The sequence below is a fragment of the Neisseria montereyensis genome (assembly GCF_024834045.1).
Taxonomy (GTDB): Bacteria; Pseudomonadota; Gammaproteobacteria; order Burkholderiales; family Neisseriaceae; genus Neisseria; species Neisseria montereyensis.
Genome location: NZ_JANUXW010000001.1, coordinates 1 through 57,671, shown reverse-complemented (window position 1 = coordinate 57,671; position 57,671 = coordinate 1). Strand labels below are relative to the sequence as shown.

General features: G+C 44.8%; 53 protein-coding genes, 2 tRNA genes and 1 pseudogene. 24 read left to right on the top strand and 32 right to left on the bottom strand.

From position 1 onward, the window contains the following. Positions 1-52: 52 nt before the first annotated feature. Entirely contained in the window at positions 53-1,738 is a 1,686-nt protein-coding gene (locus tag NXS09_RS00275) for a choline/carnitine O-acyltransferase (protein ID WP_259290572.1), read from the top strand. Between the two features lie 229 nt (positions 1,739-1,967). On the opposite strand, the gene NXS09_RS00270 is transcribed toward NXS09_RS00275, so the two are convergent. The 3 genes from NXS09_RS00270 to bfr (NXS09_RS00260) all read right to left on the bottom strand — a co-directional run bounded on the left by NXS09_RS00270 (position 1,968) and on the right by bfr (NXS09_RS00260) (position 3,442). Next, positions 1,968-2,261, bottom strand: coding sequence for a hypothetical protein (locus NXS09_RS00270; protein ID WP_259290571.1), 294 nt, complete (start codon positions 2,259-2,261; stop codon positions 1,968-1,970). A gap of 193 nt (positions 2,262-2,454) precedes the next feature. Beyond that, positions 2,455-2,928: a bacterioferritin gene (gene bfr, locus NXS09_RS00265; protein WP_259290570.1), complete on the bottom strand. Its 474-nt coding sequence runs from the start codon at positions 2,926-2,928 to the stop codon at positions 2,455-2,457. Positions 2,929-2,977: 49 nt separating this feature from the next. Then, entirely contained in the window at positions 2,978-3,442 is a 465-nt protein-coding gene (bfr, locus tag NXS09_RS00260) for a bacterioferritin (RefSeq protein ID WP_259290569.1), read from the bottom strand. A 459-nt stretch (positions 3,443-3,901) separates the two neighbouring features. Here bfr (NXS09_RS00260) and typA point away from each other — a divergent pair, with 459 nt between their 5' ends. After that, positions 3,902-5,713, top strand: a complete 1,812-nt coding sequence (gene typA, locus NXS09_RS00255) for a translational GTPase TypA (RefSeq protein ID WP_259290568.1) — start codon at positions 3,902-3,904, stop codon at positions 5,711-5,713. A 131-nt stretch (positions 5,714-5,844) separates the two neighbouring features. On the opposite strand, the gene NXS09_RS00250 is transcribed toward typA, so the two are convergent. From NXS09_RS00250 to NXS09_RS00240, 3 genes are all read right to left on the bottom strand, one after another. Continuing rightward, entirely contained in the window at positions 5,845-6,423 is a 579-nt protein-coding gene (locus tag NXS09_RS00250; protein ID WP_259290567.1) for a DUF4126 domain-containing protein, read from the bottom strand. Between the two features lie 116 nt (positions 6,424-6,539). After that, on the bottom strand, positions 6,540-7,106 hold the full coding sequence (locus NXS09_RS00245; RefSeq protein WP_259290566.1) for a hypothetical protein: 567 nt from the start codon (positions 7,104-7,106) through the stop codon (positions 6,540-6,542). Between the two features lie 76 nt (positions 7,107-7,182). Next, positions 7,183-8,376, bottom strand: coding sequence for an MFS transporter (locus NXS09_RS00240; protein WP_259290565.1), 1,194 nt, complete (start codon positions 8,374-8,376; stop codon positions 7,183-7,185). A 176-nt stretch (positions 8,377-8,552) separates the two neighbouring features. Here NXS09_RS00240 and NXS09_RS00235 point away from each other — a divergent pair, with 176 nt between their 5' ends. After that, positions 8,553-8,861: a PepSY domain-containing protein gene (locus NXS09_RS00235; protein WP_259290564.1), complete on the top strand. Its 309-nt coding sequence runs from the start codon at positions 8,553-8,555 to the stop codon at positions 8,859-8,861. An 83-nt stretch (positions 8,862-8,944) separates the two neighbouring features. On the opposite strand, the gene NXS09_RS00230 is transcribed toward NXS09_RS00235, so the two are convergent. The 4 genes from NXS09_RS00230 to putP all read right to left on the bottom strand — a co-directional run bounded on the left by NXS09_RS00230 (position 8,945) and on the right by putP (position 13,128). Beyond that, complete coding sequence (locus tag NXS09_RS00230) at positions 8,945-9,493, bottom strand: DNA-3-methyladenine glycosylase I (protein ID WP_259290563.1); 549 nt, start codon at positions 9,491-9,493, stop codon at positions 8,945-8,947. Between the two features lie 125 nt (positions 9,494-9,618). Next, positions 9,619-10,089 carry a ProQ/FINO family protein gene (locus NXS09_RS00225; RefSeq protein ID WP_259290562.1) on the bottom strand — a complete coding sequence of 157 codons (471 nt, stop codon included), beginning with the start codon at positions 10,087-10,089 and terminating at the stop codon, positions 9,619-9,621. Between the two features lie 347 nt (positions 10,090-10,436). Next, the gene (gene aroC / locus NXS09_RS00220) at positions 10,437-11,531 is read right to left on the bottom strand and encodes a chorismate synthase (protein ID WP_259290561.1); all 1,095 of its coding nucleotides are present in this window, start codon (positions 11,529-11,531) and stop codon (positions 10,437-10,439) included. Positions 11,532-11,631: 100 nt separating this feature from the next. Continuing rightward, complete coding sequence (putP, locus tag NXS09_RS00215) at positions 11,632-13,128, bottom strand: sodium/proline symporter PutP (RefSeq protein WP_259290560.1); 1,497 nt, start codon at positions 13,126-13,128, stop codon at positions 11,632-11,634. Between the two features lie 307 nt (positions 13,129-13,435). Between putP and lgt the strand changes: the two genes are divergently transcribed. The 3 genes from lgt (at position 13,436) to trpD (ending at position 16,053) form a co-directional block, all read left to right on the top strand. Next, entirely contained in the window at positions 13,436-14,299 is an 864-nt protein-coding gene (gene lgt, locus NXS09_RS00210) for a prolipoprotein diacylglyceryl transferase (protein ID WP_259290559.1), read from the top strand. Positions 14,300-14,341: 42 nt separating this feature from the next. Further along, entirely contained in the window at positions 14,342-14,947 is a 606-nt protein-coding gene (locus NXS09_RS00205; RefSeq protein WP_259290558.1) for an aminodeoxychorismate/anthranilate synthase component II, read from the top strand. A gap of 74 nt (positions 14,948-15,021) precedes the next feature. Further along, a complete protein-coding gene (trpD, locus tag NXS09_RS00200; protein WP_259290557.1) occupies positions 15,022-16,053 on the top strand; it encodes an anthranilate phosphoribosyltransferase in 1,032 nt (343 codons plus the stop codon). 80 nt (positions 16,054-16,133) lie between these two features. On the opposite strand, the gene NXS09_RS00195 is transcribed toward trpD, so the two are convergent. Further along, the gene (locus NXS09_RS00195) at positions 16,134-16,340 is read right to left on the bottom strand and encodes a (2Fe-2S)-binding protein (RefSeq protein ID WP_151052363.1); all 207 of its coding nucleotides are present in this window, start codon (positions 16,338-16,340) and stop codon (positions 16,134-16,136) included. Between the two features lie 853 nt (positions 16,341-17,193). After that, complete coding sequence (locus NXS09_RS00190; protein ID WP_259290556.1) at positions 17,194-17,532, bottom strand: hypothetical protein; 339 nt, start codon at positions 17,530-17,532, stop codon at positions 17,194-17,196. 316 nt (positions 17,533-17,848) lie between these two features. Between NXS09_RS00190 and NXS09_RS00185 the strand changes: the two genes are divergently transcribed. Then, positions 17,849-18,754, top strand: a complete 906-nt coding sequence (locus NXS09_RS00185; protein WP_259290555.1) for a LysO family transporter — start codon at positions 17,849-17,851, stop codon at positions 18,752-18,754. Positions 18,755-18,840: 86 nt separating this feature from the next. Next, entirely contained in the window at positions 18,841-19,629 is a 789-nt protein-coding gene (locus tag NXS09_RS00180; RefSeq protein ID WP_259290554.1) for a DeoR/GlpR family DNA-binding transcription regulator, read from the top strand. Positions 19,630-19,746: 117 nt separating this feature from the next. Here the strand turns inward: NXS09_RS00180 and hflX are convergent, their stop codons facing one another. The 8 genes from hflX to NXS09_RS00140 all read right to left on the bottom strand — a co-directional run bounded on the left by hflX (position 19,747) and on the right by NXS09_RS00140 (position 26,826). Then, positions 19,747-20,904 carry a GTPase HflX gene (gene hflX, locus NXS09_RS00175; protein ID WP_259290553.1) on the bottom strand — a complete coding sequence of 386 codons (1,158 nt, stop codon included), beginning with the start codon at positions 20,902-20,904 and terminating at the stop codon, positions 19,747-19,749. A gap of 57 nt (positions 20,905-20,961) precedes the next feature. Then, positions 20,962-21,753 (bottom strand): TatD family hydrolase, encoded by a 792-nt coding sequence (locus tag NXS09_RS00170; RefSeq protein WP_259290552.1) that lies wholly within the window; start codon positions 21,751-21,753, stop codon positions 20,962-20,964. A 262-nt stretch (positions 21,754-22,015) separates the two neighbouring features. After that, a complete protein-coding gene (gene rplT, locus NXS09_RS00165; RefSeq protein ID WP_085366087.1) occupies positions 22,016-22,372 on the bottom strand; it encodes a 50S ribosomal protein L20 in 357 nt (118 codons plus the stop codon). Between the two features lie 11 nt (positions 22,373-22,383). Further along, complete coding sequence (rpmI, locus tag NXS09_RS00160) at positions 22,384-22,581, bottom strand: 50S ribosomal protein L35 (RefSeq protein ID WP_151052373.1); 198 nt, start codon at positions 22,579-22,581, stop codon at positions 22,384-22,386. Positions 22,582-22,744: 163 nt separating this feature from the next. After that, entirely contained in the window at positions 22,745-23,266 is a 522-nt protein-coding gene (infC, locus tag NXS09_RS00155) for a translation initiation factor IF-3 (RefSeq protein ID WP_353617866.1), read from the bottom strand. Positions 23,267-23,455: 189 nt separating this feature from the next. Further along, the gene (thrS, locus tag NXS09_RS00150; RefSeq protein WP_259290550.1) at positions 23,456-25,360 is read right to left on the bottom strand and encodes a threonine--tRNA ligase; all 1,905 of its coding nucleotides are present in this window, start codon (positions 25,358-25,360) and stop codon (positions 23,456-23,458) included. A 141-nt stretch (positions 25,361-25,501) separates the two neighbouring features. Beyond that, positions 25,502-25,578 (bottom strand) — tRNA-Val (locus tag NXS09_RS00145). 138 nt (positions 25,579-25,716) lie between these two features. Further along, positions 25,717-26,826 carry an anhydro-N-acetylmuramic acid kinase gene (locus NXS09_RS00140; protein WP_259290549.1) on the bottom strand — a complete coding sequence of 370 codons (1,110 nt, stop codon included), beginning with the start codon at positions 26,824-26,826 and terminating at the stop codon, positions 25,717-25,719. 233 nt (positions 26,827-27,059) lie between these two features. Between NXS09_RS00140 and NXS09_RS00135 the strand changes: the two genes are divergently transcribed. Both NXS09_RS00135 and NXS09_RS00130 read left to right on the top strand, forming a co-directional pair. After that, positions 27,060-28,625 carry an inorganic phosphate transporter gene (locus tag NXS09_RS00135; protein WP_259290548.1) on the top strand — a complete coding sequence of 522 codons (1,566 nt, stop codon included), beginning with the start codon at positions 27,060-27,062 and terminating at the stop codon, positions 28,623-28,625. 156 nt (positions 28,626-28,781) lie between these two features. Continuing rightward, positions 28,782-28,970: pseudogene (locus tag NXS09_RS00130) on the top strand (IS5/IS1182 family transposase); the annotation flags it as partial. 133 nt (positions 28,971-29,103) lie between these two features. Here the strand turns inward: NXS09_RS00130 and NXS09_RS00125 are convergent. Then, positions 29,104-29,652: a DUF2939 domain-containing protein gene (locus tag NXS09_RS00125; protein ID WP_259290547.1), complete on the bottom strand. Its 549-nt coding sequence runs from the start codon at positions 29,650-29,652 to the stop codon at positions 29,104-29,106. Positions 29,653-30,058: 406 nt separating this feature from the next. Then, positions 30,059-30,143 (bottom strand) — tRNA-Leu (locus NXS09_RS00120). On the opposite strand from NXS09_RS00120, the gene NXS09_RS00115 reads away from it, so the two are divergent. The 7 genes from NXS09_RS00115 to ald all read left to right on the top strand — a co-directional run bounded on the left by NXS09_RS00115 (position 30,107) and on the right by ald (position 37,210). Continuing rightward, positions 30,107-30,349, top strand: a complete 243-nt coding sequence (locus tag NXS09_RS00115) for a hypothetical protein (protein WP_259290546.1) — start codon at positions 30,107-30,109, stop codon at positions 30,347-30,349. The genes NXS09_RS00120 and NXS09_RS00115 overlap by 37 nt on opposite strands. Before the next feature lie 35 nt (positions 30,350-30,384). Further along, positions 30,385-31,026, top strand: coding sequence for an SCO family protein (locus tag NXS09_RS00110; protein ID WP_259290545.1), 642 nt, complete (start codon positions 30,385-30,387; stop codon positions 31,024-31,026). 88 nt (positions 31,027-31,114) lie between these two features. Then, positions 31,115-31,780 carry an ATP phosphoribosyltransferase gene (gene hisG, locus NXS09_RS00105; RefSeq protein WP_259290544.1) on the top strand — a complete coding sequence of 222 codons (666 nt, stop codon included), beginning with the start codon at positions 31,115-31,117 and terminating at the stop codon, positions 31,778-31,780. Positions 31,781-31,815: 35 nt separating this feature from the next. Beyond that, positions 31,816-33,057 carry an NYN domain-containing protein gene (locus NXS09_RS00100; RefSeq protein ID WP_259290543.1) on the top strand — a complete coding sequence of 414 codons (1,242 nt, stop codon included), beginning with the start codon at positions 31,816-31,818 and terminating at the stop codon, positions 33,055-33,057. A 460-nt stretch (positions 33,058-33,517) separates the two neighbouring features. Beyond that, entirely contained in the window at positions 33,518-34,708 is a 1,191-nt protein-coding gene (locus tag NXS09_RS00095; RefSeq protein ID WP_259290542.1) for an MFS transporter, read from the top strand. Positions 34,709-34,729: 21 nt separating this feature from the next. Beyond that, positions 34,730-36,016 (top strand): kynureninase, encoded by a 1,287-nt coding sequence (gene kynU / locus NXS09_RS00090; protein ID WP_259290541.1) that lies wholly within the window; start codon positions 34,730-34,732, stop codon positions 36,014-36,016. Positions 36,017-36,094: 78 nt separating this feature from the next. Further along, the gene (gene ald / locus NXS09_RS00085; RefSeq protein ID WP_259290540.1) at positions 36,095-37,210 is read left to right on the top strand and encodes an alanine dehydrogenase; all 1,116 of its coding nucleotides are present in this window, start codon (positions 36,095-36,097) and stop codon (positions 37,208-37,210) included. 262 nt (positions 37,211-37,472) lie between these two features. Here ald and NXS09_RS00080 read toward each other — a convergent pair whose 3' ends face one another. Next, on the bottom strand, positions 37,473-38,750 hold the full coding sequence (locus NXS09_RS00080) for a YeeE/YedE family protein (protein WP_259290539.1): 1,278 nt from the start codon (positions 38,748-38,750) through the stop codon (positions 37,473-37,475). A 540-nt stretch (positions 38,751-39,290) separates the two neighbouring features. Here NXS09_RS00080 and hisD point away from each other — a divergent pair. Continuing rightward, positions 39,291-40,586, top strand: a complete 1,296-nt coding sequence (hisD, locus tag NXS09_RS00075; protein ID WP_259290937.1) for a histidinol dehydrogenase — start codon at positions 39,291-39,293, stop codon at positions 40,584-40,586. A gap of 77 nt (positions 40,587-40,663) precedes the next feature. Here hisD and rbsK read toward each other — a convergent pair whose 3' ends face one another. From rbsK to NXS09_RS00055, 4 genes are all read right to left on the bottom strand, one after another. Further along, entirely contained in the window at positions 40,664-41,569 is a 906-nt protein-coding gene (rbsK, locus tag NXS09_RS00070) for a ribokinase (RefSeq protein ID WP_259290538.1), read from the bottom strand. 238 nt (positions 41,570-41,807) lie between these two features. Next, positions 41,808-42,077, bottom strand: a complete 270-nt coding sequence (locus tag NXS09_RS00065) for a GNAT family N-acetyltransferase (protein ID WP_259290537.1) — start codon at positions 42,075-42,077, stop codon at positions 41,808-41,810. Between the two features lie 130 nt (positions 42,078-42,207). Beyond that, a complete protein-coding gene (locus NXS09_RS00060; RefSeq protein ID WP_259290536.1) occupies positions 42,208-43,614 on the bottom strand; it encodes a DHA2 family efflux MFS transporter permease subunit in 1,407 nt (468 codons plus the stop codon). Between the two features lie 192 nt (positions 43,615-43,806). After that, entirely contained in the window at positions 43,807-46,716 is a 2,910-nt protein-coding gene (locus NXS09_RS00055; RefSeq protein WP_259290936.1) for an Rne/Rng family ribonuclease, read from the bottom strand. A gap of 576 nt (positions 46,717-47,292) precedes the next feature. Here NXS09_RS00055 and NXS09_RS00050 point away from each other — a divergent pair. Then, positions 47,293-48,273, top strand: coding sequence for an RluA family pseudouridine synthase (locus NXS09_RS00050; protein ID WP_259290535.1), 981 nt, complete (start codon positions 47,293-47,295; stop codon positions 48,271-48,273). A 226-nt stretch (positions 48,274-48,499) separates the two neighbouring features. Beyond that, positions 48,500-48,745, top strand: coding sequence for a GlsB/YeaQ/YmgE family stress response membrane protein (locus NXS09_RS00045; protein WP_259290534.1), 246 nt, complete (start codon positions 48,500-48,502; stop codon positions 48,743-48,745). A 77-nt stretch (positions 48,746-48,822) separates the two neighbouring features. Here the strand turns inward: NXS09_RS00045 and ubiG are convergent, their stop codons facing one another. Both ubiG and NXS09_RS00035 read right to left on the bottom strand, forming a co-directional pair. Further along, entirely contained in the window at positions 48,823-49,539 is a 717-nt protein-coding gene (gene ubiG, locus NXS09_RS00040) for a bifunctional 2-polyprenyl-6-hydroxyphenol methylase/3-demethylubiquinol 3-O-methyltransferase UbiG (RefSeq protein WP_259290533.1), read from the bottom strand. 42 nt (positions 49,540-49,581) lie between these two features. After that, positions 49,582-49,899, bottom strand: coding sequence for a GIY-YIG nuclease family protein (locus NXS09_RS00035; RefSeq protein WP_259290532.1), 318 nt, complete (start codon positions 49,897-49,899; stop codon positions 49,582-49,584). Positions 49,900-50,035: 136 nt separating this feature from the next. On the opposite strand from NXS09_RS00035, the gene NXS09_RS00030 reads away from it, so the two are divergent. Further along, positions 50,036-50,971, top strand: coding sequence for a LysR family transcriptional regulator (locus tag NXS09_RS00030; protein WP_259290531.1), 936 nt, complete (start codon positions 50,036-50,038; stop codon positions 50,969-50,971). 106 nt (positions 50,972-51,077) lie between these two features. Here NXS09_RS00030 and NXS09_RS00025 read toward each other — a convergent pair whose 3' ends face one another. Together NXS09_RS00025 and yihA are read right to left on the bottom strand one after the other, a co-directional pair. Next, on the bottom strand, positions 51,078-52,535 hold the full coding sequence (locus NXS09_RS00025) for a TrkH family potassium uptake protein (RefSeq protein WP_259290530.1): 1,458 nt from the start codon (positions 52,533-52,535) through the stop codon (positions 51,078-51,080). Positions 52,536-52,694: 159 nt separating this feature from the next. Then, positions 52,695-53,324, bottom strand: coding sequence for a ribosome biogenesis GTP-binding protein YihA/YsxC (gene yihA, locus NXS09_RS00020; RefSeq protein ID WP_259290529.1), 630 nt, complete (start codon positions 53,322-53,324; stop codon positions 52,695-52,697). 144 nt (positions 53,325-53,468) lie between these two features. Between yihA and NXS09_RS00015 the strand changes: the two genes are divergently transcribed. The 3 genes from NXS09_RS00015 to ccsB all read left to right on the top strand — a co-directional run bounded on the left by NXS09_RS00015 (position 53,469) and on the right by ccsB (position 57,508). After that, positions 53,469-54,092: a c-type cytochrome gene (locus NXS09_RS00015; protein WP_259290528.1), complete on the top strand. Its 624-nt coding sequence runs from the start codon at positions 53,469-53,471 to the stop codon at positions 54,090-54,092. 137 nt (positions 54,093-54,229) lie between these two features. Beyond that, a complete protein-coding gene (locus NXS09_RS00010; RefSeq protein WP_259290527.1) occupies positions 54,230-56,242 on the top strand; it encodes a cytochrome c biogenesis protein ResB in 2,013 nt (670 codons plus the stop codon). A gap of 69 nt (positions 56,243-56,311) precedes the next feature. Continuing rightward, complete coding sequence (gene ccsB / locus NXS09_RS00005) at positions 56,312-57,508, top strand: c-type cytochrome biogenesis protein CcsB (protein ID WP_259290526.1); 1,197 nt, start codon at positions 56,312-56,314, stop codon at positions 57,506-57,508. 76 nt (positions 57,509-57,584) lie between these two features. On the opposite strand, the gene NXS09_RS10790 is transcribed toward ccsB, so the two are convergent. Further along, on the bottom strand, positions 57,585-57,671 hold an 87-nt coding region (locus NXS09_RS10790), incomplete at its 5' end, for an IS3 family transposase (protein WP_353617865.1).

Here is a 57,671-nt window from a genome sequence, read left to right as displayed (position 1 = left end):
TATTTTAAATAAATATCAATAATATAAACCTAAACTCAAAAAGGAGCATCGAATGCCCCAGCAACCTCATCTCCCCGTACCCGATCTGAACGAAACCTGCGCCCTCTACCTGAAACAGGTTCGCCCGCTTCTCGAAGATGAAGAATACAAAAAAACAGTGGCCGTCACACGGAACTTCCAAGCGCGGACAGGCCGCAAACTGCAAGAAGCATTGCAACAATTTGCCGAAGAATCTCAAACCAGCTGGCTGCTTGATGCATGGTTAAAAAGCTATTTAAACGGTCGCACACCTTTACCGCTGAGCAGCAATGTCGGCTTCGGCATTCAAACACAAGATAAATCATTGAGCGACTGGGCTGCTGCGTTGGCTGCCGTTTGTGCCGATTACCATCACGACCGTATCCCCACGCCGCAAACCCCGCAAGGTACGCCGGTTTCCATGGATCAATGGCAGATTCTACGCGGTGCGGCGCGTATCCCCCAAACAGGTTGCGACGGCTACCGTATTGCCGAAACCACCAGCCGGCATATCGGCGTTATCCACAAAGGTTTCTACTACCGCATTACCGCTCTTGACGAACGTTATGAAGCCTATCATCCTGATACTTTCCGGCAGGCATTCGAGCAAATTTTGTCCGACAACGCCACCAATCCTTATCCCATCGCCGTCCCCTGCTATTTGGGCGGCAACCAAACCGCCCGTATTTATAAGGCACTGAGCCTGAAAGAAGACAATGCGGAACTCATCGAATGCATGGAAACCGATCTTTTCCATATCAGTATCAATCATAAAAAATTAAACGCCGATAACGATTTGGCATGGGCCACATTTGTACCGGAACAAAATGTTTGGTGCTATAAACCGATGACTTTCTGCTACAACACTGAAACCGAGCGCTTATTTCTACATTGCGAACACACTTGGGAAGACGGCGGCACCTTAAAAGGCATTGTGACCCATGCAGCTGAGAAATTAAACACACTCAAAGGCAAAAAAACCGCCCCTGCCATCAGCCGTCACCAGTGGACGCTGACGCCGGCCCAAAAGAAAAACTGGCCGCAATGGCAACAGGATTACGCGGGAAAAGCCCAAAAAATGCACGTCCGCACCACTACGGTTGACTTTGAAAACCGTATCATCCCCAAAGGCATCAGTCACGACGCCTTAATGCAATTCCTGTTTCAATACGCACAACTAACGACATACGGTAATATCCGCAACACCTATGAAGCCGTTGACGCCAGCCATTTCCGCAGCGGCAGAACCGAATGTGTCCGCCCGATTTCAGACGAGTCACTCGCCTTTGTCGCCACCCTGTTACAAAACAAACCCCAACAAAGCCTGCTTGAATCGGCCCTGCTCGAACACAAAGCCCGCATTAAAAATGCCAAATTCGGCAAAGGTGCCAACCGCCACCTGTTCGGCCTGCAACTGATGGCCAAACAGGCAAAAATGCGCATACCTGCTTTTTTCACAGACGACGGCTATCGCGTGTTTACTACGGATTTTCTTTCCACTTCCACACTGGGCGACAATCGCTTTACCATTAACTTTGCCTTCGCCCCCACCTCTCAAGGCGGCTTAGGTGTGAATTACACGCTCACCGATTCGGGTTGGTTGTTTACGGTCAGCTATCCCGAACACCAGCAAAATGAAGTGGCTATTTTCTTAGCTGCGATTAAACAAGGTGGCGAAAAACTGCTTTCCTTTTTTAATCCGGAACCGGATAAAGAATAAGCGGATTCAAAACCGGCCTTAACATTAAGGCTGGTTTTATATTAGCAATCAAAGGCCGTCTGAAATATAAAATATTGCCAAACAAACAATCCTTATCGAATTAAGATACTGCTGAGGAATATTGTTTGTAGACGGCTTATTATTTCAGACGGCCAGATACTATTTTTCTTAAAAGAAACAACCCACCGAATCAGGATGGATTTTCATACAAAATAATGTCTTTCAATATTTACAAGCCGTTCCATTCTTTTTCTTTCGCTGCATCTTCAGCTTGCTCTCTGGCAATTTCTTCCTGTAACACCGGGCACCAACCATTACTTTCCGATTGTGTTTTTTTTGCTTGCCAATACGCAAAGCCAGAAATAGAGCCGTAAATAAGTAAAAAAATGCATCCGAAAATCATCAAAAAAAGTAATGGTGCGCTCGCAATAACACTAAACACCATAAATAAAAAAACCAATGCTACCAATATGGCAATCAATGCGATGATACCTGCTATGAAACTTTCTATGATTCCAAACATAATTGCGTTCCCTTACTTACAACCTTTTAAAGTATTATATGACAAATGGTTTTATATTTATCGAAGTTTTAACCGACATTAGTCAGAAACAGCACCATAAACATAAATAATACAAAAAAACGGCATACCCGAAAGTATGCCGTTTGCTTTACGTTGCTCAAAAAGACTGCTGTATTTGGCAGTGGTTTGTGTTTTAGTCCTCTTGCGCCCCGGATTGAAGATAATTGGCTACGCCCATAGCGGCTACCAATTCTTGTTGTGTCTCCAACCAATCTGTATGTTCCTCATTGGTGTCTTTTAATTTTGACAACAAATCACGGGAAACATAATCCTGTTTTTCCTCACACACTGCAATCGCTTCCATCAGTGCAGTATGTTTTTCCCGCTCTTTTGCCAAATCACAGCCGATAATTTCTTCAGCCGTTTCACCAATAAATAATTTACCCAACTCTTGAAGATTCGGTAAACCCTCAAGCAATAATACCCGTTCGATAATATCGTCTGCGGCTTTCATTTCAACAATCGATTGTTTGAAGAAATATTCGCCTAATTCTTCCAAACCCCAGTTTTTCAGAATACGGGCATGAAGAAAATATTGGTTAATCGTTACCAGCAGCAAGCCTAAATTCTTATTCAGCTCGCGGATAACCATGCGGTCGCCTTGCATATCAGTTCCTTTTATTTAATGAGAAATGCTTAAATTTATCGGGATACTGTTACATCTGGCTTTGCAGGTAATTTTGAAGACCGATTAAGTCAATTAAGCGCAATTGTTTTTCCAACCAGTGAGCATGGTCTTCTTCGGTATCCTGCAATTGCTCGACCATTAAATCACGGCTCACATAGTCTTGTTTTTCTTCGCACAATTTAATACCTTTTTTCAATGCCGCCCGTACTTCAAGCTCCGTATTCAAATCCGCTTTCAACATAGACGGTACATCGGTACCGACATTAACTTTAGCCGGAACCATATGGGGCGTACCACCGAGCATCAGAATACGGCGGATAAAAGCCGAAGCATGGCCGGTTTCATCTTCCATTTCATGACCGATACGGTCGAATAATTTGGTATAACCCCATTCCGCATACATACGCGAATGGATAAAATATTGATCGCGTGCGGCCAATTCGCCTGCCAACAATTCGTTCATATAATCGAGTACCGCTTTATCGCCTTGCATAGTGTTGTGTCCTTTCTTCGTTATCATGTAACGTGCCATTTTCTTGCGGCACCATTTGCAATGAATTGTAGGTAAGAAAATGCCAAAGCACAAATTTTCTATTTAAAATACAAATAATTATCAAAAAGCTCTACGAGCAAAAAAAAGCCCTTAAAAAGTTATTCCATTGTTAATATTAGTGTTTTATTGCATACAATATTGATAAATATTCGCAAGAAAAATATATGTTTTCAAAATTTAACATAAAATAACATTTTGCCGAGTGGTTTTATTACAAATTCCGACCCATTCTCATATTCTTTTTATATTTCTTCTTTGTTTTCAGCAATATTATTGGAAATTACCATTTCATTAAAATACAATGTCATAAATTACCGCCCAAGTAAGGTTTTTAAAGAAACGCTAATAAACGTGCTACAATACACGGTTATTTTTAGTTAGTAAGATATAAATTAATCCATGAAAAACATCAGAAATATTGCCATTATTGCCCACGTTGACCACGGTAAAACCACTTTGGTCGACCAACTGCTGCGCCAATCCGGCACGTTCCGTGCCAACCAGCAAGTTGACGAACGGGTAATGGACAGCAACGACCTAGAAAAAGAGCGCGGTATTACCATTCTGGCCAAAAACACCGCTATCGAATATGAAGGCTATCACATCAATATCGTCGACACCCCCGGACACGCCGACTTCGGTGGCGAAGTAGAACGCGTTCTCGGCATGGTTGACTGCGTTGTATTGCTTGTCGACGCCCAAGAAGGCCCGATGCCGCAAACCCGTTTTGTGACTAAGAAAGCCTTGGCTTTAGGTTTACGCCCGATTGTTGTCATCAACAAAATCGATAAACCGAGCGCACGCCCGAGCTGGGTGATTGACCAAACATTCGAATTATTTGACAACTTGGGTGCATCAGACGAACAACTCGACTTCCCGATTGTTTACGCTTCCGGCTTGAGCGGCTTCGCCAAGTTGGAAGAAAGCGACGAAAGCGAAGATATGCGCCCGTTGTTCGACACCATTTTGAAATACACCCCCGCCCCTTCAGGCAATGCCGACGAAACCCTGCAACTGCAAATTTCCCAGCTCGACTACGATAACTACACCGGCCGTCTCGGTATCGGTCGTATTTTGAACGGCCGTATCAAACCCGGCCAAGTGGTTGCCGTGATGAATCACGAGAAGCAGGTTGCCCAAGGCCGTATCAACCAATTGCTTGGTTTTAAAGGTTTGGAACGTGTGCCTTTAGAAGAAGCCGAAGCCGGTGATATCGTGATTATTTCCGGTATTGAAGATATCGGCATCGGCGTGACCATCAGCGATAAAGAAAACCCCAAAGGCCTGCCCATGCTCAGCGTTGACGAACCGACCCTGACCATGGACTTTATGGTCAACACTTCCCCGCTGGCCGGCACAGAAGGCAAATTTGTGACTTCCCGCCAAATCCGCGACCGCCTGCAAAGAGAATTGCTCACCAATGTGGCCTTGCGTGTCGAAGATACCGACGACGCCGATATTTTCCGCGTATCCGGCCGTGGCGAACTGCATCTGACCATCTTGCTGGAAAATATGCGCCGCGAAGGCTACGAGCTGGCAGTCGGCAAACCGCGTGTCGTATTCCGCGAAGTTGACGGTCAAAAATACGAGCCTTATGAAAATCTGACGGTTGATGTGCCCGATGACAACCAAGGCGGGGTGATGGAAGAACTCGGCCGCCGCCGTGGCGAACTGACCAATATGGAAAGCGACGGCAACGGCCGCACCCGCTTGGAATACCATATTCCCGCACGCGGTCTGATTGGTTTCCAAGGCGAGTTTATGACCCTTACCCGCGGTGTCGGCCTGATGAGCCACGTTTTCGACGACTACGCACCGGTTAAACCCGATATTCCCGGCCGCCACAACGGTGTGTTGATTTCGCAAGAACAAGGCGAAGCGGTTGCTTATGCTTTATGGAACTTGGAAGATCGCGGCCGTATGTTTGTTTCCCCCGGCGACAAACTCTACGAAGGCATGATTATCGGTATCCACAGCCGTGACAACGACTTGGTGGTAAACCCGCTGAAAGGCAAAAAACTGACCAACGTCCGCGCCAGCGGTACCGACGAAGCCGTACGCCTGACCACACCGGTAAAACTGACTTTGGAAAGTGCGGTAGAGTTTATCGATGATGATGAAATCGTTGAAATCACGCCGAAGTCTATCCGCTTGCGCAAACGCTATCTGCAAGAAAGCGAACGCCGCAAACACTTTAAAAAACCGGAATAACGTTTAATAATCAATTATTAATATGTTTATTTGAATCGGTATTTATGAAAAGGCCGTCTGAATGTTTGTTTTCAGACGGCCTTTGGATTATTGTATCGACGTTGTTAACCATAACGGTTTTACAAAATGCTTTAAACATTGTTTTGAAGCTTTTTACGCCGCAAGCGTGCATATTTGCGGTAAAACCAGACCGCCAACAGCATTACCAGCAATACTGCCAATACCGGCACAAAAATACTGAGCACACTCATCACCACCGCCGCACCGGTTTCCAAGATTGAAAAAATCGGATTGGCCAGCCCGCCGGTTGTCGCCGTACCCACAACACGGGTAACCGCATTGGTGCTTTTTACCGTGGCCGCCGCACCGCCGCCGGCAATCACTGCCAAAGTCCATGTAACGGCAGGGCTTAAATCGGCAGCAGTAGACGCCATAACGGCCGTGCCCGCCACTGCGGCCAAAGGCACGGCAATGGTATCCAACAGGTTATCCACAAAAGGAATCAGATAGGCTAAGGCCTCGGTTATTGAGGCTATGCCGAGAATTATCAGCGCATGGCCGCTACCAAGCCATTGCCAATTTTCATTAAGCGGCCACATACCGCTGTATGCGGCCATACTTAACGCAAATAGCGGTAGAAACACGCGAAAACCCGAGCTGGCCGCCAATCCTATGCCGAGTGCAATGCTGATAACGGTATCAAAATTCATGATGTCTATCATCAAAAAAGAATATTCATCATCTTATAATACAACAAAAATAACGGCAGCTGTTTTGCATGAATACCGATATGTTGATAACCGCGTTATACAACCATCATCTAACTTTAAGCGATTTTCACCACCCGGCTTTTTTGACATAACGGGTAGCTGTCGATAAACGATTTAATGCCTGCATACATTTCATCGAAACTTTTACCATATAGATACAAAGCAGTTTCTCCGCCTTCCCAATAGCTTGCTATCATTCCTTTTTTGTCTTCTTCCAGCAAACGTTCGAGCTCTTTGTATACATGGTTGACATCGCAATTTTGATAAACTTCAATATCCAAATCCGAGCCGTTCAGATATAAACCCAAGCCTTCCCAAATCCCAAACGGCACCCGCTTCACTTCTTTTTTCAAAAACCTTGAGTAAACAATAATATAAGAACCAATAGGTGCCAATACACCTTCTAGAAAACTGATGATTTTCCCAATCGTTTCATCCGAACTATCAGGAATATTCAAATCAATATCACAAGATGCTATTTCACCGTTCTCTTCCAATGCCGTACCACCGCCCACCACTTTTGCTTTGATACCAGCCTGTGGTAAAAACTCTTCCAAAAGATCTTCTATATCATGGCGGTGCATCGGTTGTAATCTGGCATTCAAATGAATCGTAATTTTCATAATAGTCATCCTCATTGTTCAATCAAACGGTTCAAAACACATCATTCATGACTGCTTCAGGCCGTCTGAAAACAGTTCAGACGGCTACTTTTCTCATCCCTGTTGCCGCAATAAACAATGCGGCTGCCTGAACACCCAATAATACCCAAACCACACCCTGCCAACCGTTTCCGGTATAAGCAAGGCCGCACAGCCACGAGCCTAATGTACCGCCGCCGTAATAGGCCATGTAATACAGCCCGGAAGCCAGCGAGCGCCCTTCCTTCACATTGGCGGCGATATAGCTGATGGTTGCCGCCTGCGTAATAAACACACCGGACGACATCAATGCCAACCCCGCAATCACCACAGGCAAAGGCGCGGCAAGTGTTGCCAGCACACCGATGGCCGATAAGCAAACCGCCATCAGAATGGTATGACCGCTGCCGAAACGGTTAATCAGTCTGGCCGATAGCGGCGTAATCACCATACCGATTAAATAAACGGCAAATAAATTCGCCAGCCCGCCACTATCCAGTGCGTAAGGTTCTTCCGCCAAATACAGGTTGATATAGGTAAAACAGCCTACCAGCGAACACAATACACACGCACCCAACATACAGGCGGCCACCACACGACGGTTGCGTAAATGCCCGACCAGCGTATTCAAGGCCGTCTGAAAATGCGGCTTGGCCTCAAACATACGCGAAGCGGGAAGCTGCTTCCATACGAAAAACGCACCGCCGACCGTTAAGGCCGACATCACATAAAACGAACTGCGCCAGCCGATAATTTCGCTTAAATGCCCTAAAATAAACCGCCCCAAAAAACCGCCCAATACCGTACCGGACACATAAAGCGACATCAGCCGCGTTATCGCTTTACCGCCAAATTCCTCACCAACATAGGCAATCAGTACCACTGTAATACCCGGCACAACCACGCCCTGTAAAAAACGCCAAAACATCACCTGCTCAATGGTTGATGCGCTCGCCAACAGCAAAGTCGGTATGCCCAAAAACAACAAAGAGCCGACAATAAAAACCTTACGTCCGAACGCATCCGACAGCATGCCGGTAAACGGCGACATCAGCGCCACACCCAATACGGTCGCGCCGACCGCCAAACCTGCCTGTACATCGGTTGCCTGCAAATCGTCTATCAATACCGGCAAAATTGCCTGCACCGAATAAACCTGCAAAAAAGCAAAAAGACCGGTTAGGAATACGGCCAGTTGAAGCAGCCGCGGCGCCTCCTCAAGCACCGCCGATTCATTTCTACTTTGTATCATTGGAAAAACCTGTTATTTTTTAAAGACATCACATTTCAAAAATGATTCCCCTACCTATGATCAGATTAAGGGGCTCAGTATAAAAAATTTAACAATATTTTAACGATATACAGGCTTGTATCACGCAAAGCGAACCTTATATTGCGGATTCGGTTAACCATCTTAGAAAGTTTATTATGCACACTTTCCGTAAAACCATCACCGCTCTTTTGACGGCTAGCGTTGTTTTTGCCACGGCACCTGCCATTGCTGATAACGACCTGGAACACCTGAGAAACAACCAAGACAAATATATCACCCATGATGCGGCCGCCCAATCTGCTTTAAAACAATTCCCCGGTGCACAAATTCTTGAGGTTGAATTCGATGTCGAACACAACCGCAATGCACATTACGATGTCGAGCTCCGTGCAGCAGACGGCAGAGAATATGATGTTACCGTTGATGCCGTGAGCGGTAAAATATTGTCTTCAGAATTAGACTAATATTTATTCGCCATTTATCGCCATAAAGGCTGGGATAAATGTAAACCGATTGTTCCGTTTAGAATAATATGGGCGCAGTTATATTATGACTGCGCCCATTTGGGTTTGGTCGCCAAGATTTTCGAATAAACCGGACAGTCCGCATCATGCGCCCCTGCCAAATAACCGGTACTCATTAAAAATTCATTTACAATCTCACCGCCGACAAACTTAAAATGCCGTTTAAACAGCTTTACCCATTGCGCCAATTCAAGCGGGTGATGTGCATCCAACCAGTTTTTAAACGAACCGTATTGCTGCTGCAATAATAAAATCTGTTGTGCATTATAAATGGCCGCGTTGATTTTCAAACGGTTGCGGATAATGCCTTTATCGTTCAATAACCGTTCACGGTCGGCATCGGTATAAGCGGCAACGGTGGCAATATCAAAATCAGAATAAGCCGTCTGAAAAGCCTGTTGTTTTTTTAATATTAACGTCCAACTCAAACCGGCCTGATTGATTTCCAATACCAGCCGCTCGAATAAAACATTATCGCTATCGACAGGGAAACCGTATACGCAATCATGATAATGTTTATTCGGATTATCATCATTATCCGGCAGCGCATTGGCAAACGCACAATAACTCATTTCAGACGGCCTCTCATCAATAGCACACACATATAAACCAACGGCATTCTATATACCGTTACAGAGAAGGCCGTCTGAAAAAAGTTCAGACGGCCTTATTCAAAATTCAAACCAATATCAAAATATTACTCTTGATCGGCTGCTTTATTTTCCGCTTCATCTTTAACATCAACATCCGTTGCAGTAGCGGCCTCACTGCCCTGTTCTGCCTGTTTCTCTTTGGCCGCTTTACGCTCGGCTTGCGCTGCCAATGCCTGTTGAACGGCAGGATGTTGTTGTGCAATGGCTTGTTCTTCTGCGCTCACTTCACCTTTGAAACGGTTGTTCAAATCAAAGCGTTTGCCGCCTCTGGCCAATGCTTTCAAATAGCGCGGACGGCGACAGTGATTGGCTAATACACGGGCAATCAATGCCGGATCAAACTGGGGCAATGCGGTTACCAAATCTTGATCGATACCGAGTGCCAACGGTTTGAAGCGTTTGAACACATCGTATTTATTGTAGATATAATCTGCGATCATATCCGTTTGCTTCTTTTTGCTCATGGTTTGCACTGCGGTTTTTAGTGCGGCACCTAAAGCGGTTTCCTTCGTCATGGCATGTTTCCTGTGGTAAAGCTGATGGCCTGAGTGCGTTTGCAATAATATGGCTGAAAACAAACCGCATGCTATGCAATGCCGTTTATTTTCAGACGGCCTTTCGGCCGTTATCAACAGGTGTATAACCTGTTTTATTGTTTGATTTCACACTATGGATATGGGATTTGAAACATTTTAGTATAAAGTCGGTGTTTTGGCTAAGGTTTTATAGCGGGGAAAGCAGCACTTCCCGCAACCTCAGCTACTCTTTCCCGACAATACCGCTCCGTATTTAAGGTTCGGTTACGGCCAAATGGTTCGGCAGGCCGTCTGAAAACTTATTCGGGCGGCCTGAATATTTTGTTTTAACGGCGGGCAATATCGGGCGTATCCACCCGAACATCGGCATTCTGGGCACGGTGGCGCAAAGCATGATCCATCAAGACCAAGGCCAACATCGCTTCCGCTATCGGCGCGGCGCGTAATCCCACGCACGGGTCGTGGCGGCCGTGTGTTGCCAGCTCGACCGGCTGCCCGTCGATATCAATGGAACGGCGCGGTGTGGCAATACTGCTGGTCGGTTTCACGGCGATATTCACCAAAATATCCTGCCCCGTGCTGATGCCGCCCAACACACCGCCGGCATGATTGGATAAAAAGCCTTCAGGGGTGAGTTCGTCGCCATGTTCACTGCCGCGCTGGGCAATGCTGCCGAATCCGGCACCGATTTCCACCCCTTTCACGGCATTGATGCTCATCATGGCATGGGCGATATCGGCATCGAGTCGGTCGAAAACAGGTTCGCCCAAACCAACCGGCACGCCGCGCGCCTCAACGCGCAAACCTGCGCCAACCGAATCCAATGATTTGCGGATACTGTCCATATAGCTTTCCAATTCGGCAATCTGGCTGTAATTGGCGGCAAAAAACGGGTTTTGGCCGATATATTCATAGCCCTCGAAACGGATTTCCTGCGTGCCGATTTGGGTAACATAAGCGGTAATCTCGGTGCGGAACTGTTGCTTCAACCATTTTTTGGCCACGGCGCCGGCGGCAACACGCGCAGCGGTTTCCCGTGCCGAAGAGCGGCCGCCGCCGCGATAATCGCGCGTACCGTATTTGTGCCAATAAGTATAGTCTGCATGGCCGGGGCGGAAACTGCGGGCGATATTGCCATAGTCTTTACTGCGTTGGTCGGTGTTGCGAATCAATAAGGCAATCGGTGTGCCGGTGGTTTTGCCTTCGAATACGCCGGAAAGAATTTCCACTTCGTCCGCTTCCCTACGTTGGGTCACATGGCGGCTGGTGCCGGGTTTGCGGCGGTCGAGATCGGTTTGGATATCTTGCTCGCTCAAGGCCAAGCCGGGCGGGCAGCCGTCGATAATACAGCCCAACGCGGGGCCGTGGCTTTCGCCGAAAGTGGTTACGGTAAAGAGTTGTCCGAATGTATTGCCTGCCATGATTTTATACTGGGTAAAGAAAAAACAAGCGTTCAGTTTAGCATAAAGGCCGTCTGAACAATATCTTTCAGACGGCCTCGATTACTACAATTGTAAGGGGTTATTTGGCGGCACGATAGGATTTATCGGCTTCTTCAAATGTGTTTTCCACTGCTTCGGTGGTTTTACCCATCAGCGATACCGCCACAATAGCAATCAAACAGGCGATAAAACCGGGTACGATTTCATACAAGCTGCTACCGGTTAACGGCTTCCATGCCACCACCACAACAGCACCGACAATCATACCGGCCAAAGCACCGGCCGCCGTCATCCGTTTCCAAAATACCGACAAAATCACCACCGGGCCAAATGCCGCGCCAAAACCCGCCCAAGCATAAGATACCAAACCCAACACTTTGCTATCAGGATCGGCAGCGATAATAATGGCAATCACGGCCACGGCCAACACCATCAAGCGACCGACCCACACCAATTCGCCTTGAGCAGCATCAGGGCGTAAAAAGCCTTTGTAAAAATCTTCGGTAATCGCACTGGAACACACCAGCAATTGGCAAGACAAGGTCGACATCACCGCGGCCAAAATCGCTGAAAGAATCACACCGGCAATCCACGGGTTAAATAAAATAGTAGTCAACGCAATAAAGATACGTTCGTTATTGCCACCCATTTCTGCCACTTGGTCGGGATTGCTGCCGAAATAGGCAATACCGAAATAACCGACCATACAGGCGCCCAGCAAACACAACACCATCCAAGTCATACCGATGCGGCGTGCCGAAATCAATGATTTAACGCTTTCTGCCGCCATAAAACGCGCCAAGATATGCGGTTGGCCGAAATAGCCCAGCCCCCATGCGGCTGTTGAAATAATGCCCATCAAGGTGGTTCCGGCCAAAAGACTGCCGTATTCTTTACCTGTACCGGCCGATACGCTTTGAATCGCCATCGACATTTCATCGGCACCGCCCAACGCCAGATAAACCATCACGGGCGTTAGGATTAAGGCGAAAATCATCAGTGTGGCCTGAATGGTATCCGTCCAACTTACTGCTAAGAAACCGCCGATAAAGGTATAGGCAATGGTCGCACCCGCGCCCAACCACATGGCTTGGGTATAAGTGATGTCGAACAGGCTTTGAAACAGACGCGCTCCGGCCACAATGCCCGATGCACAATAAATGGTGAAGAAAAACAAAATAATCGCTGCCGAAATGACTTTTATGGCAGAGCCGCGGGCGCCGAAACGGTGGAAAAAATAATCCGGCAAGGTTAAGGCGTTATTATTGTATTCGGTATGCACACGCAGCCGCCCGGCCACCAAGCGCCAGTTCAGATAAGCACCGACAGTCAAACCGATGGCAATCCAGCCTTCACTCAAACCACTGGCATAAACCGCACCGGGCAAACCCATCAACAACCAGCCCGACATATCGGAAGCACCGGCCGACATCGCCGTAACAAAACTGCCCAAACTACGCCCGCCGAGAATGTAATCATCAAAACTGCGGGTGGAATAGTACGCCGCCATACCAATCAGCAACACGGCAACCAGATAGATGCCGAAGGTAACGTACATCGGATTAAATTGACCCATATAAACCTCGATTTCTGAATAAAAAACCGCATTGGTTCAAATGCGGCATAACATGTTTTTCTATTGACATTTAAGCCACTGTAAATGATTTCTAGCCGCATTTAACCTGACGCATTGATTTAAGTCAAGATTTGTTAACCATCGGCACCCCGCTACCGCTACCCGCTTATACAAGCCGTCTGAACCCCGATTATCGGCTATTTTGGCCGCCCGCTTCCCCGAACAGGCCGTCTGAAAAACCGTATCCCTAAGCCTGCCGCCTACTGCTATAATGTCGGCCTTAAAAAACATCAAGGCGACCATGATTATGATGATTCATCCGCAATTCAGCCCCGAGATATTCAGCATCGGCCCGCTGGCCGTACGCTGGTATGCGCTCAGCTATATTTTGGCCTTTGTCTTGTTTATCGCATTGGGCCGCCGCCGTATTGCACAAGGCAATTCGGTGTTCACCAAAGAAATGCTGGACGACTTGCTAACCTACGGCGTCTTCGGCGTGATTTTGGGCGGCCGCATCGGTTATGTTTTGTTTTACAAACTCTCATACTATATGGAAAACCCCGGTGATATTTTAAAAGTATGGGAAGGCGGCATGTCGTTTCACGGCGGTTTTCTCGGTGTATTGGCCGCTATGTGGCTGTTCGGGCGCAGAAAACATATCGGTTTCTGGCGCGTGGCCGACTTTGTCGCCCCGTTGGTGCCGTTGGGATTGGCATCCGGCCGTATCGGCAACTTTATCAATGGCGAATTGTGGGGACGCATCACCGACATCAACGCCTTTTGGGCAATGGGTTTCCCGCAAGCGCATTATGAAGATGCCGCCGCAGCCGCCAACAATCCGCAATGGGCGGAATGGCTGCTGCAATACGGCATGCTGCCGCGCCACCCCTCGCAGTTATACCAATTCGCCCTCGAAGGGGTTTGCCTGTTTGTGATTGTGTGGCTGTTTTCAAAAAAACCGCGCCCTGTCGGCCAAGTTTCCATGGTATTCTTGGCCGGATACGGTATATTCCGCTTTATTGCCGAATTCGCACGCCAACCCGATGACTACCTCGGCCTGTTAACACTGGGCTTATCTATGGGACAATGGCTGAGCACACCTATGATTCTCTTGGGGATTATCGGTTTTGTTTACTTCGGCAAACGCAACCAACCGCTGCATTCCGCCTAATACCGCACAACGTTTCAGACGGCCTCAGAAAGCCCAAACATCATGCTTTTAATGATAGATAACTACGACAGCTTTACTTACAATATCGTGCAGTATTTTGCCGAACTCGGTCAGGATGTGCTGGTGCGCCGCAACGATGATATTACTTTAGAAGAAATCGCCGCACTCAACCCGCAATATCTGGTTATCGGCCCCGGCCCCTGTTCGCCGAAAGAAGCCGGTATTTCCATTGCCGCCATGCAGCATTTTGCCGGCAAACTGCCGATTATGGGGGTTTGCCTTGGCCACCAAACCATAGGCCAAGCTTTCGGCGGCAATATTGTTCGCGCACAAACGCTGATGCATGGCAAAGTATCGCCGGTGCATCATCAAAACCGCGGCATGTTCCGCAACCTGCCCAATCCTGTAACCTGTACCCGTTATCACAGCTTGGTTATCGACCGCGCTACCCTACCCGATTGCCTCGACATTACGGCATGGACGGACGACGGCGAAATCATGGGTGTACGCCATCAAACCTTAGCCATCGAGGGTGTACAATTCCACCCGGAAGCCCTACTCACCGAATACGGCCATGAAATGTTGGATAATTTTTTAAAAGAATTCCAAACATTCTCTACCGCCAACACCGCAACAAAGGCCGTCTGAACATCCCCAATATACGGCTGCCCTAAGTAGCCACTTCAAATTAAACGTCATACTTTCCGAAAGATACCTTTTTTATGATTACCCCCCAGCAAGCCATCCTCCGCCTTATCGACAACAACGAACTTTTCTATGATGAAATGACCGATTTGATGCGGCAGATTATGAGCGGGCAAGTCCCCCCCGAACAGATTGCGGCCATCCTTACCGGCTTGCGTATCAAAGTGGAAACCGTATCGGAAATCAGCGCGGCCGCTGCCGTTTTGCGTGAGTTTGCCACCCCCGTGCATGTACAAGATACCACCCATCTTGTCGATATTGTCGGTACCGGCGGTGATGGGGCGAAAACCTTTAATATTTCCACCACTGCCATGTTTGTTGCCGCTGCGGCCGGTGCCAAAATCGCCAAACACGGCGGGCGTTCGGTTTCCTCAGCCAGCGGTGCCGCCGATGTGATGGAATACTTGGGCGTTAACCTCAGCCTGTCACCCGACCAAGTCGGCCAATGTATCGACCAAACCGGCGTCGGCTTTATGTTTGCGCCCAATCATCATAACGCCATGCGTTATGTCGCCCCCGTGCGCAGATCGCTCGGCTTCCGCAGTATTTTCAATATTCTCGGCCCGCTTATTAACCCTGCCGGCGCACCCAACCAGCTTTTAGGTGTTTTCCATATCGACTTATGCGGTATTCTTTCACGGGTATTGAAACAACTCGGTTCCGAACATGTTTTGGTGGTGCACGGTAGCGACGGCTTAGACGAAATCACCATCACCGGTCCCTCCCGCATTGCCGAACTCCATAATGGCAGTATTAGCGAATACGATGTCGATCCCGAACAATTCGGCCTGCCCGTCTATAAAAACCTCGACGATATCCGCGTGGCCGACAGTCATGAATCTTTGAATATGATGAACCGCGTACTCGCCGGCGAAAAAGGTGCACCGCGCGATATTGTCTTATTAAACGCCGCCGCCGGATTATATGCCGCCAACGTTGTTTCTTCCTTTTCAGACGGCCTGGAAGCTGCTATTGCTTCTATCGACTCGGGAAAAGCCAAAGCCAAACAAACCGAATTTACGGCTTATACGCAAAAAATTGCCGCTTAAATTCAATTGCCCTATCTTCGAGCAAACCAAAAGTAAAAAGGCCGTCTGAATATTCAGACGGCCTTTTGGATATAAAATCATTAAGCCTGCACGTTAATTCCGGCAGTAACCATATTGCTGTTTTGTGCATTATGGCCATTTAAAAAAGAAGTTGCCAATTCGCTGCAACTACCGCAACAGGTAGCCACACCCAATTGCGCCTGCAAATCGCCTAAGCTATTGGCACCGGCGGCTACGGTCTCTTGAATTTCACGGTCGGTTACCGCATTGCAGATACATACAAACATTTTGTGCTCCTTAATCCGTAATCTAAATGAGATTTAGTTTTATTATTACTTGATAATATAAATACAAATTGTTTGCATTGCAAGATAGAAAACGTAAATTGTGTAAATAAAAAAATTTATCAGAAATTTATTTTTGTTTTAAAATTTAAATAGAATGCCTTCGGACCAAGCCGACAAACAGATATTTAGCTAGCGGTTCAACCATTCTTGTCTTTCATATGCATCGTTCTCAATATGAAGATAAAATTCTAAATGGTTGTACTTTCTCTGCAGCCGAATATCCATATCGAGCAGGCAAAAAAAAGGGGTGGCATATAGCCACACCCAAACACACACACATCAAGAGGAAAAGAGATGAAAAAATTCAATAGAGTGTTCTTCAGAATACTTATCCGTTTATCCTAAAGAATAATAATGTTTGAAACATGATTACCAACATTTTGAATGATTTATATTCAATTATTTTTACATCACTTCACTCGTCGCTAATCATTGAACGCTATTATATAGACAATTTGCTATTTGTTTTTGATTTAAGTCAACCTTCGTTGAGTCATTTAAATTTAATCATGAAAAAAATTATATTTTTCATTTATTTTAAGCTAATTACCTAACACACACAAAATTTAATAACAAATATTATAATATATTAATATACTATATATAAGTATCAAACATAATCTATCCGTTCTATCCCAATGCCGAAGCCGTTTCAGACGGCCTTTGTCACCCTATGAAAATAACGGCTCGGAATATCTTCCAAACCATTGTTTAAATTCCCACTCATAACTACCATCAGTAAAAGCCGTCTGAATAAACATTCAGACGGCCTCTTGTATCACCTATCAAATTATTAATTCACAATTTCAACCGGGCCATGATCATCGCAATGATCACCATGTTGATGATGCAAGCGTCCGTTAACGATGTAGTCGATATGGTCGCCATGCGGAACGGCCTCATGCCCACAACCTTCTCCGTGCACATGCCCTGCGCAATCATGTACCGGGTGGCAACCGTCAGGATTGGTAGCATTCACGTCCAAGCTATGTTCGTCGTAATGACCGTTATGTTCATGGTGTAGGTGGCCATCGTGTACATAATCGATATGATCATTGTGTTTGATGGCGGTATGACCACAACCTTTGCCATGAACGTGGTCGTGATGCGGGTGGATAGTGCAATGACTCATTTTATTTTCCTTATTTAGGTTGTAACGCCACTCCATCATACTAAGAATTACACACCCTGTAAATAACTTATTGTTTATACTATATTTTATTTCGATATATCATAACATCAAGCAAGTATGACAACCCCAATCACTATACTCAGTAGTATCGTAAAGAAACTCACTGAATGAAAAGGGGTTTCGGTTATAATTCATTGCTTATCGCGTTTGCCCGGACTTACTTTAAATACAATTCAATATCTGCCCGCTATTGATTACTTGATTCAGACGGCCTCATACAAAAGGCCGTCTGAAAAGATTTTGAAATATTATTATTATGAATAGTTTGATAACTTTGGTTTCTATTCTGATTCCGCTTTTTCTCGGCTTTTTTATCAGCATTCCCAAACCTTACCTGCATTTGATTGATAAGGCTTTATCGCTATTGGTCTATCTGATTCTGCTGCTTATCGGCGTATCGTTGTCGCAAGTCGACAATCTGCATACTCGGATTGATACGATTATCGGCTCGACGGCCTTATTATTTATCTGCGTTATCGGCATGAATCTACTGGTGTTGATGTGGTTCGACCGCCGTTATCCTTGGCAGGCGCACGGCAACGGTAAAAAAGTACATATCGGCATTGCGGGCAGCTTAAAGCAGCTCGGTTGTGTGGCAGTCGGTTTTTTAGGCGGATATGCGTTAACAGGACATTGGCTACCACCGGAAAACACCGGTAATTATTGCCTGATGCTATTGGTGTTCTTGGTGGGGGTACAACTGCGCAGCAGCGGCATTACCCTTAGGCAGGTATTGGTTAACCGCCGTGGTGTACAAACCGCCATCTGGACTACGGCCTCTTCGTTGGCAGGCGGTATATTGTTTGCACTATTGATGCCGGAAGTATCATGGAGCAAGGGCTTGGCATTGGCTTCCGGATTCGGTTGGTATTCGCTTTCCGGCATCGTAATGACCGAAGCTTACGGGCCGGTTTGGGGCAGTATCACGCTATTAAATGATTTATTACGCGAATTTTTTGCTTTGGTTTTTATCCCTATCTTGATGCGGCGTTATCCGAGTACGGCTGTCGGTATCGGCGGCGCCACCAGTTTGGATTTCACCTTACCCGTGATTCAAAGTGCCGGCGGTTTGCAAGCTGTACCGCTGGCCATTAGTTTTGGCTTTATTATCAATGTGGCCGCACCGTTTTTAATGGTGATTTTTTCCAGTCTGCATTTTTAAAACAGGCTTGCACCATTGTCGGTATTTTGGCAAAATCGCATCATAACTTTATGATATAGCAATTATTTAGAAGAAAAATACCAATCATGCCGCCACGAATCCAACGACACGAAAAAATCATCGCGCTCGTACGCGAACACAACTTTATGCCGATTGAACAATTGGCTCGCGAACTGGATGTCACCCCGCAAACCATCCGCCGCGATATCAACCAACTTTGTGAAGAAAATATCCTACGCCGATACCACGGCGGCGCCACCTTAGGCGAAGGCTTGGAAAACGAAGAATTAAGCACCGCCAAAGCACGGCTGCAAAATGAAAAACTCCATATTGCCGATTTGATTGCCGAACATATTCCCGATAACGCCTCCTTGTTTTTAAGCATCGGTTCTACCATTGAAGCTGTTGCCATGTCGTTGGTGAAAAAGCGCAAAGGATTATGCATTATTACCAACAACATCCACGTTGCCGCTATTGTATCCGGCCGCACCGACTATACCGTTATCATTACTTCCGGCGTCGTCCGCCCGATTGACGGCGGTGTCACCGGCGTGGCAACGGTTGATTTTATTAACCAGTTTAAAACCGACTATGCCATCTTAAGTGCCGCCGATGTTGATGAAGACGGTTCTTTATTAGATTTCGACTATAAAGAAGTGAGCGTAATGCAAGCCATGATGGAAAACGCCCGTCGGTGCTATTTGGGCGTGGATCATCAAAAATTCGGCCGCAACGCCTTGGTTCGCATGGGCAGCATCACTGAATTCGATACGGTTTTTACGGATAGGCAACCCAGCGAATCAATGCGCAAGCGTTTACAAGATGCCGGGGTGAAATGGTTGATAGCAGAAAGCGAAGAATCCAATTCGGATTAAATCCACCAGCCAATACAATATTTTAAACATCAAAATTTGAGGCCGTCTGAAAAAACCTTTCAGACGGCCTCTATTTATACTCAATCCAAACAGCAACCCTATAAAATAACGGTACGATTATATTAAAGCCAACTCAGTCAAAGCCTCTCTCAAATCATCCAAGCCCAAATTTTCGGTAACCGAAATATTCACTGCCACCACCCTACCCTGCACATCGCGCAAAATACCGGCTGCACGTTTATCTTCGCCCGATAACAAATCGATTTTATTGTATACAATCAATTGGGGCACTTCATGGGCACCGATTTCCTCCAATACCGTATTCACATCATCCATCTGCCGTTCAAAATCGGCATGGCTCACATCCACGATATGCAGCAATATATCGGCCATGGCGGTTTCTTCCAACGTTGCCGAAAAAGCCGATACCAATTTATGCGGCAAATCACGCACAAAGCCCACCGTATCAGTCAAAATAATGCTGGCTTCGGGCGACAAATACAAACGGCGGGCGGTCGTATCCAAGGTGGCAAACAATTGATCTTTTGCCAGCACATCGGCTTTGGTCAAACGATTAAACAAGCTGGATTTTCCCGCATTGGTATAACCGACCAATGCAAATGTTTTCAGACGGCCTGAAAGCCGTGCTTTACGCCTTGTCGCCCGTTGTTTCTTAACCTGCTGCAACTGCTTTTTCAAAGCGGTTATTTTTTGATTGATTAAGCGGCGGTCTGTTTCCAGTTGCGTTTCGCCCGGCCCTTTCAAGCCGATACCGCCTTTCTGACTTTGCATATGGCCGTAGCCGCGCACCAGCCGCCCGCTTAAATGCGACAGTTGCGCCAGCTCCACTTGCAGCTTACCTTCTTGCGATTGCGCCCGTTTGGCAAAAATCGCCAAAATCAATCCGACACGATCCAATACGCGGCATTGAAGTATTCGTTCCAAGTTCCGTTCTTGAGTGGGCGTTAATTCGTGATTCAACACCACCAATTCGATACCGTGTTGTTGCACGCTAACGGCCAATTCCTCCGCCTTGCCGGTACCGACAAATAAGGCTGCATGGGCTTTATCGCGCTTGGCGGTTTCCGTGCAAATCAAATCACCGCCTGCTGCCGCGATTAAGCCTTCCGCTTCGTTTAAGGCCGTCTGAAAATCTTGCTCCCGCCCTTCGTTGGAACCCGAATAATCCGCCCGCAACATCACCCCGACCAACATAACCCGCTCGCGTGTTTCCAGAGACTTATCAACTTGGAACATATTAGATTGAGCACGCATAGATAATCCTTTGCAGTTGCGGATAGCGGCAATAAATCATTTTCACACGCTTATTATTCATGCTGATTTCGGCGTTTCTGCCAAACGCGGCACTTTATTAAACAGACGGTAGAAATTATCGGTGGTTATCTCAGCGATATGCTCCACCGTGTCCCCGCGTAGTCCGGCCACAAATTCAGCCGTATATTTCACATACGCCGGCTCATTAGGTTTACCGCGCTTCGGCACAGGGGCGAGAAACGGCGAATCCGTTTCGATTAATATACGGTCTTGCGGCACATATTTGGCAGCGGCCTGAATATCCGGTGCATTTTTAAAAGTTACAATGCCTGAAAACGAAATATAAAAACCCAAGTCCAAGGCCTCTTTGGCCACCGCCACATCTTCGGTAAAACAGTGAATCACCCCCGCATGCGCCTGATGTTCCCGCAACAGGCGCATGGTATCCGCCGCCGCATCACGGGTATGCACCACCAAAGGCAAGCCACTTTGATTCGCCGCTTCAATATGGTCGGCAAAGCGCTGATGCTGCCAACTCAAATCGCCTTTACACCAATAATAATCCAACCCGGTTTCACCAATGCCCACTACTTTGGGATGTTGTGCATGGGCGACCAATTCTTCAACCGTGAATTCAGGCGTATCTTTATCATCGGGATGAATGCCGACCGTTGCAAAAATATGTTCATTCGCTTCGGCAATCGCCAAAACTTCGCTAAAAGTCTGCCGGCTGACACTAATCGCTAAGGCCTGCTTCACCTGGTTTTCTTCCATATTGGCAAATACTTCCGGCAAACGGTTGCTCAAGCCGTCAAAATTCAAATGGCAGTGTGAATCAATCAAATACATAATCAAACTTATAAAATAATGGTTAGTCGTTAAAGATACCATATTTAAAGCCTGAAATTACAAAGAAAGGCAATCGATATCATAAAGTTTTACCCAATGTATTACGCCTGTTTCAACCAACAGCCCATTATCCATAACATACAATAGGCCGTCTGAAATTTCAGACGGCCTACGCTTTCAATCAACAAAACACTCCATATCAATAAAAAATAAGGAAACCGAAAAGTTTCCTTATTTTAAATAGTGTTCAAGCGTTTTGCGATTAAGCTAAAGCGGCTTTGGCTTTTTCAACCAATTGGGCAAATGCGGCTTTATCAAATACAGCCAAATCTGCCAATACTTTACGGTCGATTTCAATCGCAGCGCGTTTCAAACCGTTCATGAATTTGCTGTAAGACAAACCGTTTTCACGGGCGCCTGCATTAATACGCACAATCCACAATTGACGGAATTGGCGTTTGCGTTGGCGACGGTCGCGATAAGCATATTGACCGGCTTTCATTACCGCTTGTTTGGCAACACGGTAGACGTTTTTACGGCGACCACGATAGCCTTTGGCTAACGCTAATACTTTTTTATGACGGGCACGGGCGGTTACACCGCGTTTTACGCGTGGCATATTCTAACTCCTTAAGCGTAGGGTAACATTTTAGAAACAGAAGCCAAATCGCGTTCGTTCACCATAGAAGTGCCGCGCAATTGACGTTTGTTTTTGGTGGTTTTCTTGGTCAGAATGTGGCGTTTGAATGCATGCGCACGTTTTACACCACCATTACCCAGTACTTTAAAGCGCTTTTTAGCACCCGACTTGGTTTTCATTTTAGGCATGGGATACTCCATATCATTTATTAGATAAGGTATAAGGAGGCCGATGATTTATATTTGAAAACAAACATCAACACTTGGAACCCTAATACCACGGTTTTTGCCGTTTAAAACTTAAAAAAACCTGCCTCGGCCGGCAATCCGAGGCAAGCTTTGCATTATAACTTTATTTCTTTTTCGGGGCAATCATCATAACCATCTGGCGGCCTTCCATTTTCGGAAACTGCTCGACGGTACCGATTTCAGCCAATTCTTCTTTCACACGTTCCAAAAGTTGGGCACCCAATTGTTGATGCGCCATTTCCCGTCCGCGGAAACGCAAAGTCACTTTTACCTTATCGCCATCTTCCAGAAAACGGGTGATATTACGCATTTTAATTTGGTAATCGCCTTCATCCGTTCCCGGACGGAATTTGATTTCCTTAATTTGAACCTGTTTCTGATTTTTCTTGGCTTCATCACGCTTTTTGGCTTGTTGGTATTTGTATTTACCATAATCCATCAGCTTGCATACCGGTGGTTTGGCAGTAGGTGAAATTTCTACCAAATCAACCTCTTGCTCTTCAGCCATAGATAAAGCTTCTTTGAGTGATACCACACCGAGCTGTTCGCCGGTTCCACTGAGTAAACGCACTTCTTTGGCGGTAATTTCGCCGTTGATTCGTGCTTCACGTTCTTGTGCGATGATGATGTCTCCTATAAAAAATGATTCATTAATATGCTTATTATTCGAATACATTCAAACCAAGCATATCGCTGATTTCCAAATACTGTTGTCAATATTTTTCTATTTTAATCAGACCCGGCCATATTCTCAACCACTATATGCCTGCCTGATTGATTTTAAAATTTATCTTTTGGTCAGATTCTTAAAATTTTAAAACTCTGCCTGCAATTCTTCTTGCAGCTGGGCAATAAAATCTTCTACTTTCAGGCTGCCCAAATCTTCGGCTTTTCGCCGCACGGCAATCTGGCCGTTTTCTTTTTCGTTTTCACCCACTACGATTTGATAAGGATAGCGGTGTTGGCTGTTATCACGGATTTTGTAGCCGATTTTTTCATTACGCAAATCCAGCTCGACACGCAAACCGGCAGCACGCAATTTATCCGCGACTTCACGACAATAATCGGCTTGTTTTTCGGTAATATTCATAATCACCATTTGTACCGGTGCAAGCCATAACGGGAAAGAACCGGCATGGTTTTCAATCAGAATACCGATAAACCGTTCCATAGACCCCAAAATCGCACGGTGCAACATTACCGGACGGGCACGGCCGTTATCTTCGGTTACATACTCCGCACCCAAGCGCTCGGGCAATACGAAATCAAGCTGTATGGTACCGCACTGCCAAGAACGGCCAATCGCATCTTTAATATGGTATTCCACTTTAGGGCCATAGAACGCCCCCTCGCCGGGCAATTCTTCCCATTCCACACCGCAAGCGGCCAAGGCATCGCGCAAGCCTTGTTCGGCTTTATCCCAAACTTCATCGGAACCGGCCCGTTTTTCAGGGCGCAACGATAGTTTTACGCTGACATGCTCAAAGCCGAACTGCTTATAAACTTTCATCACCAAATCGTTAAAGGCTTTGGCTTCGGAAGTAATTTGCTCTTCGGTACAAAAAATATGGGCATCATCTTGTACAAAACCACGAACCCGCATCAAACCATGCAAAGCGCCGGAAGGTTCGTTGCGGTGGCAAGAGCCAAACTCCGCCAAGCGCATCGGTAAATCACGGTAAGAGCGCAAACCGTGGTTGAAAATCTGAACATGCCCCGGGCAGTTCATCGGTTTCACCGCATATTCGCGTTTTTCCGATTGGGTCACAAACATATTGTCTTTATAGTTTTCCCAATGGCCGGATTTCTCCCAAAAGGTTTTATCGAGAATTTGCGGTGTTTTCACTTCTTTATAACCGGCGGCATCCAATTCTTTGCGCATATGCTGCTCGATAATCTGCCATAACGTCCAACCGCGCGGATGCCAGAACACCATGCCCGGTGCTTCGTCTTGCAGATGGAATAAATCAAGCTGTTTGCCTAGTTTGCGGTGGTCACGTTTTTCGGCTTCTTCAATACGGGCGATATAGGCTTTTAAATCCTCTTTGCTTGCCCAAGCCGTACCGTAGATGCGCTGCAACATTTCATTATTGCTGTCACCACGCCAATAAGCACCCGCCAGTTTGGTTAATTTGAAATTTTTCAGGAAACGCGTATTCGGCACATGCGGGCCGCGGCACATATCCACATATTCCTGATGATGATACAAACCCATTTCTTGTACATCGGGCATATCTTCAATCAACCGTAGCTTATAGTCTTCTCCGCGATCGGTAAATATTTTGATGGTTTCGGCACGCGGTGTCATCACCTTGACCACATCATAATTCTGCGCAATCAATTCTTTCATCCGTGCTTCGATTTTTGCCATATCTTCAGGCGTAAACGGTTTTTCAGTGGCGATGTCATAATAAAAACCATCGTCAATCACCGGACCGATAACCATTTTAGCATCCGGATAAAGCTGTTTTACCGCATGCCCGACCAAGTGGGCACACGAATGGCGGATGATTTCCAATCCTTCAGGATCTTTAGGGGTGATAATTTGTACATTGGCATCAGATGTAATTTTATCCGAGGCATCGACTAAAACACCGTTGACCTTGCCTGCCACCGTTGCTTTTGCCAAACCCGAACCAATCGAAGCGGCCACTTCGGCTACCGAAACAGGTTGTTCAAACTGACGGACAGAGCCGTCGGGCAAGGTAATATTGATCATGAAGAAGTGCTCCGTAACTTATCAAAGGCCTTTCAGACGGCCTCGATTTCATTATATTTCTTGATTACTCATCGTTATAAATAATAATGTAACGGTATCGCTCGTTATACTACCGAGTTTCTTACCGTTACATTCAATGTATGGTAGGCACGATTGGATTCGAACCAACGACCCCCACCATGTCAAGGTGGTGCTCTAACCAACTGAGCTACATGCCTGAAAACCTATGAATTGTATTGGACTTTGCATGTTTTTACAAGCACCGCAACACATGCCTTGTAAATACTTTAAACAACCGAATTATTAAGCAATCCTGCCTATATAAACCGGAAAATATAAAGATACCGTTGCTTAAATTAAGGATAATATCCTGCCCCCAAAATACACGGTTTTCTTGCCCCTGTCGCCCGATAAGGATTCGAAGCAACCCGGTTTACCCAACACGAAGCCAGCCACGCAAAAGCAGCCGCCTCAACCCATTGCGGATTCAAGTGTAATTCATCGGTACTATGCACATAAATACCCTGTTCCGCAAAATAGCGGGATAACCCTTTCATCAAGGTTTGATTACGGATACCGCCGCCGCAAACATAAAGATCTTGCGTATCCGGCGCGGCAGCCATCACCGAATCAAAAACGGTTTGTACCGTATATTCCGATAATGTTCTTAATACATCATTCGGATTGAGGCCGTCTGAAAGCTGCGGCAATAACCATGCCAGTGAAAACAATTCCCGCCCGGTACTTTTCGGATAAGGCCGGGCAAAATAAGGATCGCTAAGCAGTTTTTCTAAAAGTTCGGGCAACACCCTACCCGCCTCGGCTTTTTCACCGCCTTCGTCATAAGGCTGTTGCCAAATATGATTTACCCATGAATCCATCAACATATTGCCCGGACCGGTATCAAATCCGAATGCAGCGCCATCCGGTGGTAATACGCTGATATTAGCGATTCCGCCCAAATTCAAAACGACTCTTGCTTTTGAAGGATGCTGAAATAAGGCTTGATGAAATGACGGCACCAACGGCGCACCCTGCCCGCCTGCCGCCAAATCACGACTGCGGAAATCGCCGATAGTCAGAATGCCGCTTAACTCCGCCAATAAAGATAAATCGGCCAGCTGGATACTGTATCTCGACTCAGGCGCATGGCGGATAGTTTGACCATGGCAACCGATTGCCGTAATGTTATCGGCCGAAAGGTTTTGTTCCGCCAGCAGTTGCCTAACCACCCGTCCATACAGATAACTTAACTCTTGAGACAGTATCATACTGCGGTGTAACTCATTATGGCCGACATTTTGTAATTCCAGTAAATCGGCTTTCAGACGGCCTGAATAAGGTATAAAAGAATGGGCTTCGGCACCCAGCCATTCAACCCCGTTCATACGCACCAATACTGCATCGACGCCGTCCATACTCGTACCGGACATCAAGCCGATATAAAACTGATCACCATTATGCATAAAAAGGCCGTCTGAAATAAAAATAAAACAAAGATTTTAACGCTTTTGCCCAAAGAGATAAATATTGCCACGCAAGCATTTACCAACTACTTCATGACGGTTTAGCCGAATATCTTTATAATATTAAAAAAACGGTTATACAATAAACCCCAACCTTAACCTTAAATAACATAATATATCAGCCAGCGGCGGTTTATTTTTACTCTTCTCCATATAAAAGGTTCACATTAAACATGAACGCTCCATATATCCAGAAAATCAATTTTGCCTTTGCTGCTCTTCTTCTTTGTATGATCGGTTATTTTATTATATGGGGATTAGGCTACACCAACGGCAATCATACAACGCTATTCCTATTGGCTACGGGCTTCGGTGTTTTTATGGCATTCAACATCGGGGGTAATGACGTAGCCAATTCGTTTGGCACCAGTGTTGGCGCCGGAACGTTAACCATCCCCCAAGCTTTAATCATTGCCGCCATTTTTGAAGTCAGCGGTGCGGTGATTGCCGGCGGAGAAGTAACGGATACGATAAGAAAAGGCATTATCGATTTAAATCAAATGCATGTAGAACCCATGCAATTTGTTTATATTATGATGTCGGCACTATTGGCCGCCGCATTATGGCTGCTGTTTGCCAGTAAAAAAGGCCTGCCGGTATCCACCACTCATGCGATTATCGGCGGTATTGTGGGCAGCGCCTTATGCCTGGGGATTGTTAGCGGCAGTTCAAACACTTTCGACCTCGTTCAATGGAATAAGTTAGCTGAAATTGTTGTTTCTTGGGTACTCTCCCCCGTATTAGGTGGCTTGGTTTCCTACTTCCTTTTCTCCCAAATCAAAAAACATGTTTTAGACTACAACAAAGAAGTAGAAGAAAATCTGAAAAGTATCAAGCAAGAGAAAAAAGCCTATAAAGCCCAACACCGCTTATATTTTGAAAGCCTTGATGAAGCCACCAAAATTGAATGTGCCACCGCCATGGCACGCGACGCCCAAATTTACGGCGAGTCGGATTTGGATCCGACCGAACTGGAATCCACCTATTATCAGGGACTTTACGATATAGACAACCGTAAAAACAATATTGACGCTTATAAAGCTTTACATTCGTGGGTGCCGGTTATCGCTTCACTGGGCGGGATGATAATAGCGGCTATGCTGTTGTTTAAAGGTCTTAAAAATCTTGAGCTCGGCATGAGCAATGTCGGCAGCTTTCTGATTATTTTCATGATTGGCGCGGCCATTTGGATGGCCACATTCGTTTATGCCAAAACATTAAAACGCAAAGACTTGAGCAAATCCACATTCTTGGTTTTCAGTTGGATGCAGGTATTTACCGCCGCCGGCTTCGCATTCAGCCACGGTGCCAACGATATCGCCAACGCTATCGGCCCTTTTGCCGCCATTATGGATGTATTGCGCACCGGCGACATCAATACCCAATCCCCTGTTCCCCCTGTTGCCATGCTCACTTTCGGTATCGCATTAATTGTCGGCTTGTGGTTTATCGGTAAAGAGGTGATCAAAACGGTTGGCACCAGTTTGGCAGAAATGCACCCCTCTTCAGGCTTTGCCGCCGAACTTTCCGCAGCCTCTGTTGTGATGATGGCATCATTAATGGGATTGCCTGTATCCAGTACACATATTTTGGTCGGCGCCGTTTTAGGTATCGGCTTGGTGAACCGAAATGCAAACTGGGCATTAATGAAACCGATTGGTATGGCATGGGTGATTACCTTACCTGCCGCCGCCTTTTTATCGATTGTTTGTTTCTTATTGTTGCGAGCCGCTTTTTAATCCGTACGAAATATATCAAACCAATAAAGCCATCCCCTACCATACAAAATGGTAATGAAGATGGCTTTTTTTCTTGGTAAAAACAAATTGCACTTAATCTTTCAGACGGCTTGAGACCTTTGCAATCATCTGCCGACAGAAGTGAACCACTACAGCAACAAACATTTATCAAAAACCCGTTATGTAGTAGAACAACGCTACAGTACGCGGCACCATAAATTCCGCTATGACCGGTCAGTTTATTTCGGGCTGAATAAAAGTGGCAACCCAAAGTCATCTTAACGTGATATGTTTGAACCTATTGAAAACCGGGCCGACAGGCTACATGCCCCTATTGCTATCTAAAAGACAGCAGAGCACCTTTTAGGCATCCGAGGAAGAATAAAGGATATTGCAGTCAAAAACAGCCAAAATCCTGTGCTTGGACTTCGGCTGCCTGCTAAAAAACTATTTAACAAAGTTCTCAATCTAATTATTTTTAATGGGCCACTTTAAAATCTGGCAAGCGCATTTTTACCATCTTCCAGCCAATCAATCCATTTCTCTCAAAAACTAAAGTAATTTTTTCATTCTCTGGATTTCTAATATAAACATTAAAAGTATTAACATCAATATATTCGGTTTCAGCAGATGAAAGTCTGTTATTACCGAGATTAATCAGAGCTTCATTTTCTTCGTTATTCGCATTAAGTGGGTTTTTACCATTAAATAGCTGCGTAATACCTTCCGGAGTACTAATAGTAGTGCTTGCTGCATCAAAAAGTGGCGTAAAAAGACCAAGAGCTAAAACCGAAAGTGGATTATTTTTCACCTCATCATTACTCATCAATTCTTTTGTCATCATTGTATTTATCTGCTCAGAAAGACTCGTTTTGATGCTAGTTGAATCAATATATTTAGCGACTTCATCAACATCTTGTACTTCAGCAGCTCTCGCAAGGTTTTTAATAGCAATATACGGAGTATAATAAAGATACCCAATAGCAACTAAACACGCCAACAAAATAACAGATAATATTTTTTTCATAAAAACAGCCCTTTTAATCAAATAAACAACAAAATTGAAACATACTGAACCCAAAATAATTTCACACTACTCCAATAATTCAGCAAACAACTATTCACCATAAAAAATTTAATATTTATATAAAAATCTATCATTTTCCAAACATAACAGGGGGTTATGATGTAAGAGCCACATAGGCAAAAGAAATCTAATATTTTTTAGAGATTTTAATATATTACTAAACGCTTTACAAAATAATAAACCCCCAAAACATTAAATTACTTAATTATCAGCTTGTAAAGATTAAGATACTTAATACGGTCAAAAAATGGTGTTATTGCCACATAACACCTATTATATGATTTACAAAAATATATGGCCTTAAAAATGAAAAGACAGCCTAGCAGGCTGTCTTTTCATTTAAATCTGGTGCCCAGGGTCGGACTCGAACCGACACACCTTGCGGCGGGGGATTTTGAGTCCCCTGCGTCTACCAATTTCGCCACCTGGGCAGGTGGAAGAACGCTATTATAGTGGTAAAAATAATCTTGTAAAGCCTTATAGAATAAATATTCGCAATATTTCTAACAAATACATGAAAAATATAAAAATTAAATCCGAAATTATTATCACCTTCCGCCATAGACTCGAAAATTCTTTATTGCAATCGCCAAATAAGATAAAAAACTCTCTACATGAAATCGGTCAAACACGTTAATATAGATACATTTCTGCTATTCGGAGAAACCACTTATGAACCGGAAGATAATCACGCTATTATCCGCCGCCTTCGCATTAACAACCCTATCCGCCTGCCAACCTCAAGAAAAAACAGAGTCCGAACAACCGACGACTTCCCTGCCTGCAACCAGTAGCGCCGGTTTTCATGGTTCGGATATACGTCATGAAAATATCGGTGGTGATTTCACCATGACCGACGGGAATGGCAAACCTTTCAATATCGGCAATCTGAAAGGTAAGATTGTACTGCTGTCATTTGGCTACACGCACTGCCCCGATATTTGCCCGACCGAACTGTTAACCTATAATGATGTAATAACCCAACTCGGCGATCAGGCCAAAGATGTTGCCGTTGTGTTTGCCAGTGTCGATCCCGATCGGGATACCCCAGAATTGGTCGGCAAATATGTGCAACAATTCCATCCTGATTTTATCGGACTCACCACTACCGGAAACCAAGACCTATCCGTGATCAAAAAACAATACCGGATTGTTGCCAATAAAGCACAACAGCAATCCGATACGGTTTATTTAATTGATCATACCGCTGGTGCTTATTTATTGGATAAAAACGGTAAGGTGGTGGTTTTCGAGCCTTACGGCAATACCGCCCAACAATTCGCAGACGATATCCGGCTTTTACTTAAATCATAAAATCGGTATTGAATAAAAAACTTTACAGGCCGTCTGAAAACACACTATAACCCTATATACTTTTCAGACGGCTCAAATGGAAATCAATATGACAGAAAACACCTTAACCATCGCGCTTTCCAAAGGCCGCATTTTTGATGAAACCCTGCCGCTGTTGGCTGCTGCCGGTATTGTACCGGCCGAAGAACCGGGCAGTTCGCGTAAACTGATTATCGACACCAATTTACCCAATGTACGCTTGGTGATTGTCCGCGCTAGCGACGTGCCTACTTATGTACAATACGGCGCGGCGGATTTTGGCATTGCCGGTAAAGACGTTCTAATCGAACACGGCGGCGAAGGCCTTTATCAACCCTTAGACTTGCAAATCGCCAAGTGCCGCATGATGGTTGCCGTACCTGCCGGTTTTAATTATGCCGCCGCATCACAACCAGGCAACCGCTTGCGTGTCGCAACCAAATATCCCGACATTGCCGCCGAGCATTTTGCCAATAAAGGCGTGCATGTCGACATTATCAAACTATATGGTTCAATGGAGCTTGCCCCATTGGTAGGGCTGAGTGATGCCATTGTAGACTTGGTGTCCACCGGCGGTACATTAAAGGCCAATAACCTTGAGGCAGTCGAACATATTTGCGATATTTCCAGCCGTTTGGTGGTTAACAAAGCAGCGCTTAAAGTGAAGCACCGCTTAATCCAACCGGTCATCGAAGCGTTTGCCAACGCCGTAAACAATCAACAAAAGGCCGCCTGAAACGGCTTTTTAAAATCCATCGAAATCATCCATCCATGAACATCACTTCAGATAAAAAACTCGCCGTCCTCATTGATGCCGACAACGCCCCTGCCGATATTATCGACCGCCTTTTGGCGGAAATTGCCAAATACGGCATCGCCAGCGTAAAAAGAATTTACGGCGACTGGAGCCACGGCCTATCCAAATGGAAAGCGGCACTCCTGCCCCATGCCATCGTTCCCGTGCAACAATTTGCCTATACCAAAGGTAAAAATGCCACTGATATGGCCTTGGTCATAGATGCTATGGATTTGCTGTATAGCGGCAATTTCGACGGTTTTTGTATTGTTTCCAGCGACAGCGACTTTACCCGCCTTGCCAGCCGCCTGCGTGAAAGCGGCTTAACGGTTTATGGCTTTGGTGAAAAGAAAACCCCCGAAGCCTTCCGCAAAGCTTGCGATAAATTTATCTTCACGGAAATTTTCCGCCCTGAGAAAAACACTCAAGCGAAAAACCGTACCAATAAAAATAAAGCTGCTTCCGAAACAGAAACAGAAACTGCTCCATCTCAAACCGATGTATCCCAACTTATCCTGCGTGCCGTTAAAGAAAATGCCGACGATTTCGGCTGGGCCAATCTCGGCCCTATTGGTAGCTATATCAATAAAACCAACCCCGATTTCGACCCGCGGCTTTATGGTTTCGGCAAACTTTCCGACCTGATTAAATCTTTAGATTTATTCGAATACCGTACCGACAACAATCAAGCCCAAGTGCGTCGATGTCAAAGCGGCAACGATAAAAACAGGCCGTCTGAAAACAAAACGCCGCAAGCCGCAGCCCAAACACCCAAACCATCTGACAGCAACGAATCCAAATCAACAGAAAAAAGCAGCAAGCCTACAACGAAACGAAATTCAAAACGTGTACCTAGCAGTGAAAGCAGCAAAGCGGAAACACCTCAAAAGCCCATTGCAACACCTGTATCGGCAGAAATGAAACCCGAAGCAACAGAACAACCGGTTACACCCAAACCCAAAAACGGTAAAGCCAAGTTCACCAAAATCATCCCGCTAGTACAACAAGCCGTAGATGCTGTCGCCGATCAAGACGGTTGGGCACGTTTAAGCGATATATTGAAACAGCTTGCCCCTACCCTCAATCCGCATGATTATGGCTTCGATACCGACCGTACCCTGATTCATGCCATTTACAGCGATTGGTTGGAAATTAAAAAAGCCGGCCGTGGCGAACGGGTAAGGGTGAATAAACGTTTTATCAGTAAAGATGCTTAATTGAATACAGCGTGTCTTGTCGTTTCTACAAAAAATAAAGAGCTGGTTCCCCAGCTCTTTATTTTTTTGTTCATCATAAGATGTTCAATTAACTAGCAGAATGTATCTGTCTGTTTCGGCGCAGACAATCCAAACAAAAGACCAAATACAAAGCCACAAAAGTTCCTGCCATTGCCAAAATGCCCCAAACATAACCATGTACGCAAAAAAGCAATGCCGCCGAAAATAAATGCCAACAGCCTCTGAATATACGTTTCCAAACTATAATTGAAAGGATATACGCGATCATAAGCTATTTTTCTTATTAAGAATCAATATTCTAAATTAATAAATTAAGCCAATCGGCATAATAATTTACATTTATCAAAAAAAATTTGATCTTTTTTCCCAAAATTATCTGAAAAAAGGAGTAGATTTTAATCACAAGCTATTATTCATAATAGAAAGGAGGGGTGGGGAAATGGGAAATAGGTGGTTAAAATTTTTATTATTATATTTAGGTGGTGTTTCGGTATCTCTAAGTCAATTAAAAATTGTTCCTTTACAAAACGAATTTTCGTTAACAACAGGATGGTCACTTACTGAAATATCTTGGCTGCTGTCAATTTTCACAGTCTCAGGTATTTTCCTATCCATCTTTGGCGGCGTCTTAATAACAAAGTATGGGGCAAAAAAAATATTAAACTTGGTGATGATTTGTACTATCCTCGGGAATCTTTTGGGATATTTTGCCACTAGCTATTTGTTGCTATTACTCTCACGAGTTATTGAGGGCATTGCTTTCTCAATGATTATTATGGTTGGAATAGTTTTTATTAATGAATGGTTTAGGGATAATCATAGAGGAATGGCAACTGGGATATGGGGTACTTTCGCAGCTGCAGGAACCCTCATTGCTATGAATTTGTTTTTACCTTTAGCCAATGCATCTGGTCTTAAGGCGCCGTGGTTATTAGTAGCAATCATAGCAGCGGTATTAATGTTATTTTATCAAATCGCTATTAAAGAGCCGGATGAAGAAAAAAAACTAGATAATGTTGCAGATACTAAATTACTGAAGCAAGCTATGTCCAACAAAAAAATTTGGCTGTTAGCTTTCGCTCAGGGATGTATGTCATTTGTGTTATTCAGTTTTATCAACATTTATCCATTAATCTATACTCAACAATATAATATTAGTGAGAGTATGGCTAATCAATATGCCGGTTATTTTGGTCTATTCGGCATTCCGTTTGGAGCGTTAGCCGGATATTTGATAGATAAAACAAAAAAGGATCGTTTAGTTACCATAGGTTCTTTTTTACTTATGACACTAAGCACGTTATTTGCAATCATGTTAAACAGCACCGGCGCCATCTTTTTACAATTGTTCCTTTTGGCCGCCAGCACCGGATTATCTTCTGCTTGTATTATGATTATTGCACCGAACTTCCTTGAAAACAAAAAACTGATAGGTATAAGCATTTCTTTAATTAACTTTGTTTATTATATTGGTATTTTTATAGGAACGCCGATTAGTACAATGATTGCATCTTGGAGCGGAAATTGGATCCCTTCTATTTTGACACTGACTTTTGTCAATATGATTGGATTAGTGATTGTTGCTTTTCTTAAATATGATCACAAACAGAATATGGTTAAAACCATATAATTAAATCTTAAGGAGAATATCATGGATCGCATATTTGAAACCAGTTTGGATTTTGCTAAGAAAAAAGATCAGGAAGATTCTGTAGCAAAATACCGGGATCGTTTCTTTCTTCAGCCGGGCATCATTTATATGGATGGTAACTCATTAGGATTATCCTCAAAGGATGGTGAAGAAACACTAAAAATAGTAAATGAGAAGTGGAAAAAGTATGGGGTTACCATTTGGAATATTGAAGATGGAAAATATTTCTTATACCAAGATTTCTTAGGTGCAAAAATGGCTAAATTGATTGGGGCACTTCCAGAGGAAGTCACCATCATGGGAAGTACCACAATGAATTTGCATTCTGCAATTGCTACTTTCTATCACCCGACAAAAGAGAAATACAAAATTATTGTCGATGATTTGAACTTCCCAACAGATCGCTATGCCATTGATAGCCAAGTGAAACTACACGGACTTGATGTAGAACAAGCGGTGAAAGTTGTACCGAGCCCGGATGGTAAGTTGATCGATGAAGATGCCATGATTGAAGCTATGACTGATGACGTGGCAATGATTATTTTACCGACGGTTCTCTACCGCAGTGCGCAAATTGTCGATATGAAAAAAATCACCAAAGCGGCACATGAGAAAGGCATTATCGTCGGTTGGGATTTGTGTCACGCAATAGGTGCCATTGAAATGGACTTTTCAGACATTCAGCCGGATTTTGCGGTTTGGTGTAACTATAAGTATTTGAATGGCGGCCCGGGTGCTATTGCCGGCTTCTACATTAACAAGAAGCATTTCAAGATGGAACCCGGATTAGCCGGTTGGCATGGCAATAAAAAAGAAACACAGTTTCAACTTAAACAAAAGTTTGAACACAATACAAATAATGCAGGAGGCTGGCAAACAGGAACCCAACCGCTATTATCTATGGCTCCGTTAGAAGGTTCTCTTTCAATATTCGAAGAAGTTGGTATGCCAACGCTTAGAAAAAAATCATTGGATATTACAGCATATTTGATGTTTTTAGCCGATGAAAAACTAGCGAAATATGGATTTTCTGTAGGGAATCCTAGAGAAGATGCCAAACGAGGAGGACACGTTTGTCTGGAACATGAGGAAGCTTACAGAATATGCTCTGCATTGAAAGAAAAAAATGTCATACCAGATTTTAGAGAACCGAACGTGATTCGTTTGGCACCGATTGCGTTATATACATCTTATGAAGATGTATATAAATTGGTAGAAATTCTCGAAGAAATCGGCGCTAATAAGCTTTATGAAAAATTTGATAATACTAGAGCAATGGTCGTTTGATGTTAGGGTTATCATTTTAAAATTGCAAGCTAACATATTTTAATGTTAGCAAGATTAAATAATGCTAGGAGCATACAAATGATTATCGGAATCCCAAAAGAAATTAAAAACAATGAAAGTCGCGTTGCCGTACCCCCTTCCGGTGTATTTGGTTTCACCAGTCGTGGACATCAAGTACTGGTAGAAAAAGATGCTGGTAAAGGTTCTGCCATTTCTGATGAAGAATATGTTAAAGCTGGTGCCAAGATTGTTGAAACAGCAGCCGAGGCATGGTCAGCCGAAATGGTGATGAAAGTAAAAGAACCGCTCCCCGAAGAATATAAATATTTCCGTAAGGGATTATTATTGTTCACCTATTTACATTTGGCAGCTAATAAACCGCTAACCGAAGCACTAGTAAATAGCGGAACAAATTCAATTGCTTATGAAAACGTTCAACCGGAAGATAATACCTTACCGTTACTGGAACCCATGAGTGAGATTGCTGGCCGGATGGCAACTCAAGTCGGTGCCAATTTCTTAGAGCGGGTTAACGGTGGTAAAGGGATCTTGCTTTCCGGCGTTCCTGGGGTACGGCGTGGTAATGTCGTTGTAATCGGCGGTGGTGTAGTCGGTTTGAATGCGGCGAGGATAGCTATCGGACTAGGTGCTAATGTAACCATCTTGGATGTAAGCGTTCCTCGTTTGAAAGAATTGGATATCATCCTGGGCAATACCGCCCAAACCATGATGTCAAACCGCTTCAATATTCAAGAAAGCTTAAAAACAGCCGATTTAGTAATCGGAGCTGTTTTGGTTCCAGGACATAAAGCACCTACTCTTGTCACAAAAGAAATGGTGGCAAATATGCCGGATCATAGTGTAATTGTTGACGTTGCCATTGATCAAGGCGGTATTTTTGAAACCGTAGATCGCGTAACAACCCATGATGATCCCACTTATGTTAAAGAAGGTGTGGTTCATTACGCCGTTGCTAATATGCCCGGTGCTGTTCCACAAACTTCGACTCACGCATTAAGTAACAGCACTATGGCTTATGCGCACCTACTGGCAAACCAGCCGCTAAAAGAACTGCTACGCAGCAACTTAGCACTTCGCCGCGGGGTTAATACGTTCAACGGCAAATTGACAATTGAAGCTGTCGCAGATGACTTGGAAATGGAATATACGTCCATTGATGACTTACTTAAATAATTAAACTGTAAAGTGAGAACAGACCCTGTGTAATGGACGCTGATAAAAATATCGGCTGCTCCATTATCTAGGGTCTTTTGCCGTCAATCCAACGAATGAGATGTGATTAGCTGAAATAAAGTATTCATGAGCTCACAAATATTTTAATAAGAAATATAAAGGATTCCCAAAAAGATTTCCGCTTAATAGTTTCTAAAAAATAAAGAGCTGATTAATCAGCTCTTTATTTTTATTTATCATTTATCATAAGATATTTTACTTACTAGCAGAATGTATCTGTCTGTTTCGGCACAGACAATCCAAACAAAGGACGTAAATACAAAGCCACAAAAGTTCCTGCCATTGCCAAGATGCCCCAAACATAACCATGTAAGCTAAAGGATGCAATGCCACCGAAATAAGCACCGATATTGCAACCGAATGCCAAACGTGCACCATAGCCCATTAATAATCCGCCCACTACCGATGCTAAAAACCGATTCCAAGTAATATTCGTCAGCTTAAACAATCCTGCCGCAGCAGAAGCCACAAAGGCACCGATAATAATGCCAAAGTTTAATACGGTTGTTGTATCTGCAAAAATGGAGCCTTGCAAAATAGCCGCCCTATTACCCTGCCAATAGCCCCAACTGGCAACATCTATACCGCCGAGACTGGCCAGTTTAGAACCCCACAATGCAAAACCGGAAGTAATACCCCATGGCGAACCGCGGGTCATTAAGGTCAGCGCATTCAATACAGCCAATGCAACGGCAGCCGCAAATAAAGGCCAAGAGCCTCTTAATAGACGTTTCCAACCTACTGCTGATGGTAACGGGGCGATTCTCGGTGGATTTTTTTTCTTTTCAATCACCAAAGTAATCCAAGCGATTAAGCCAAACAACACAATAGAAGCCAACCATGCGCCACCATAGCCCCAACCTGTTGAGGTTGCCAAAGAATATGAACCTAATGACGGCATTTGCTCGGTCCAAAACGGTAAATGATATGCTCCTATTGTTGAGCCGATAATAAAAAAGATCAGCGTAATAAACATGATGGTTCGTCCGCTACCCATCGTGAAAAGCGTACCGGAAGCGCAACCACCGCCAAGCTGCATTCCGACACCAAACAAGAACGCACCCACAACCAAGCTCACACCGACCGGCGCAACATCACCGGCAACGGGAATATCAAAAAAACTCACCCCGTACGCTAAAATAGGTGCAAACAGAGTAACGGCAACCGCCAACATCAACATATGTGCCCGCAATGCCTGCCCGTTTCCCACTGCCGCCATACGCTGGAAAGCAGAGGTAAAACCAAACCTTGCATGGAATAAGGTGAGTCCCAATAAAAAACCTAAGATAAGCAGCAAAGACTGCGACAAACTTTGTGTTGTTAATAAATAAACCAATAACCCCAACCCAACAACAGCACCACCTACCACCAAGGTTTTTTGCGGTGCTGCCAATGTTAGTTTCTGATTATTCTGATTTTGATTATCCTGATTATGGCTGTTTTGCACACTGGAAACATCAACTGTTTGTATTGTGCTCATGATATTTTCCTCCTAAAAACATTCCTAATATTCAGATAAATTATCCATGCCGATATTGATGAAATCACATGGTAATTCAATATATTTTTATTAAGAAACAACTATTTATAATAAAAATCTGTAATATTATATAACTCGGTTTTTAGAAATAGAAATAACGTATTTATATATAATCATAACCAAAAACACATATACTCAATTCATAAAACAAATTAACCAAGAAACTATAATTGATACAAATTAGTTCAAATCAATCTGATAAGAAAGTTGAACAAGCCAATACAAACAAAATCAATTATAAGTTAATAATTATGAACAAATATCCAATTATATCCAGCTCTTAAAAAGCATACGATTAATCATTATTTATAGTATTATCGGCATCTGATACAACTATTGTCTGACAATAGTTCAACATTCGCCCGAACAAGCCGCTACAATAGCGAATCGACTAAAATAAACGGTATGGTATTCTTACCTTCATCAAATCCATCATTTTGAAAACATAAAAGTTTAGGAGACAATATGACTAAAATAAATATAATAAGAAAAAACACACAGTCGCCCAACTTCCAATCCGAACTCAAAGCATTACTGGCCTTTGAAACCGCACAAGATCCTAAAGTAGATCAAATCGTAGCCGATATTTGTACCGATGTTCAAAAGCGCGGCGATGCGGCGGTTATCGAATACACCAATAAATTCGACGGTACTAATGCCCAATCCATGCAGGACTTAATGCTGAGCCAAGCCGACTTAAAAGCCGCATTCGAACGCCTACCCGAAACCACCCAAACCGCTTTGCAAACCGCTGCCGCCCGTGTGGAAAAATACCACCGCCATCAGAAAATGGAATCATGGTCTTATACCGATGAAGACGGCACCCTGCTTGGCCAGCAAATCACCCCACTCGACCGTGTCGGTATTTATGTGCCCGGTGGCAAAGCGGCCTATCCCAGCTCGGTGATTATGAATGCCATGCCTGCGCATGTGGCCGGTGTGCCGGAAATTATAATGGTGGTGCCTACCCCAAAAGGCGAGCGTAACGATATTGTTTTGGCTGCTGCCTATGTTGCCGGTGTGACCAATGTTTTCACGATTGGCGGCGCACAAGCAGTAGCGGCCTTGGCATATGGTACCGAAACCATTCCGCAAGTCGATAAAATCACCGGGCCGGGGAATGCTTTTGTGGCCGCGGCCAAACGCCGTGTATTCGGGGTTGTCGGCATTGATATGGTTGCCGGGCCGTCTGAAATCTTGGTGATTGCCGACGGCACCACACCTGCCGAATGGGTGGCTATGGATTTATTCAGCCAAGCGGAACATGATGAAATTGCCCAAGCCATTTTAATTTCGACTTCGCAACAGTATCTCGATGATGTTCAGACGGCCATGGACAAACTGATTGAAGAAATGCCGCGCCGCGATATTATCGAAGCGTCTTTAGGCAATCGAGGTATTATGATTCTGGCTAAAGATTTGAAAGATGCTTGCGAGGTAGCCAACTATGTTGCTCCCGAACATTTGGAATTATCCGTTGCCAATCCGCAAGAATGGGTTGCCGAAATCCGCCATGCCGGTGCGATTTTTATGGGCCCTTATACCAGCGAAAGCTTGGGCGATTATTGTGCCGGCCCCAACCATGTATTGCCCACCAGCCGCACCGCCCGCTTCTCTTCCCCGCTCGGTACTTACGATTTCCAAAAACGCTCCAGCCTGATTCAGGTTTCCAAAGAAGGCGCGCAAAAGTTGGGCAAAACCGCCAGTATTTTGGCACACGGGGAAAGACTCACCGCCCACGCGCGGGCAGCAGAATTCCGTTTACAAGATGAATAATCAATAACCTATCTTGTTTTATACTCATTGAAAAGCCGTCTGAAATCTTTCAGACGGCCTTTTTATTAAAAAATATTTTAACCACCTTGTTTGGCTAAAAATGCTTCCAATGCTTCTAAAGTCGGCATGCCGCTTTGCGCACCGGCTTGGGTTACCGATAGTGCCGCAGCCGCATTGGCCTTTCTCGTTGCGGCTTCCATGCCCAAAGATGAGAATACGGCAAAGGCACCGTTAAACGTATCACCTGCACCGGTCGTATCCACGGCTTCAACGGTAAACCCGTGTTGGCGCTGAATATTGCCGTTTTCATCGTTATACATCACCCCTTCTTTACCGCAAGTCATCAATACAGAGCAGCCGGACTCACGGATAAGGCTTTCGGTTGGCGTATCTTCCGACAACCCCAAACTAATGGCCAGTTCGTAAGCATTGGGCGTGAGTAAAGTAACCAACTCAAGCAATTCAACAGGCAGTTTTTGTGCCGGCGCCGGATTGAGGATAAACGGCTTATGGTGTTTGCGTGCCAATTTGGCTGCCGTTATCACACATACCATCGGGATTTCAAGTTGGCTTAGCACAACATCGGATGCCGCAATTTGTGCTTCGCAGGCTTCAATATCGTCCGGCGTAATGCCGAAATTCGCGCCGGAAATCACAATAATATGGTTATCCCCATTGGCCACGGTAATATTGGCCATGCCTGTAGACAAATCGGGCAGAACCTTAATATGAGTGGTATCTATGCCTTCATTTTGCAAATGAGCAATCGCTTCTTTTCCGAAACCATCGTCACCAACCGCCCCAATCATACAAACATCGGCACCTAAACGGGCAGCAGCCACCGCTTGATTCGCGCCTTTCCCGCCCATAAAACGTTCAAAAGACGTACCAAGCAGCGTTTCACCCGGTTGAGGGAAACGCGGCGAGCCGGTTACCAAATCGATATTAATGCTGCCGATTACGGTAATTCTAGGGGTTTGCATCATGCTTTCCTTTATTAACAGCCAAAGATTATGCACAAAAAGACAGCTATTGATGCCGATTTCATGCTATTGATTCAGAGACAGTATGATAGTTTTACATGTACAACTTAGCAATGAACATAAACCATCATTATTTAAAATACAGCCAATTGTATTTTCAGACGGCCTAAAGATATCAATCCACTATATTGCATATTTGAATATCCTCCGGGCGCACACGAATGGTTTACACACTCGATTATTTTTTGCTTGCCCGATGTCTCTGCAAAATCACTTCGGCATAATCGCAATGGGCAATCAAGCGGATATGGTTTTGCTCGGTGTATTCAATAACAGCATCCACCAAAATACGCGCCAAGCCTTGGCCGCGAAATGCCGGATCAACCACCGTATGGGTAATATCCCAAGTATTGTTATCTGACAAATAGTGAATAAACCCTGCTTCTTTGCCTTCCACCGATAAAATAAATTTCTGTTGCTCAGGAATATGTTGAATCACATGGCTCATATTAGATTTTCCTTTAGAATAGAAAACACACAGCTATTAATCTCTCTATTTGTGAAATTATAGAAGCCGATTTTGAAAAAAGAGATACATAGAAAGGCCAAAAGTTTGACTAGGTATTTTGCATTAAAGCTTATTTCTTTGACTTAAGATTATTACCGTCTTTTGGATGCAACCATCTAAATATCATAGACGATAAAACAGTAAACACCCCTAAAAAGATAAATGTATATTGAAAAGCCGTGTGGATATTATTATGTGATATCCACTCGGTATTTTCTGCAAATTTTAAAATACTCAACCCCATAGCGATGCCAAATCCAATGGCAAGCTGTTGGTTTACACTAATTAAACTATTTCCACTACTGGTTTGGTTATCTCTTAAATTAGCAACGGTAATAGAATTCATTGCGGTAAATTGAATAGAGTTTAAACACCCGATAATTAACATAACAGGAATAAACCAGTAAATAGGCATTTTCTCACTTGGGATGGAAAGAGAACCAATTAAAATACCTAAAATTATGGTGTTAAATATTAATATATTCCTATACCCAAATCTATTAATAATAGGAATGACAAATGGTTTTGTAAACATGGCAGCCAATGCCATTGGTGCAATAATCCAACCGGATATAGAGGGGGATTGACCATAAGCCAATTGAATAAGCAAAGGAACAAGCAAGGGGATAGAACCGATTCCTAAACGTGTAATCAAGTTTCCAATCACACCGACTCTAAATGTTCTGATTAAAAATAATCCAAGCGGGAATATTGGGTTTTTTGCTTTTTTAGCATATAAATAATAAAAAACCATCATGAACACACCTAAAAACATCAAGATAGACTCAAGTATGTAATTTTCTGAATGTCCGGTGAGTTCTAAAGCAATAGATAATAAAATGGAAGAAACACCAAAAATTAAAAAGCCGACCACATCAAGCCTGGAGGATTTAAGTGAATAATCCGGCATATATTTTAAGCTGAATAAAATACCCAACAATCCCATTGGAATGTTGATTAAAAATATCCAGTGCCAGCTCATTATTTCCACCAAATAACCACCAACCAGCGGCCCTAAAATCGGACCAATCAAAGCCGGAATAATGGCGTAATTCATAGCACCAACCAATTCATTTTTAGGATAGGTTTTTATCATAGCCAATCTGGCTACAGGCGTCATAAGTGCTCCGCCCATCCCTTGTACCACCCTTGATATATCTAATTGGATTAAACTGCCGGATAAGGCACAAAATAAAGAACCCAGACTAAAAACAAAAATAGATACGATAAAAACCTTTTTAGTACCAAATTTATCCGCCAAATACCCACTAATCGGAATAAATATAGCCAAAGTAAGCGCATAACTCACAATAGCAGACTGCATGTTTAAAGCAGATTCATTCAAATCTTTAGCAATAGCAGGCAATGCTGTATTTAGAATAGTCGCATCTAGCATCTGCATAAAAATAGCAGTTGCTAAAAGATAAGGCATATATTTTTTTATCGAACGCTGATCCGCAGTGACATTCCAACTCATATTAGATGTGCTCTTTTAAACCATTAATTTATTTAAAAATAATTTAACATTTAAACTCATTATTTAAGTAATTTAATCCATTCTATATATGTACCTACTAAGAGAATAGACTTTTGTCTTGTTTTATAATAACAAAACCACTCTCTTTAGAAAAAGCCCGATGCAATGATCGGGCTTTTGTATGACTGCTATTTAGTGTTTACTGGTCTCAACTTGAACCAATGGAACATTGTCGGCTTCCACTTCCACTTTTTTCGGCACATCCGAACGACGTAAAACTGCTGTTTGTTCGGGTTGCTTCCATGAAGCAGCAGCTTCCAACGCATCCGCACGGGTTTGTACTAAAATCAACCCGCCGAGATCAAGGCCGTCTGAAATCAGATTATGGGTTTCGGTAGTAGCAACCATATGATTTTCTACATCGTTTCTACTTTCAGAAACAGCGGTAGTCGTCGTACTTTCAAGCACACCGATACCAACCACTTTTTGCAAAGCTTGCTCGGCATTGGATACGGCCAATTCAATAATAGATTGCTCATCCATCGATACCGCAGCTGTTGTAACACTGGTTTCCGATTGCTCTTCGATAGCAAACAAAGCAGGCTCGCTTGCAGGCACATCAACACTAGCGGCAGCAGGCAGTACTACAACCAACGGCTCATCGTTGCTATGATTCACCGCTTCAGCAGTAGGAGCAGGTACGGAAATCGCAACCGGTTGCTCTTTTGCTTCCCCAAACACATGCGCCACTGCAAAGCGTACTTTTTCAGCTGCTTCGCCAATATTCAGATAATGCTCAATCTTAGCGGCAGACGGAATATTACGTTTTTTATTGCTGTTGCGGCGGTCGCGTTGGTCACGGTTGCGGTTACGATCTCTTTCGCGGCGGTTATTACCGCGGTTTTCTTTGCGCTCTGAGGTACCCGTTTGTGCCGGAGCTTCCGATACAGCAGTTTTTTCGACAGTCTTTTCTGTTTCGGTAGCACTATTTGCTACGGTAGCAACAGCAGCCACTGCTACGGCTTTTTCCTGACGGTTGCCATTGCGGCGGCTCTCTTGTTGCGCACCGTTTTCTTTTCCGTTTTCGCGGTTATCCGTATCTACATTACGCTCGGTTTTACCCGATTCGATATTTGACTGACGGTTATTGCGTTCACGGTTTTCATTACGGCGGTTATTGCGCTGTTCGCGGCTACCCGCATTATTACCATTACTATTATTGCTATTGCCGTTATCTTTATTACCGTTCTGCTCGATAGGCATGTTTTCTTTAGCGTCGTTATCCTGACGTTTACGGTTTGAGTTCCGGCGTTGCGTGCGACGGCGCTTCGGCTGACGGTTACCGTTTTGGCCATTGCCGTTACCACCCTGCTTGCGTTTTTCGGTTGCCACCGGCTCGGCTGCCTTTTCTACGGCTGTCGAATTGCCAAAGATTTTAGCCAACCATGATTTTACATTGTTCCACCAAGAAGTATGCTCGGCAACTTTGCTGACAACCGGCGCAGGCTCGGTATGTTGCACACCTTTAACAGCAGGTTCGGGACGGGTCGCTTTAGCCTTTTCGCCGCCACCGAAAAGTTTTTCCGTTTCGTCTTCTTCCGGCATAGCAACACGTTTATAGCTCGGGTCGGCATTTTCATCGACATCATCATTGCGGACACGGTTAATCTCATAATGAGGATTTTCAAGATGGATATTCGGAATCAAGAATACCGATACATCCAAGCGCTCTTCAAGGCCGAACAATTCGGCACGTTTCTCATTCAACAAGAAAGTTGCCACATCAACCGGCACTTGCGCATGTACTTCGCCGGTATTGTCTTTCATAGCCTCTTCTTGGATGATACGCAACACATGTAAAGCGGTAGATTCAATACTGCGGATAACACCCGTTCCGCCACAACGCGGGCAGGTATGATGGCTGCTTTCGCCTAAAGCCGGTTTCAGGCGTTGGCGGGATAGCTCCAACAAACCGAAGCGGCTGAGTTTACCCATCTGCACACGGGCGCGGTCTTTTTTCAGTGCTTCGCGTAAAGTGGCTTCCACATCGCGTTGGTGCTTGTTGTTTTCCATATCGATAAAGTCGATAACCACCAAGCCGCCCAAGTCGCGTAAACGCATTTGGCGTGCAACCTCTTCCGCCGCTTCCATATTGGTTTTAAAGGCGGTTTCTTCGATATCGGCACCGCGGGTAGCACGGGCAGAGTTCACGTCGATTGAAACCAAAGCTTCGGTATGGTCAATCACAATCGCGCCGCCGGACGGCAGGGAAACACTGCGCGAGAATGCGCTTTCGATTTGGTGTTCGATTTGGAAACGAGAGAATAACGGTGTGTGGTCTTGATACAGTTTCAGACGGCCTATGCTGTTAGGCATCACATAGCTCATAAACTCTGAAATCTGCTCGAATACTTCCTGATTATCCACCAGAATTTCGCCGATATCCGGGCGATAATAATCACGGATGGCACGGATAAGCAGCGAGCTTTCCATAAACAGCAGATAAGGATCGTTATGCGCATTACCGGCTTCTTCAATGGCATGCCAGAGTTGTTGCAAATAATTGAAATCCCATTGCAACTCTTCTACGCTGCGGCCGATACCGGCTGTACGCGCAATCAGGCTCATACCACGCGGAACATCCAATTCGGCCATAGCCGCTTTCAATTCCTGACGGTCTTCACCTTCGATACGGCGAGAAACACCGCCACCGCGAGGATTATTAGGCATTAAAACCAGATAACGTCCGGCCAAGCTGACAAACGTGGTTAAGGCAGCGCCTTTATTGCCGCGTTCGTCTTTTTCAACCTGAACGATAACTTCCATTCCCTCTTTCAAAACGTCTTGAATACGGGCGCGGCCGCCTTCATAGTCTTGAAAATAGGAACGGGAAACTTCTTTGAACGGGAGGAAACCGTGGCGGTCGGTGCCGTAATCCACAAAGCACGCTTCGAGCGACGGTTCGATACGGGTGATAATACCTTTATAGATATTACCTTTACGCTGTTCTTTACCCAGCGTTTCGATATCCAAATCCAATAGGTTTTGTCCATCGACAATCGCCACGCGCAGTTCTTCTGCTTGCGTGGCATTAAATAACATACGTTTCATAACAACCTCGTTATTATTCTGCACCCACGAGGCGTGTAATCAGTATTCAACGCTTATAAGCCGCCAATTGATCAGGCCGTCTGAAACGGCGTGTGGGGCATTATCTGAACGAGAAGGAAAGTAAAGAACATAAGGCATACTTGGGTTTTATATTACTTATTTAACGTTGTTTGCCGCTGAAACGGAATCAGTCTTTTTTATGGTCTGATAGCGGTATCGGTTTGCATCTAAATACAGAGCGGACAAACAAGTGTCGTATACCTGCGCGATTTCGCGCCGTCGGCGCGAAACCCGATAAAATCTGAGCCGTCTTCTTCATTACCGTCCGGACAGTTGTGTTACCGATGGCTGCGCGGGCGTTTGGTGCCTGATGCGTCTTACTGCTTGTCGGTAAGCCTGCCGGAAAAGGTCAAACTTAATTACATCTTTACCCGCCGGGCTTGGCGGCAGATAAAGGAAATGCTTTATGGCGTGCTTTTTAGTATAAAATTCCAGTTTACAGTAAATTTTCAGATGCTCCGGTTTCGGATAACACAACACCTGAAAACGTAATGGATTATAGAGAAAATGCCGACAATTAGCAAAGACTTGGTTAACCATATCCGCATTTCCGACGAAGAAGCCGGGCAGAGGTTGGATAACTTCTTAATCAAAACCTTAAAAGGCGTGCCTAAAAGCCACATCCACCGCATTATCCGTGCCGGTGAAGTGCGTTTGAATAAAAAACGTTGCAAGCCTACCGACCGTATTGTTTCGGGTGATATATTGCGTATTCCGCCGGTTCGCATTGCCGAAAAACAAAGGCCGTCTGAAAAACAACAGTCCATTCCCGCGCGGGTATTCGATATTGTTTATGAGGACGATGCATTATTGGTCATCAACAAACCCAGCGGCGTGGCGGTTCATGGCGGCAGCGGGGTAAGCTTCGGTGTTATCGAACAATTACGGCGGGCACGCCCTGAAGCACGTTATTTAGAGCTGGTTCACCGCCTAGATAAAGACACCAGCGGATTATTGATGGTGGCCAAAAAACGCAGTGCACTGGTGAAACTGCATGAAGCCATCCGCAATGATCATCCCAAAAAAGTTTATTTGGCTTTGGGTGTCGGTGAAATCAAAGACAATATCCGCCACATCAAACTACCGTTATTTAAATACACGGGTGCGCAAGGTGAAAAAATGGTACGGGTTAGCGACGAGGGGCAAACTGCCCATACCATTTTCAAAGTTTTAAAGCGGTTTTCAGGCGGTGTTTTATATCAAATCGGGCTTTCGCACCTCACCTTGGTAGAAGCAACCTTAAAAACCGGTCGTACCCATCAAATACGCGTCCATATGCAATCGCAACACTGCCCGATTGCAGGCGATGAACGTTACGGTGATTACCAGGCCAATAAACGGCTGCAAAAATTGGGTTTAAAGCGAATGTTTCTACACGCATCGGAATTACATTTACAGCATCCTTTAACCGGCGAGCCGTTACATTTAAAAGCCGATTTACCACAAGAGCTGGAAAGTTTGATTGTGATGTTATCGCATCAGCAATAAATCATTATGAAATCGTAAAGTATTAATATTATTTCATGCCATTGTTGTATATTTGCGCCAAAAACTTTCAAGTTAATTCAAATTTCTTTTAGTTTATGAAAATAAATGCAAGCCCTCCTTATGAATATTTTTAGACTATGTATCATAACGAAAGCTTTTATGAGCAAACAAATAAAGCAGTTTAATAATTTATCATTTTTATATTGAATAATAAGAGAGGAATGTTATGGGTTGGTTAGTAACCATTATCGTAGGTTTTATTGTAGGTGTTTTGGCTAAAATCCTACATCCGGGTAAAGACAATCTCGGCTTTATTATGACAACACTATTGGGTATTGCCGGTTCGTTACTGGCAGGATGGGTCGGCCAATCAGCCGGTTGGTATGAAGTAGGCCAACCTGCCGGTTGGATTGCGTCTACTATTTTTGCCGTAATTATTTTGGTAATTTACACCCGCGTATTCAAAAAATAATCTGCAATATTTTTTTCTAACATAATAAAAGCCGTCTGAATCTTTCAGACGGCTTTTTTGCATCTAAGCAGATTGGATTATGCCGGCACACAAGCAATCATATAGTTAACATCGGTGTTATCCGTTAAGGCATAAGTTTGGGCCAGCAGATTATAGCCCAATCCTTTGGTGCCGATAATATCCAACCCCGCAGCACGACACATGCGCGCCAATTCTGCCGGTGTGATAAATTTCTGCCAATCGTGAGTACCGCGCGGCACCAACCCCAAAATATATTCCGCCCCCAAAATAGCGTGTACATAAGATTTGGGATTACGATTGATGGTTGAGAAAAATACCACCCCGTCCGGCTTAACCAATTTTGCACAAGAGGCAATAATCGATGCTGGATCGGGCACATGCTCCATCATTTCCATACATGTCACCACATCGAAACTGTGCGGCTGTTCGGCAGCCAAATCTTCTACGCTGATACAACGATAGGCAATATTCGACACCCCTTCGCTTAAGGCATGTATTTCAGCGGTTTTCAACGATTTTTCCGCCATATCAATACCGGTAACATGCGCCGCACCGTGTTTGGCCATGCTCTCGGTGAGAATACCGCCGCCGCAACCGACATCCAATACGTTTTTTCCGGCAATCTGCCCAAATCGGTCGATATAACTCAGGCGCAATGGATTAATATCGTGCAGCGGTTTGAATTCACCGTTTTTATCCCACCATTTATGGGCAAGGCGGCTGAATTTGTCGATTTCACTGTGATCAACATTGGTCGGCATGTCGGTATTCATAAGATTTATCCGTATTAAACGTGTCGCAATTTTATCTCAAACTTAAGCCGTCTGAAAATCCATAAGCGATGCCCAAAGCATACGTTTTTGCCCTGCTTTGAGTTTTTTCACCTGTTTCTCGGCGCGTAAGGCCGTGCGATAAGACATATCGGTATACAACAAACGCATCAGTAAAGGTTTGTGCATACGCGTATATTTGGCACCTTTACCGGCTTGATGCGCGGCAAAACGGGCTTGCGGCCGGTTACTGATGCCGCAATAAAACGAACCGTTGCTACACAAAATCAGGTAAACACACCAATCACCGCCATCATCAGGCGGCAACCCGTTTAAAATCGTAGAAGCTTCGGCAGACACCATAAATTTATTTTTCAGACGGCCTCAGTAAAAAACCATTGTACCGCAAAGCATCCTATTATCTTGATAAAACACTTTGCCATACTGTGTAATTCTTTTAATATAAGTACCCTATCTTTATTCATTATGCCGTCTGAACATGGATTCCATTATCGAGCTGCGCCATCTCAAAACCTTACTGGCTCTTGAAGAAACAGGCAGCGTATCTTTGGCCGCAAAACGCGTTTTCCTAACCCAATCCGCACTTTCCCACCAAATCCGCACTTTGGAAAATTATTACGAAACACCGCTGTTCGAGCGAAAATCCTCCCCTATCCGTTTTACGCCTGCAGGCGAACGCCTGCTACAACTTGCCCGCGACCTAATGCCCCAAGTTGCTGCCGCCGAGCGCGATATGGCACAAATTATCGAAGGCAAAGCAGGCGAGTTGCGGTTGGCCGTGGAATGCCATACCTGCTTTGACTGGTTAATGCCGGCCATGGGCGAGTTCCGCCCTTTATGGCCGCAGGTCGAATTGGATATTGTTTCAGGCTTTCAAGCCGATCCGGTCGGGCTGTTATTACAACACCGCGCCGATTTAGCGATTGTTTCCGAAGCCGAACCCCATCCCGGCATTATTTACCAACCATTGTTTACTTACGGCATGGTCGGCATTTGCGCCAAAGACCACCCGCTTGCCGCCAAAAAAATATGGGCAGCCGAAGATTTCACCGATGAAACCTTAATCACCTATCCCGTACCCGACGATATGCTTGATTTACTGCGCAAGGTATTATTGCCCAAAGGTATCAATCCGCCGCGCCGTCATAGCGAACTAACCATCGCCATTATCCAACTGGTTGCCAGCAGGCGCGGCATTTCCGCCCTACCTTACTGGACGGTGATGCCTTATTTAGAAAAAGGCTATGTGGTTTCACGACAAATCACCGAAAACGGTCTACAAAGCAACCTATATACCGCTATGCGAACGGAAGACAAAAATAAAACCTATCTCGATAACTTCTGCCGGATTGTGCGTGAGCTCGGTTTTGCCGAACTGCCCGGCCTGAGTGTTTTGGAAATGCCCGCTGAATAAGCATTGGCCACATAACAGGTTATTTACTTTATAGGCAGTAAAATTCATAAGCAATATTATGAACAGGCCGTCTGAAATATTTCAGACGGCCTGTTCATATAGAAAATTATTTTTTCCAATAAGGCGGTGAAAACAATATTAATACGGTAAAAATTTCCAAACGCCCCAACAGCATTACAATGGTACACAACCACTTTTGTACATCACTCAAAACACCATAATTTGAAGTCAGGCCGACTACACCCATACCCTGTCCGGTATTGGTCAGGCAGGCAACCATAGCCGTTAATGCCGAAACAAAATCCAATCCGGTCGCCATCATAATAAAAGTGAACAGCACCAACGTCATAAAATAAACAAAAATAAAGCCCATCACAGCCAAAGCGGTACGCTCCGGAATCGTCCTGCCGTTAAGCTTCACATTTCGTACGGCATTCGGATGAAGTAACAGCAACATTTCCCTTAAGCTGAACTTAGCCAAAACAATGGCACGCGCATTTTTTACACCGCCGCCCATCGAACCTGAGCTGGCCAAAATATTGGCAAGAAAATACATCCATAGCGATACAAACAACGGCCATTGCCCGAAATCGGTATTGGAAAGGCCGTTGGATAAACCAATCGATACATAGTTAAATGCCGTAAACCGCAGCGATTCCCAAAAAGAGGTATAAAACTGCTGTTGCCACAAATAAATACTTGCCGCCAAAATACTGACGCCCATCACGATCATTATCATGCGGCTTTCTTCATCCCGCCAATAACGGCGGACAGAGCGTTCACTCAGCGCAGTCAGATGCGTTACAAAACTGATGGCACCAAATATGGTTACAAATATAATAATCACTTCAATAATCGGTGAATTAAAATAAGCAATACTATTATCGTGCGAAGAAAAGCCGCCTAAAGAAATCGTCGACATTGCATGGCAAAGTGCATCGAACCAACTCATCCCTGCCCAATAAAGGGCGACACACGCCACACCGGTACTGAGGGCATAAGTAAACCAAAGTTTTTTAGCCACTTGAGAAATACGGGGGGCGATTTTGCTGTCTTTATCCAAACCCGGAATTTCTGCTTTAAAAAGCTGTATGCCACCTACGCCCAACATAGGCAGAATAGCCACAGCCAACACAATAATCCCCATACCGCCCAACCAATTGAGCATATGCCGCCAAAAGTTAATCGAGGGTGCGAGTGTATCCACACTGTCGATAACCGTTGCCCCTGTTGTCGTCAACCCCGACATTGATTCAAAAAAAGCATCAATATAACTCATGTGTGGGAAATACAGATAAATCGGCATTGCCGCCACAATGGCAAATCCAAGCCAAAGCATAAAAACCAAAGTAAAGCCGTCACGCACCCGTAACTCACGCTGATAACGGCGGGTTAATAACCAAGTAATACAGGATCCGATAATCGTTACCAACGCGGTATGACTAAACGCATTGAACGCATCATCCAAGAAAATATAGGATACAAAAGTCGGCACAAGCAGCAGCACCGAAAAAAATACGCCTAACTTGGAAAGAATGTGAATAATGGGAATGATTTTTTGCATAAAGAAATCTTAGACTTCCAGACGGCCTCTTGACTGACTGTCTATCGTTATAACAGCGGCAGGCATCCGCCAATCGGCTCATCCGAACATCATTGCAGGTATTGTGTTCTAAAAAATAAAGGCTTCTTCAGCCTCAACAAACGTATTATATTTGATTTTTTAGTCTTCGGATGCACTAGGCGCCATTTGCGCTTCGGCTGCAAACCATCTGCCGACTACTTCGCATACTTCTGCCATACCCTGTTTTTTCAAACTGGAAAAAAGCTGTACGCTAACAGTTTGGCGTTCACTATAAGGCTTCAATGCTTTTTTGACGGCAGACAATGTTTTAATCTGATCGTTTTTAGAAAGCTTGTCTGCCTTGGAAAGCAAAATATGCACAGGTCGGCCGGTGATATGAAAAAAATCCAACATACGCAAATCCAATGCTTTAAGCGGATGGCGCGCATCCATAATCAATACCAACCCAATCAGCTGTTTACGGTGTTGTAAATAATCACCAAGCAGCCCGACCCAATGTGCACGAACGGCTTCGGGCACTTGCGCATAGCCATAACCCGGCAAATCAACCATAAAACCACCGTTTACCAATTCAAAAAAATTGATATGTTGGGTGCGACCGGGTGTTTTAGAGACATACGCCAGCCGAACATGGTTGGTCAGCGTATTAATCGCACTCGATTTACCGGCATTACTGCGGCCGACAAAGGCAATTTCAGCCGGTGTATCGGGTAAATCTTGCAAATGATTGACCGTGGTAAAGAATTTGGCATTTTGAAATAGGTTCATAAGTGGTAAAATTGTGTGAATTTGTTATAGAATACCACGATTATAGAATTATCGGTTCAGTCGGGTGGGAACAAACCCGTCGTTAAGAGTATAGTAAAGGGCATCACGGCAGCGTTCTGTGGTGCTATTAATAGGAGCACTGCCATGAAACGTTTTACCTTATTCGCCCTAGCCATAGCCGCAGGAACGGTTATTGCTGCGCCGAAAGCGGATATTGCCAAAGGCAAAGAGATCGTCACCAACATCTGTGCCGCATGCCACGCCGCCGATGGTAACAGCGGTATCGCCATGTACCCTAAATTGGCGGGGCAGCATGAATATTATATTTTCACCCAAACCAAAGATATTAAAGACGGTAACCGGACAACCGGTGCGGCAGCAGCCATGGCGCCGATGGTCGCATCACTTTCCGATCAGGATATCCGCAATGTTGCCGCTTTTTATTCGACACAATTCCCCAAAGAGGGTGAAACCAATCCGAGAGAGAATCCCGAATTGGGTACGAAAATTTATCGCGGCGGATTGGCCGATAAAAGTGTTCCCGCCTGTATGTCCTGCCACGGCCCCAGCGGCGCCGGCATGCCGGGGGGCGGCACCAGCATCATCGCCTATCCGCGCTTAGGCGGCCAACACAAAGCTTATATTATCGAACAAATGAAAGCTTACCAATCCGGTCAACGCCAAAACCCCATTATGGCTGATATTGCCAGCCGTTTGAGCGACGATGAATTGGACGCGGTAGCCAACTTTATTCAAGGCTTGCGTTAATCTGATGCTTTGCTTGGTTGTTGAGGCCGTCTGAAAGCGTTTCTTTCAGACGGCCTTCGGCTGAAAGCTATTTTCAGTTCCAGGCATAGCAAGGCAACCCTATCCGTTCGGTAACGTGACCATATTCGGATAAATTTATGACCCGAACTAAACAAGTCCCGCTGATTAAAAGACCGTGGTTTGCTTTTTTAAGCTCCATGCGCTTTGCCGTAGCCCTACTCAGCTTATTGGGTGTAGCATCGATTATCGGCACGGTACTCCAGCAAAACCTGCCCCAAGTCGACTATGTAGTTAAATTCGGCCCGTTTTGGACGGAAATTTTCGGTTTCTTAGGCTTATTCGATGTCTATGCATCGGGTTGGTTTGTGCTGATTATGCTGTTTCTGGTGATTTCCACCGGATTATGCCTGTGGCGCAATATCCCCCCGTTTATGCGGGAAATGAAGTCTTACCGCATAAACGCTGCCAAAAGATCACTGGCCGCCATGAAGCACACCACTTTACTTCCTTCAGACGGCCTCACGCCCGAAATTGCAGAACGCTATCTAAACGTTCAAGGCTTCAATACCAAAAAAGCCGAACGCGAAGACGGTTCTATCTTGGTTGCCGCCAAAAAAGGAGCCATGAACAAATGGGGCTATATTTTCGCCCATGCCGCGCTTATCGTTATCTGCCTCGGCGGTTTGATAGACAGCAATCTTTTACTGAAAATCGGCATGCTTACCGGCAGCATTGTTCCGGATAACGACAGCCTTTATGCCAAAGATTTCAAGCCGGAAAGCATATTGGGCACCAACAATATTTCTTTCCGAGGTAATGTGAATATTGCCGAAGGCCAAAAAACCAACGTGGTCTTTTTAAACGCCGACAAAGGTATGTTGATTCAGAATCTGCCTTTCGATGTCGAATTAAAACGCTTTCATATCGACTACTACGACACCGGCATGCCCAAAGATTTTGCCAGCGATTTGATTGTTACCGATAATAAAACAGGCGAAACAAGCGAACATACCATCCGCGTTAACCACCCGCTAACCGTTGACGGCATCACCATTTATCAAGCCAGCTTTGCCGACGGCGGTTCCGACTTAAAACTAAAAGCTTGGAACCTGGCCGGAAAAAGCCGCACGCCCAGTATGATGGATGCCGTTTCCATGCAAACTTTTCCGCTAAACCTCGGCAACGAAGAATACAAACTGGAATTCGACCAATTTACCGCGATGAACGTACAAGATACCAGTATGTCGTCTGAAGACAAACCCTTACAGATTCAGACGGCTATTAACGATGTACGCAGCGTGAAACAAGATAAAAAATTCACCAATATCGGCCCCTCCATTGTTTACCGTATCCGCGACAAAGCCGGCCAGGCCGTCGAATACAAAAACTATATGCTGCCCATCCGGCAGGATGAAGATTATTTCTACCTAACAGGCACCCGAACCGGATTGGAACAGCAATACCGCTGGCTGCGTATTCCGGCAGATGCAAATGGCAGCATCGATACCTTTATGGCACTACGCGAACTGCTCAACGATCCGGCAGTATTAAAACGTATTATCGAAGCCGCAGCCCAAGCCGCCCCTGCGAATATCCGCGAAACGTTTACCCAAGGAACGGAACACACCTTGAATACATTTGTAAACGGCGGTTTGACCGCATTGGAAAACGATATTGATGCGCGCACGCCCGAAGCCGATCGCGAAACCGTATGGAATTTTTCTTCAAGAATTGTTTATAGCACCCTGAATACCGTTTTAAACGAAGCCATACGCACCTACAACCTGCCCGAATGGCAAGACCCTGAAGCACGCAACCGTTTCTTAATCCATAGTATGGAAGCCTATACCGGCCTAACTGCCTACCCTGCCCCCATATTATTACAATTAAGCGGCTATACGGAATTACGCTCATCAGGCCTGCAAATGACCCGCTCGCCCGGTGCCTCATTGGTTTACTTCGGTTCGGTATTATTGGTATTAGGCACCATTTTTATGTTTTACATTCGCGAAAAACGCGCATGGCTGTTATTTGACCAAACCGGAATACGCTTTTCCATGTCGTCTTCACGCAATGAACGCGATTTACGAAAAGAATTTCCCAAATATACTGCCGATTTAAAAACACTGGCCAAAGATTTAAAACACTGATAGCCCGTTCTGATATTTTTCAGACGGCCATTAAAAAACAACGACCCGCATCCAACGAGGTATGCAAACATGAACCCAACCATCAAAAGTACGGATAAAGCAGCACAACATATCCTACTGGAACAAAAAACCTTCCTGCGCCGCCTCAACGGCTGGGATTGGGGCTTCGCCCTGATTATGACTATGGTGGCCGTGTTTTCACAACTCCACGTCGGCCATAATATGGATATCTACGAAATCGCCATTTTATGGAGCAGTTGCGCGGCTTCCATCCTACTGGGCTGGTTTTTCAAACCGCTGCGTATTTTCATTATTATCAGTATCTTGTTAGCCTATATCGGTGTGACTTTCTACAATGGCGACATTACTCATGCCGACCATTTTGTTCTGAAATATTTCCTCAGCAGCCAATCGGCGATTATGTGGCAGTGTGCCACTATATTTCTAGGCTTAATCTGTTATATAGCAGGCGCACTACTCACTCGAAAAAACCAAGCACCGACCAATACCCTATTGGGTATTGCTTCGGTTCTTACTTGGATTTCGGCACTGGCAGGCTTCACCGGCTTGCTCGTTCGTTGGCACGAAAGTTATCTGCTGCGCCCCGATGCCGGCCACATTCCCGTTTCCAATCTTTATGAAGTCTTTATCCTGTTTTTGGTGATTACCGCGCTGATGTATCTCTATTACGAAAGCAAATTCGCCATCCAAAAACTCGGCGGCTTCGTATTGTCGTTTATGGCCGTCGTAGTAATGTTTGTATTATGGTACAGCCTGTCACGCGAAGCACATGCCATCCAACCGCTGATTCCGGCTTTGCAATCTTGGTGGATGAAAATACATGTGCCTGCCAACTTTATCGGCTACGGCGCATTCTGTATGTCTGCCATGCTCGGTATCGCCGAACTCTTGGCTATCCGCAATGAAGCTGCCGGTAAAAAATCATGGCTGCCCGAATCTCAAGCCATTGAAGAAGTGATGTATAAAGCCATTGCCGTCGGCTTCTTATTCTTTACCATCGCCACCATTCTCGGCGCACTCTGGGCAGCCGACGCATGGGGACGCTATTGGAGTTGGGACCCGAAAGAAACTTGGGCCTTTATCGTTTGGCTGAACTATGCCGTTTGGCTGCACTTACGCCTGGTTGCCGGCTGGCGCGGCAAAGTATTGGCATGGTGGGCAGTTATCGGCTTATTTATTACCGCTTTCGCCTTTATCGGCGTGAATATGTTTTTAAGCGGTTTGCATTCTTACGGCGAACTCTAATTATCCGTTCAACCATAAAGCAGGCCGTCTGAAATATGATCTGACCCCCAAATCTTGGACAAACATAAAAGCCTTTTCAGGCTGCCTTTTCGAGCTGGGTTCTGTATGCTACGGGACTCAGCTTTTTCAATTTCAAACTACATCTGTCATGATTGTAGTACCG

Coding starts and splice junctions, on each gene's coding strand:
- NXS09_RS00125 (WP_259290547.1), bottom strand. CDS start 29,652: ATGAAAAAAATATTATCTGTTATTTTGTTGGCGTGTTTAGTTGCTATT.
- rplT (WP_085366087.1), bottom strand. CDS start 22,372: ATGCCACGCGTAAAACGCGGTGTAACCGCCCGTGCCCGTCATAAAAAA.
- NXS09_RS00240 (WP_259290565.1), bottom strand. CDS start 8,376: ATGATACAAAGTAGAAATGAATCGGCGGTGCTTGAGGAGGCGCCGCGG.
- NXS09_RS00275 (WP_259290572.1), top strand. CDS start 53: ATGCCCCAGCAACCTCATCTCCCCGTACCCGATCTGAACGAAACCTGC.
- NXS09_RS00180 (WP_259290554.1), top strand. CDS start 18,841: ATGCCGCCACGAATCCAACGACACGAAAAAATCATCGCGCTCGTACGC.
- NXS09_RS00135 (WP_259290548.1), top strand. CDS start 27,060: ATGAACGCTCCATATATCCAGAAAATCAATTTTGCCTTTGCTGCTCTT.
- NXS09_RS00045 (WP_259290534.1), top strand. CDS start 48,500: ATGGGTTGGTTAGTAACCATTATCGTAGGTTTTATTGTAGGTGTTTTG.
- NXS09_RS00055 (WP_259290936.1), bottom strand. CDS start 46,716: ATGTTATTTAATGCCACGCAAGCAGAAGAACTGCGCGTGGCGATTGTC.
- NXS09_RS00190 (WP_259290556.1), bottom strand. CDS start 17,532: ATGAGTCATTGCACTATCCACCCGCATCACGACCACGTTCATGGCAAA.
- NXS09_RS00110 (WP_259290545.1), top strand. CDS start 30,385: ATGAACCGGAAGATAATCACGCTATTATCCGCCGCCTTCGCATTAACA.
- typA (WP_259290568.1), top strand. CDS start 3,902: ATGAAAAACATCAGAAATATTGCCATTATTGCCCACGTTGACCACGGT.
- yihA (WP_259290529.1), bottom strand. CDS start 53,324: ATGAACCTATTTCAAAATGCCAAATTCTTTACCACGGTCAATCATTTG.
- rbsK (WP_259290538.1), bottom strand. CDS start 41,569: ATGCAAACCCCTAGAATTACCGTAATCGGCAGCATTAATATCGATTTG.
- NXS09_RS00035 (WP_259290532.1), bottom strand. CDS start 49,899: ATGGTGTCTGCCGAAGCTTCTACGATTTTAAACGGGTTGCCGCCTGAT.
- NXS09_RS00230 (WP_259290563.1), bottom strand. CDS start 9,493: ATGAGTTATTGTGCGTTTGCCAATGCGCTGCCGGATAATGATGATAAT.
- lgt (WP_259290559.1), top strand. CDS start 13,436: ATGATGATTCATCCGCAATTCAGCCCCGAGATATTCAGCATCGGCCCG.
- NXS09_RS00065 (WP_259290537.1), bottom strand. CDS start 42,077: ATGAGCCATGTGATTCAACATATTCCTGAGCAACAGAAATTTATTTTA.
- kynU (WP_259290541.1), top strand. CDS start 34,730: ATGGATCGCATATTTGAAACCAGTTTGGATTTTGCTAAGAAAAAAGAT.
- NXS09_RS00195 (WP_151052363.1), bottom strand. CDS start 16,340: ATGTTTGTATGTATCTGCAATGCGGTAACCGACCGTGAAATTCAAGAG.
- trpD (WP_259290557.1), top strand. CDS start 15,022: ATGATTACCCCCCAGCAAGCCATCCTCCGCCTTATCGACAACAACGAA.
- NXS09_RS00015 (WP_259290528.1), top strand. CDS start 53,469: ATGAAACGTTTTACCTTATTCGCCCTAGCCATAGCCGCAGGAACGGTT.
- NXS09_RS00140 (WP_259290549.1), bottom strand. CDS start 26,826: ATGCATAATGGTGATCAGTTTTATATCGGCTTGATGTCCGGTACGAGT.
- NXS09_RS00205 (WP_259290558.1), top strand. CDS start 14,342: ATGCTTTTAATGATAGATAACTACGACAGCTTTACTTACAATATCGTG.
- NXS09_RS00010 (WP_259290527.1), top strand. CDS start 54,230: ATGACCCGAACTAAACAAGTCCCGCTGATTAAAAGACCGTGGTTTGCT.
- NXS09_RS00025 (WP_259290530.1), bottom strand. CDS start 52,535: ATGCAAAAAATCATTCCCATTATTCACATTCTTTCCAAGTTAGGCGTA.
- putP (WP_259290560.1), bottom strand. CDS start 13,128: ATGGGTCAATTTAATCCGATGTACGTTACCTTCGGCATCTATCTGGTT.
- NXS09_RS00245 (WP_259290566.1), bottom strand. CDS start 7,106: ATGAAAATTACGATTCATTTGAATGCCAGATTACAACCGATGCACCGC.
- NXS09_RS00225 (WP_259290562.1), bottom strand. CDS start 10,089: ATGACGAAGGAAACCGCTTTAGGTGCCGCACTAAAAACCGCAGTGCAA.
- rpmI (WP_151052373.1), bottom strand. CDS start 22,581: ATGCCTAAAATGAAAACCAAGTCGGGTGCTAAAAAGCGCTTTAAAGTA.
- NXS09_RS00095 (WP_259290542.1), top strand. CDS start 33,518: ATGGGAAATAGGTGGTTAAAATTTTTATTATTATATTTAGGTGGTGTT.
- ccsB (WP_259290526.1), top strand. CDS start 56,312: ATGAACCCAACCATCAAAAGTACGGATAAAGCAGCACAACATATCCTA.
- ubiG (WP_259290533.1), bottom strand. CDS start 49,539: ATGAATACCGACATGCCGACCAATGTTGATCACAGTGAAATCGACAAA.
- hisG (WP_259290544.1), top strand. CDS start 31,115: ATGACAGAAAACACCTTAACCATCGCGCTTTCCAAAGGCCGCATTTTT.
- aroC (WP_259290561.1), bottom strand. CDS start 11,531: ATGGCAGGCAATACATTCGGACAACTCTTTACCGTAACCACTTTCGGC.
- NXS09_RS00050 (WP_259290535.1), top strand. CDS start 47,293: ATGCCGACAATTAGCAAAGACTTGGTTAACCATATCCGCATTTCCGAC.
- NXS09_RS00250 (WP_259290567.1), bottom strand. CDS start 6,423: ATGAATTTTGATACCGTTATCAGCATTGCACTCGGCATAGGATTGGCG.
- NXS09_RS00080 (WP_259290539.1), bottom strand. CDS start 38,750: ATGAGCACAATACAAACAGTTGATGTTTCCAGTGTGCAAAACAGCCAT.
- bfr (WP_259290570.1), bottom strand. CDS start 2,928: ATGCAAGGCGACCGCATGGTTATCCGCGAGCTGAATAAGAATTTAGGC.
- hflX (WP_259290553.1), bottom strand. CDS start 20,904: ATGCGTGCTCAATCTAATATGTTCCAAGTTGATAAGTCTCTGGAAACA.
- NXS09_RS00030 (WP_259290531.1), top strand. CDS start 50,036: ATGGATTCCATTATCGAGCTGCGCCATCTCAAAACCTTACTGGCTCTT.
- bfr (WP_259290569.1), bottom strand. CDS start 3,442: ATGCAAGGCGATAAAGCGGTACTCGATTATATGAACGAATTGTTGGCA.
- ald (WP_259290540.1), top strand. CDS start 36,095: ATGATTATCGGAATCCCAAAAGAAATTAAAAACAATGAAAGTCGCGTT.
- NXS09_RS00170 (WP_259290552.1), bottom strand. CDS start 21,753: ATGTATTTGATTGATTCACACTGCCATTTGAATTTTGACGGCTTGAGC.
- NXS09_RS00185 (WP_259290555.1), top strand. CDS start 17,849: ATGAATAGTTTGATAACTTTGGTTTCTATTCTGATTCCGCTTTTTCTC.
- NXS09_RS00270 (WP_259290571.1), bottom strand. CDS start 2,261: ATGTTTGGAATCATAGAAAGTTTCATAGCAGGTATCATCGCATTGATT.
- NXS09_RS00235 (WP_259290564.1), top strand. CDS start 8,553: ATGCACACTTTCCGTAAAACCATCACCGCTCTTTTGACGGCTAGCGTT.
- NXS09_RS00100 (WP_259290543.1), top strand. CDS start 31,816: ATGAACATCACTTCAGATAAAAAACTCGCCGTCCTCATTGATGCCGAC.
- thrS (WP_259290550.1), bottom strand. CDS start 25,360: ATGATCAATATTACCTTGCCCGACGGCTCTGTCCGTCAGTTTGAACAA.
- NXS09_RS00060 (WP_259290536.1), bottom strand. CDS start 43,614: ATGAGTTGGAATGTCACTGCGGATCAGCGTTCGATAAAAAAATATATG.